Annotated in this window: 54 protein-coding genes, 2 tRNA genes and 1 pseudogene (2 of these 57 running past the window's edge); 23 read left to right on the top strand and 34 right to left on the bottom strand. The window is 64.5% G+C overall.

Features of this window, described 5'->3' with window-relative positions:
- The 3 genes in view from U0042_RS25170 to U0042_RS25160 are tightly spaced (at most 60 nt apart) and all read right to left on the bottom strand, a layout consistent with a single transcriptional unit that may run on beyond the window.
- Positions 1–317, bottom strand: the 5' end (the start) of a protein-coding gene (locus tag U0042_RS25170) for an amino acid ABC transporter permease (RefSeq protein WP_114814887.1). It extends 409 nt beyond the left edge of the window; the window shows 317 of its 726 coding nt (coding positions 1–317); the start codon lies at positions 315–317; its stop codon lies beyond the left edge, outside the window.
- Complete coding sequence (locus U0042_RS25165) at positions 314–1,054, bottom strand: amino acid ABC transporter permease (RefSeq protein WP_114814888.1); 741 nt, start codon at positions 1,052–1,054, stop codon at positions 314–316. Before U0042_RS25165 ends, U0042_RS25170 begins: the two co-directional genes overlap by 4 nt.
- A 60-nt stretch (positions 1,055–1,114) precedes the next feature.
- Positions 1,115–1,933 (bottom strand): ABC transporter substrate-binding protein, encoded by an 819-nt coding sequence (locus U0042_RS25160; protein WP_114814889.1) that lies wholly within the window; start codon positions 1,931–1,933, stop codon positions 1,115–1,117.
- A 264-nt stretch (positions 1,934–2,197) separates the two neighbouring features.
- Here U0042_RS25160 and U0042_RS25155 point away from each other — a divergent pair, with 264 nt between their 5' ends.
- Positions 2,198–3,040 (top strand): VOC family protein, encoded by an 843-nt coding sequence (locus tag U0042_RS25155; RefSeq protein ID WP_114814890.1) that lies wholly within the window; start codon positions 2,198–2,200, stop codon positions 3,038–3,040.
- A 30-nt stretch (positions 3,041–3,070) separates the two neighbouring features.
- Here the strand turns inward: U0042_RS25155 and U0042_RS25150 are convergent, their stop codons facing one another.
- From U0042_RS25150 to U0042_RS25135, 4 genes are read right to left on the bottom strand one after another with little or no spacing between them, the layout of a single operon-like run.
- The gene (locus tag U0042_RS25150) at positions 3,071–3,811 is read right to left on the bottom strand and encodes an ABC transporter ATP-binding protein (protein WP_114814891.1); all 741 of its coding nucleotides are present in this window, start codon (positions 3,809–3,811) and stop codon (positions 3,071–3,073) included.
- 53 nt (positions 3,812–3,864) lie between these two features.
- Positions 3,865–4,734: an ABC transporter ATP-binding protein gene (locus U0042_RS25145; protein ID WP_114814892.1), complete on the bottom strand. Its 870-nt coding sequence runs from the start codon at positions 4,732–4,734 to the stop codon at positions 3,865–3,867.
- Positions 4,735–4,744: 10 nt separating this feature from the next.
- Positions 4,745–6,568, bottom strand: a complete 1,824-nt coding sequence (locus U0042_RS25140; protein ID WP_114814893.1) for an ABC transporter permease — start codon at positions 6,566–6,568, stop codon at positions 4,745–4,747.
- 26 nt (positions 6,569–6,594) lie between these two features.
- A complete protein-coding gene (locus tag U0042_RS25135) occupies positions 6,595–7,788 on the bottom strand; it encodes an ABC transporter substrate-binding protein (RefSeq protein ID WP_114814906.1) in 1,194 nt (397 codons plus the stop codon).
- On the opposite strand from U0042_RS25135, the gene U0042_RS25130 reads away from it, so the two are divergent.
- The 5 genes from U0042_RS25130 to U0042_RS25110 all read left to right on the top strand — a co-directional run bounded on the left by U0042_RS25130 (position 7,718) and on the right by U0042_RS25110 (position 11,828).
- Positions 7,718–8,065, top strand: coding sequence for a hypothetical protein (locus tag U0042_RS25130; protein WP_198665425.1), 348 nt, complete (start codon positions 7,718–7,720; stop codon positions 8,063–8,065). The genes U0042_RS25135 and U0042_RS25130 overlap by 71 nt on opposite strands.
- 73 nt (positions 8,066–8,138) lie before the next feature.
- Positions 8,139–9,140, top strand: coding sequence for a LysR family transcriptional regulator (locus tag U0042_RS25125; RefSeq protein ID WP_114814894.1), 1,002 nt, complete (start codon positions 8,139–8,141; stop codon positions 9,138–9,140).
- On the top strand, positions 9,137–10,654 hold the full coding sequence (locus tag U0042_RS25120; protein WP_114814895.1) for an NAD(P)-binding domain-containing protein: 1,518 nt from the start codon (positions 9,137–9,139) through the stop codon (positions 10,652–10,654). The genes U0042_RS25125 and U0042_RS25120 overlap by 4 nt, the downstream gene beginning before the upstream one ends.
- A 35-nt stretch (positions 10,655–10,689) precedes the next feature.
- Positions 10,690–11,256, top strand: a complete 567-nt coding sequence (locus U0042_RS25115) for a CMD domain protein (protein ID WP_114814896.1) — start codon at positions 10,690–10,692, stop codon at positions 11,254–11,256.
- Complete coding sequence (locus tag U0042_RS25110) at positions 11,253–11,828, top strand: peroxidase-related enzyme (RefSeq protein WP_114814897.1); 576 nt, start codon at positions 11,253–11,255, stop codon at positions 11,826–11,828. The genes U0042_RS25115 and U0042_RS25110 overlap by 4 nt, the downstream gene beginning before the upstream one ends.
- A 111-nt stretch (positions 11,829–11,939) precedes the next feature.
- Here U0042_RS25110 and U0042_RS25105 read toward each other — a convergent pair whose 3' ends face one another.
- From U0042_RS25105 to U0042_RS25090, 4 genes are all read right to left on the bottom strand, one after another.
- A complete protein-coding gene (locus U0042_RS25105; protein WP_114814898.1) occupies positions 11,940–12,827 on the bottom strand; it encodes an ABC transporter permease in 888 nt (295 codons plus the stop codon).
- Entirely contained in the window at positions 12,824–13,696 is an 873-nt protein-coding gene (locus tag U0042_RS25100) for an ABC transporter ATP-binding protein (RefSeq protein WP_114814899.1), read from the bottom strand. The genes U0042_RS25105 and U0042_RS25100 overlap by 4 nt, the downstream gene beginning before the upstream one ends.
- Positions 13,697–13,919: 223 nt before the next feature.
- On the bottom strand, positions 13,920–14,975 hold the full coding sequence (locus U0042_RS25095; protein WP_327205001.1) for an ABC transporter substrate-binding protein: 1,056 nt from the start codon (positions 14,973–14,975) through the stop codon (positions 13,920–13,922).
- Between the two features lie 85 nt (positions 14,976–15,060).
- Complete coding sequence (locus U0042_RS25090; protein ID WP_114814900.1) at positions 15,061–15,990, bottom strand: TauD/TfdA dioxygenase family protein; 930 nt, start codon at positions 15,988–15,990, stop codon at positions 15,061–15,063.
- A gap of 311 nt (positions 15,991–16,301) precedes the next feature.
- Here U0042_RS25090 and U0042_RS25085 point away from each other — a divergent pair.
- From U0042_RS25085 to U0042_RS25075, 3 genes and pseudogenes are all read left to right on the top strand, one after another.
- Positions 16,302–16,418, top strand: a pseudogene (locus U0042_RS25085) (transposase); the annotation flags it as partial.
- Between the two features lie 89 nt (positions 16,419–16,507).
- Positions 16,508–17,670, top strand: a protein-coding gene (locus U0042_RS25080) for an IS3 family transposase (RefSeq protein ID WP_327204982.1) whose coding sequence is annotated in 2 segments (ribosomal slippage) — positions 16,508–16,763 and positions 16,763–17,670 — 1,164 coding nt in all. Because the reading frame shifts where the segments join, the coding sequence is not laid out codon by codon here.
- 42 nt (positions 17,671–17,712) lie between these two features.
- Entirely contained in the window at positions 17,713–18,240 is a 528-nt protein-coding gene (locus U0042_RS25075) for a hypothetical protein (protein ID WP_157977947.1), read from the top strand.
- 185 nt (positions 18,241–18,425) lie between these two features.
- Here U0042_RS25075 and U0042_RS25070 read toward each other — a convergent pair.
- The 15 genes from U0042_RS25070 to U0042_RS25000 form a co-directional block, all read right to left on the bottom strand.
- Positions 18,426–18,502 (bottom strand) — tRNA-Pro (locus tag U0042_RS25070).
- 74 nt (positions 18,503–18,576) lie between these two features.
- Positions 18,577–18,978, bottom strand: a complete 402-nt coding sequence (locus U0042_RS25065; protein WP_114815449.1) for a MerR family transcriptional regulator — start codon at positions 18,976–18,978, stop codon at positions 18,577–18,579.
- 80 nt (positions 18,979–19,058) lie between these two features.
- Positions 19,059–19,472 (bottom strand): integration host factor subunit alpha, encoded by a 414-nt coding sequence (locus tag U0042_RS25060; protein WP_114815448.1) that lies wholly within the window; start codon positions 19,470–19,472, stop codon positions 19,059–19,061.
- A gap of 56 nt (positions 19,473–19,528) precedes the next feature.
- Positions 19,529–21,961 carry a phenylalanine--tRNA ligase subunit beta gene (gene pheT / locus U0042_RS25055; protein WP_114815447.1) on the bottom strand — a complete coding sequence of 811 codons (2,433 nt, stop codon included), beginning with the start codon at positions 21,959–21,961 and terminating at the stop codon, positions 19,529–19,531.
- A gap of 123 nt (positions 21,962–22,084) precedes the next feature.
- Positions 22,085–23,098, bottom strand: coding sequence for a phenylalanine--tRNA ligase subunit alpha (gene pheS, locus U0042_RS25050; RefSeq protein WP_198665455.1), 1,014 nt, complete (start codon positions 23,096–23,098; stop codon positions 22,085–22,087).
- A 206-nt stretch (positions 23,099–23,304) separates the two neighbouring features.
- Positions 23,305–23,664, bottom strand: coding sequence for a 50S ribosomal protein L20 (gene rplT, locus U0042_RS25045; RefSeq protein ID WP_017777778.1), 360 nt, complete (start codon positions 23,662–23,664; stop codon positions 23,305–23,307).
- A gap of 29 nt (positions 23,665–23,693) precedes the next feature.
- Complete coding sequence (rpmI, locus tag U0042_RS25040) at positions 23,694–23,891, bottom strand: 50S ribosomal protein L35 (RefSeq protein WP_004191477.1); 198 nt, start codon at positions 23,889–23,891, stop codon at positions 23,694–23,696.
- A 311-nt stretch (positions 23,892–24,202) separates the two neighbouring features.
- A complete protein-coding gene (infC, locus tag U0042_RS25035) occupies positions 24,203–24,724 on the bottom strand; it encodes a translation initiation factor IF-3 (protein ID WP_114815445.1) in 522 nt (173 codons plus the stop codon).
- A 49-nt stretch (positions 24,725–24,773) separates the two neighbouring features.
- A complete protein-coding gene (gene thrS, locus U0042_RS25030) occupies positions 24,774–26,681 on the bottom strand; it encodes a threonine--tRNA ligase (RefSeq protein WP_114815444.1) in 1,908 nt (635 codons plus the stop codon).
- Positions 26,682–26,994: 313 nt separating this feature from the next.
- Positions 26,995–27,071 (bottom strand) — tRNA-Val (locus U0042_RS25025).
- A gap of 70 nt (positions 27,072–27,141) precedes the next feature.
- Positions 27,142–29,364 (bottom strand): RelA/SpoT family protein, encoded by a 2,223-nt coding sequence (locus U0042_RS25020; RefSeq protein ID WP_114815451.1) that lies wholly within the window; start codon positions 29,362–29,364, stop codon positions 27,142–27,144.
- A gap of 129 nt (positions 29,365–29,493) precedes the next feature.
- Complete coding sequence (locus U0042_RS25015) at positions 29,494–29,847, bottom strand: RidA family protein (RefSeq protein ID WP_114815443.1); 354 nt, start codon at positions 29,845–29,847, stop codon at positions 29,494–29,496.
- A gap of 111 nt (positions 29,848–29,958) precedes the next feature.
- Positions 29,959–30,834: an alpha/beta fold hydrolase gene (locus tag U0042_RS25010; protein ID WP_114815442.1), complete on the bottom strand. Its 876-nt coding sequence runs from the start codon at positions 30,832–30,834 to the stop codon at positions 29,959–29,961.
- Between the two features lie 311 nt (positions 30,835–31,145).
- Positions 31,146–31,787: a CoA transferase subunit B gene (locus tag U0042_RS25005; protein WP_114815441.1), complete on the bottom strand. Its 642-nt coding sequence runs from the start codon at positions 31,785–31,787 to the stop codon at positions 31,146–31,148.
- Between the two features lie 2 nt (positions 31,788–31,789).
- Entirely contained in the window at positions 31,790–32,494 is a 705-nt protein-coding gene (locus U0042_RS25000) for a CoA transferase subunit A (RefSeq protein WP_114815440.1), read from the bottom strand.
- 282 nt (positions 32,495–32,776) lie between these two features.
- On the opposite strand from U0042_RS25000, the gene U0042_RS24995 reads away from it, so the two are divergent.
- Positions 32,777–33,331 carry a LuxR C-terminal-related transcriptional regulator gene (locus U0042_RS24995; protein WP_114815439.1) on the top strand — a complete coding sequence of 185 codons (555 nt, stop codon included), beginning with the start codon at positions 32,777–32,779 and terminating at the stop codon, positions 33,329–33,331.
- A 75-nt stretch (positions 33,332–33,406) separates the two neighbouring features.
- On the opposite strand, the gene U0042_RS24990 is transcribed toward U0042_RS24995, so the two are convergent.
- Positions 33,407–33,844, bottom strand: a complete 438-nt coding sequence (locus tag U0042_RS24990; protein ID WP_114815438.1) for an acyl-CoA thioesterase — start codon at positions 33,842–33,844, stop codon at positions 33,407–33,409.
- A gap of 45 nt (positions 33,845–33,889) precedes the next feature.
- Positions 33,890–34,666: an SDR family oxidoreductase gene (locus tag U0042_RS24985; protein ID WP_017777767.1), complete on the bottom strand. Its 777-nt coding sequence runs from the start codon at positions 34,664–34,666 to the stop codon at positions 33,890–33,892.
- 186 nt (positions 34,667–34,852) lie between these two features.
- Here U0042_RS24985 and U0042_RS24980 point away from each other — a divergent pair, with 186 nt between their 5' ends.
- The gene (locus U0042_RS24980) at positions 34,853–36,526 is read left to right on the top strand and encodes an electron transfer flavoprotein-ubiquinone oxidoreductase (RefSeq protein ID WP_327205000.1); all 1,674 of its coding nucleotides are present in this window, start codon (positions 34,853–34,855) and stop codon (positions 36,524–36,526) included.
- Positions 36,527–36,639: 113 nt separating this feature from the next.
- Here U0042_RS24980 and aroC read toward each other — a convergent pair whose 3' ends face one another.
- The 3 genes from aroC to U0042_RS24965 all read right to left on the bottom strand — a co-directional run bounded on the left by aroC (position 36,640) and on the right by U0042_RS24965 (position 40,442).
- Entirely contained in the window at positions 36,640–37,740 is a 1,101-nt protein-coding gene (gene aroC, locus U0042_RS24975; protein ID WP_114815309.1) for a chorismate synthase, read from the bottom strand.
- A 52-nt stretch (positions 37,741–37,792) separates the two neighbouring features.
- Positions 37,793–39,730: an MFS transporter gene (locus U0042_RS24970; protein WP_114815310.1), complete on the bottom strand. Its 1,938-nt coding sequence runs from the start codon at positions 39,728–39,730 to the stop codon at positions 37,793–37,795.
- A 250-nt stretch (positions 39,731–39,980) separates the two neighbouring features.
- Complete coding sequence (locus U0042_RS24965) at positions 39,981–40,442, bottom strand: CBS domain-containing protein (RefSeq protein ID WP_114815311.1); 462 nt, start codon at positions 40,440–40,442, stop codon at positions 39,981–39,983.
- 393 nt (positions 40,443–40,835) lie between these two features.
- On the opposite strand from U0042_RS24965, the gene U0042_RS24960 reads away from it, so the two are divergent.
- The 3 genes from U0042_RS24960 to U0042_RS24950 all read left to right on the top strand — a co-directional run bounded on the left by U0042_RS24960 (position 40,836) and on the right by U0042_RS24950 (position 43,507).
- Positions 40,836–42,203, top strand: coding sequence for an O-acetylhomoserine aminocarboxypropyltransferase (locus U0042_RS24960; RefSeq protein ID WP_114815312.1), 1,368 nt, complete (start codon positions 40,836–40,838; stop codon positions 42,201–42,203).
- Complete coding sequence (locus tag U0042_RS24955; RefSeq protein ID WP_114815313.1) at positions 42,200–43,033, top strand: alpha/beta fold hydrolase; 834 nt, start codon at positions 42,200–42,202, stop codon at positions 43,031–43,033. Before U0042_RS24960 ends, U0042_RS24955 begins: the two co-directional genes overlap by 4 nt.
- Positions 43,034–43,180: 147 nt before the next feature.
- Positions 43,181–43,507 (top strand): Mpo1-like protein, encoded by a 327-nt coding sequence (locus tag U0042_RS24950; protein WP_114815314.1) that lies wholly within the window; start codon positions 43,181–43,183, stop codon positions 43,505–43,507.
- Between the two features lie 6 nt (positions 43,508–43,513).
- Here the strand turns inward: U0042_RS24950 and U0042_RS24945 are convergent, their stop codons facing one another.
- Positions 43,514–44,833, bottom strand: a complete 1,320-nt coding sequence (locus U0042_RS24945; RefSeq protein ID WP_198665449.1) for a YihY family inner membrane protein — start codon at positions 44,831–44,833, stop codon at positions 43,514–43,516.
- An 83-nt stretch (positions 44,834–44,916) separates the two neighbouring features.
- On the opposite strand from U0042_RS24945, the gene wrbA reads away from it, so the two are divergent.
- The 4 genes from wrbA (at position 44,917) to U0042_RS24925 (ending at position 48,501) form a co-directional block, all read left to right on the top strand.
- Positions 44,917–45,519 (top strand): NAD(P)H:quinone oxidoreductase, encoded by a 603-nt coding sequence (gene wrbA / locus U0042_RS24940; protein ID WP_114815315.1) that lies wholly within the window; start codon positions 44,917–44,919, stop codon positions 45,517–45,519.
- The gene (locus tag U0042_RS24935) at positions 45,516–45,935 is read left to right on the top strand and encodes a DUF2069 domain-containing protein (RefSeq protein WP_114815316.1); all 420 of its coding nucleotides are present in this window, start codon (positions 45,516–45,518) and stop codon (positions 45,933–45,935) included. The genes wrbA and U0042_RS24935 overlap by 4 nt, the downstream gene beginning before the upstream one ends.
- Before the next feature lie 146 nt (positions 45,936–46,081).
- Complete coding sequence (locus U0042_RS24930; RefSeq protein ID WP_114815326.1) at positions 46,082–47,527, top strand: FAD-binding oxidoreductase; 1,446 nt, start codon at positions 46,082–46,084, stop codon at positions 47,525–47,527.
- Between the two features lie 116 nt (positions 47,528–47,643).
- Positions 47,644–48,501 carry a metallophosphoesterase gene (locus tag U0042_RS24925; protein ID WP_114815317.1) on the top strand — a complete coding sequence of 286 codons (858 nt, stop codon included), beginning with the start codon at positions 47,644–47,646 and terminating at the stop codon, positions 48,499–48,501.
- Between the two features lie 19 nt (positions 48,502–48,520).
- On the opposite strand, the gene U0042_RS24920 is transcribed toward U0042_RS24925, so the two are convergent.
- Complete coding sequence (locus tag U0042_RS24920) at positions 48,521–48,739, bottom strand: hypothetical protein (RefSeq protein WP_114815318.1); 219 nt, start codon at positions 48,737–48,739, stop codon at positions 48,521–48,523.
- A 171-nt stretch (positions 48,740–48,910) separates the two neighbouring features.
- A complete protein-coding gene (locus tag U0042_RS24915) occupies positions 48,911–49,849 on the bottom strand; it encodes a LysR family transcriptional regulator (RefSeq protein WP_114815319.1) in 939 nt (312 codons plus the stop codon).
- A gap of 166 nt (positions 49,850–50,015) precedes the next feature.
- Here U0042_RS24915 and U0042_RS24910 point away from each other — a divergent pair, with 166 nt between their 5' ends.
- From U0042_RS24910 to U0042_RS24890, 5 genes are all read left to right on the top strand, one after another.
- Positions 50,016–51,689 (top strand): efflux transporter outer membrane subunit, encoded by a 1,674-nt coding sequence (locus U0042_RS24910; protein WP_114815327.1) that lies wholly within the window; start codon positions 50,016–50,018, stop codon positions 51,687–51,689.
- Positions 51,690–51,698: 9 nt separating this feature from the next.
- Positions 51,699–54,002 carry an FUSC family protein gene (locus U0042_RS24905; protein WP_232833644.1) on the top strand — a complete coding sequence of 768 codons (2,304 nt, stop codon included), beginning with the start codon at positions 51,699–51,701 and terminating at the stop codon, positions 54,000–54,002.
- Positions 53,992–54,192, top strand: a complete 201-nt coding sequence (locus U0042_RS24900) for a DUF1656 domain-containing protein (protein ID WP_114815320.1) — start codon at positions 53,992–53,994, stop codon at positions 54,190–54,192. The genes U0042_RS24905 and U0042_RS24900 overlap by 11 nt, the downstream gene beginning before the upstream one ends.
- Before the next feature lie 63 nt (positions 54,193–54,255).
- Positions 54,256–55,134, top strand: coding sequence for an HlyD family secretion protein (locus tag U0042_RS24895; protein WP_114815321.1), 879 nt, complete (start codon positions 54,256–54,258; stop codon positions 55,132–55,134).
- Between the two features lie 328 nt (positions 55,135–55,462).
- On the top strand, positions 55,463–56,504 hold the 5' portion of the coding sequence (locus U0042_RS24890) for a propionate--CoA ligase (protein WP_114815322.1). Its footprint extends 863 nt past the window's final position; only the first 1,042 of its 1,905 coding nucleotides appear in the window; it begins with the start codon at positions 55,463–55,465; its stop codon lies off the right edge, out of view.

Below are 56,504 nucleotides of genomic sequence, written 5' to 3'. Positions count from 1 at the left end.
ATCAGCGCCAGCGCACATACGACGGTGGCAAGCCCCGGTACGTCGACGTGCAGCAGCATTGGCATCAGGAAGAAGGTCCAGAAGATCAGCATCAGCACTGGAATGGCCCTGAAGAAGCCGACGAGGGCCGTGAGCGCAAGATGGGCGGCACCGCGCGTCATCGAGAGCGCGACTCCGCCGGCAAGACCCACGATGGCGGACAGCAGCGCCGATACCGCCGACATCGCGACCGTCAAAGCCGCACCGCCAAGCGGCCCTTGCGGGAACGTGCCGAGCAGCAGGTAGCGCAGCGTAGGCCACCATTCGAACGCGCTCATGCGTTCCCCCTGTGCCAGCCGCCCGCGCCGCGACGCTTCCAGACGAGCAGTGCCGCTTCGATGCCCGCGATGGTCAGGATGTACAGCACCGTCGCGGCACCGAACGCCTGGAACGTCTTGAAGGTTTCGGTATCCACCTGGCGCGACGCATACGAAAGCTCGGCGAAACCGATGGCCATGGTGAGCGACGAGTTCTTCACGATGTTCATGTACTGGCCGGCAAGCGGCGGTGTCGCAATGCGAATGGCCTGCGGCAGAATCACGTGACGGAACGTGGCAAACGGCGTGAGACCCAGCGCCGCCGCGGCCTGGTATTGCGCGGCCTTCACGCCCCGTATGCCGGCGCGGAATTCCTCGCCGATGAACGCGCTCGCATAGCAGGTCAGTCCGATCCAGCCCGCTACGAATTCAAAGGACGGCCATGCAAGCGTGAAGGGTCCCCACACGAACGAATGTCTGCTGTTGAGCCATGCCATCCAGGGCTGCGGCAGCAGCGTAGCGGCGCCGAAGTACCAGAACAGCAATTGCACGAGCAACGGCGAATTGCGGAACACGAGCACGTACAGCGCAGCCCCGCGCGCCATGGCGCGATTTCGAACCAGATGGGCATCGAAAACCAGTGCCAGCGCAAAGCCTGCCAGCGTCGCGACGACGATGACGCAGGCCGACAAGACCAGCGTCATCAGAAAGCCATGCGCGAGCCATTCGACGTACTTCGGTGCGAGCCAGCCGTTCATTCGATGCTTCTATCCCGCTCGTCTACACGCATTGATGAGCACGCTTGCGGCGCGATGGAATCAACTCTTTTGCGGGTCGCCGATCTTGAAGAGGCGCGGCAACGGCGCACGGCTCGTCGGGCCAAACCAGCGGTCGTAGATCTTGCCCGCCGTGCCGTTGGCTTCGAGTTCCTTGAGCGTGTCGTTGACGACATTCACGAGCCGCGTTTCGCCCTTCGGCACGCCGACGCCTTCGTAGTCGTTCGATATGGTGAACGGCGAGATTTCGTAATTGGACTTGTCCGGCACGTTGGCGAGCAATGCAACGAGCTTCGGGCCGTCCTGCGTGATCGCCTGCACGTTGCCCGCGCGCAGTGCTGCGAACGCGAACGGCGTGTCGTCATAAGCGACGATGGTTGCGGCCGGAAACTGGGCACGCACCTGCTGCTCGTTCGTCGTGCCCTTGTCGGCACCAATGCGTAAGCTGTTCAATTGCTGCGGCGACTTCAGCACACCCTTCTTCGCAATGAACTGCGTGCCGGAGGCGAAATACGGCGTGCTGAAATCGACTTCCTTCTTGCGCTCGTCGGTAATCGTGAAGTTCGCGAACACCAGATCGACCTTGCCGGATTTCAGGAACGCGATGCGGTTCGCCGGGTTGGTCGGCTGGATGTCGAGCTTCACGCCGAGCTTGTTCGCGACGGCGCGCGCGTAATCCACGTCGAGGCCCACGATCTGGTTGCTCTTCGGATCGACAAAACCAAACGGCGGGTTGCTGTCGAAGGTGGCGACGCGCAGCACGCCCGCCTTCTTGATGTCGTCGAGACGGTCCGCATGCGCGAGACCGGATACGGCCAGCATCAACCCCATGACTGCTGCGCCGAGATATTTGATCTTCATGGTATGAACCCTTTTGATATTTTTCGTCCTGCTGCGTGTGCCGTTTCGGCAGTCATCACGTGCAACGAGCAGCGACTCTAGCAACGCGGTGGGTTCCGGTGAACGAAAAAATCGTCACGAGCAAAGCGGAACGCGTCATATGCCGCGCTTTGCCGATGGCGGCCGGCTTACCGCGATTAGCGAATAAGAATCGACATATTGTTGTTGGCGACGATCGACACACATGCCGATACTGCGGAATCGCCCAATGACAGGAGTGGATGAATGACCTTGCTGCCGGATCATCTCGTGGTTCGCGTGCATGACCTCAAACAGACCGTCGCCGACTTTGCCGAACTGGGTTTCACCATCCTGCACGGCGGCACCCATGCAGACGGCACGACGCACAACGCGCTCATCGCCTTCGCCGACGGCAGCTATATCGAACTGATCGCCTTCCTGAAAGAAGCGCGGGAACATCGCTGGTGGGACGAACAAAGGCGTACCGGCGAAGGTTTTGTCGATTTCGCGCTGCTGCCCGACTCCGTTGCCCGCGCAATGGAAGCGACGTACCGGCGCGGACTCTTCTACGATGGGCTCGTTCCCGGCGGCCGTGTGCGGCCCGACGGCACACGGCTCGAATGGCAGATTGCACGGCCTACGACACGCGATCTACCGTTTCTTTGCGGCGATCTGACGCCGCGCTTTCTGCGCGTGCCCGAGGGCAGCGCGCGCGAGCATCGCAACGGCGCAGCGGGCCTGGCATCCATCAACGTCGCGGTCGTGGATCTGGACAAGAGCACGGCGCGCTACCGTGCGCTGCTCGGCGATGTGCCAGTGCATCGTGCCACCCTCACGGGCCAGGGCGTGCATGTCGCCACGCTGCCGATCGGCACGACCACGCTTGTTCTGCTCTCGCCGTCTGGCGACGCACACGGCGCCGCGAAGCCGGATGAAACGGGGAACCCGTCTGCGCTTGCTGCCGAATTGCGCACCCATCTGGCCACGCGGGGCGAGGGCCTCTTCGGTGCCGCGCTGCGTGTAGCCAATGCCTCGCAGGCGCGCGCCCTGCCGCGTCGGCTCACCCACGCGGCGCGCCTCGAACTCGTCACTGCTCCATCTGCCTGAAGCTTGTGTCCGCGTTGCGGCGTCGCGCGGTCAGGACGCCGTTTCTGCAGCCAGCGCGCCACCCAGATACGCGTCTCGAATCCGCTCGTCGCCGAGCAGGCTTTGCGCATCGCCCGACAACACCACGCGCCCCGTTTGCAGCACGTAGCCACGGTGCGCGATCTGAAGCGCAAGGCTCGCGTTCTGCTCCACCATGAAGAACGTCACGCCCTGCTCGTTCACGGTACGGATCAGTTCGAGCACCTTGTCGACGTAGAGCGGCGAGAGCCCCATCGTGGGTTCGTCCATACAGACGAGCGACGGGCGGCTCATGAAGGCACGCGCCATCGCGAGCATCTGCTGCTCGCCGCCCGAAAGCGTACCGGCGCGCTGCGCCAACCGCTCTTTCACACGCGGAAACAGTTCCAGCATGCGCTCGTAGTCGGCTGCAATGCCCTCGCGATCGCGGCGTGAGAACGCGCCCATCAGCAGGTTTTCGCGTACCGTCATGTCGCCGAACAGACGGCGCGCCTCCGGCACCGAGGCAATGCCGCGCCGGATGATCTGCACCGTCGACAGTCCCTTCAACGACTGTCCCTCGAACACCACGTCGCCCGAACGCGGTTTGTGCAAACCGAGGATCACCTTCATCGTGGTCGATTTGCCGCTCGCGTTGCCGCCCAGCAGGCACACGATTTCACCGCGCGGCACCGCGACGCTCACGCCGAAGTGAACCTGACTTTGTCCGTAGAACGTGTCGATGCGGTCGAGTTTCAGTTGAATGTCCGTCATGGCGTGTTTCGCGTAAGACGATGTTTGGCTTGCAGTCGCTCGCAAGCGGCGGCTCATGCCGCAACCGCTACGCTGCGACCAGTCTCGCGCCCGACGTGGCGGTGCCCCAGGTAAGCCTCGATGACGAGCGGGTTGTTGCGTACCTCTTCAGGCAGGCCCGACGCGATCTTCCTGCCGTCGTCCATCACGATCACACGGTCCGAGAGACGCATGACGAGGTCGAGCTTGTGTTCGATCAGGAGGATCGTGAGACCCTCGCGCTTCAGTTCGAGCATGAGTTCCTGCATTTCCGCCGTTTCGGATTCGTTCATGCCCGCGGTCGGTTCGTCGAGCAGCAGAATGCGTGGATGCAGCATCAACGCGCGGGCTATTTCGACGCGTCGCCGGTTGGCATACGAGAGGCTGTGCGCAGGCGCATCGATGCGCGGCAAGAGCCGTGTGCCGAAACGCGCGAGTACACGCTTCGCTTCTTCGCGCAGGCGTTCCTCTTCGTCGCGTAGCGCAGGGCCTGGAGCGAGCGCGCGGAACACCTCCGCGATTGCGCCGATCAACGGCAGGCCGCGCCGCGCAATGGCAAGACGCGAGTGCGCGCCGATCAGCACGTTGTCGCGTACCGACAGGTTGCCGAACACTCGTCCATGCTGGAACGTACGCGCCACGCCGCGCCGTGCGAGTTCGTCGGGCGCGTAGCCCGTCACGTCTTCGCCGTCGAATCGCACGATGCCGTCGTCGGGCCTGTCCGTTCCTGCAAGCAGATTGAACAGGGTCGATTTGCCCGCGCCGTTCGGCCCGATCACGCTCACGCACTCGCCGGCCGCAACGTTGAGACTGATTTCGTTGACCGCCGTGAGGCCACCAAAGCGTCGTGTCACGCGGCGCACGTCGAACAGGATGGAGCGTCCCTCTCCGCTCGCAATGGTCATCGTTCTCTCCTCAAACCGCGCCGAACAGGCCCTGTGGGCGAAAGCGCACCAGCAGCAGCAACATCACCCCGTAGACGAGCATCCGGTAGTCGGCCGCAAAGCGGAACAGCTCCGGCAGCCCGACCAGCGCCACGGAGCCCACGATGGCGCCCGGCACGTTGCCGAGGCCGCCCAGTATCACCATCGTGAGACCGAGAATGGAGACCTGAGAATCGAAGGTCTGGTAGTTGATGTAGCTGTACAGATGCGCGGCGATGGCCCCGCCGATACCGGCAGAGAGCCCCCCGCACGCGAAGGCCATCGCCTTGTAGCGGTTCGGTCGCACACCGTATGCGCGGGCCGCGACATCGTCTTCGCGGATTGCCCGCCACGTGCGCCCCAGATGAGAGCGCAGCAGCCGAAGCTGAAGCAAGGCGAGCGCGACCAGTACGGCAAGCGTAAACCAGTATGCCGCGCGCGCATCCGACAGCGGCCAGCCGAACAGCGACAACGGCGCGATGCCGGTCACGCCGATGGGTCCGCGCGTGAGGCTGTCCCAGTTCAGGATGACGAGTCCTACGATCTCGCCGATGCCAAGCGTCGCAATCGATACGTAGTGTCCACGCAGACGAAACGACGGGTAGATCAGCAGCGTGCCGATTGCGGCAGTCACGCCGCCCGCGAGCAGGATGGTGAGCGCAGGCGTCCAGCCCATGTTCGCGGACAGCAGCGCGGACGCATAGGCACCGATCAACAGCAGCGCGGCATGGCCCAGCGAAATCTGGCCGACCGTGCCCGCTACAAGCGTCAGGCTCAAGGCGAGCAAACCGAAAATCCAGCCGTTGGTCAACGTCTGCAACAGATAGGGGAACGGCGCGACAAGGGGTAAGGCGAACGCACCGGCGAGCAGCACACCGACCACGCGGGGCGAGAGGCGCACCGCTCGCCGGTTCGAGAGGAAGGTGCCCGTCAGCGGTTCAGGCGGCAAGCGGCGGCTCGAACTGAAGAGCCCATTAGGCCGCAGCACGAGAAAGAGCAGCAACAGCGCGAACGCGAACAGATCGCGATAGCTCGTGCCGAAGAGCGCAACGCCATAGCTTTCCACGAGGCCGAGCAGCAGACTGCCCGCAATCGCGCCCGGCACATTGCCGAGACCGCCGATCAGCAGCGCCACGACGCCTTTGAGCGTTGCCTGAAAGCCCATCGCGGGTTCGATGCTGTTGTAGTACATCCCGACCAGCACGCCACTGAGCCCGCCGAGTCCGCACGCAATGGCGAACACCGCGCGGTTCACCGCGTGCACGTCCACGCCCATCTGCTGCGCGGCATCACGGTCCTGTGCGGTCGCCCGCACGGCCCAGCCGAGCCGCGTGAAGCGCAGGAACGCATACAGCACGGCAGCCGCGCCAATGCCGATTGCCGCAATCAGCACGTCGAGCGAGTTGAGCGATGCGCCGCCAACGGTCACCGTCCACTGCGGCAGCGAACCGGGCACAGGCCGCGGGTCTGGGCCGAATACGATCTGCGCCAGTTGATCGAGCACGAAGCTGATGCCGATCGTCGCGAGCAAGGGCGCAATGCGCGCGGCGCCTTGCAGCGGCCGCAGGCCGATACGTTCGATCGCGATACCGAGCAGCGCGCAGCCGCTCACCGTCGCCAGCAACGCAACCGGCAGCGGCAGGCCCAAACGCGTAAGGCACAGCCAGCCGATGAAGCCGCCCACCATGTACACGGAACCGTGCGCAAAATTGATGAGGTGCGACACGCCGAAGATGAGCGCGAGCCCGACAGCGAGCAGCGCATAGATGTTGCCGACGATCAGCCCGTTGATCGTGTAGTCGAACCACGCTGCCATTGCAGTGCCCTATTCGATCCCTTGCGTTACTGGACGCGCGGTGCGCTCGTGCCGTCCCACAGTGCGAACTTGCCGTCCTTCACGACGAGGTCGAGATTCTTTGCGCCGGCAACGCGTCGCGTTTGCGGGTCGAAGCGGAACTTGCCGAAAATCACGCTCGGCACGTTGTCGATCTTCGCGAAACCGTCGTGCACAGCACCGCGCGTGGCGCCATACCGGCGGATCACTTCGGCCGCGAGCGTCATCGCGTCGTAGGCGCGGGCCGCGAACGTGTCGGGGTCTGCGTTGTAGCGAGCCCGATAGCGCTGCACGAAGCTCTGCACTTCAGGACGCGGATCGCCCGGGAAGAAGTTCGATTCTGTGTACACGCCGTTCACGGCTTCACCGCCCAGGTCGATGAACTTCGGCGAGTAGACGGAACCCACCGCCGCAATCGGCTCGCGCACGCCCGAAGCGCGCGCCTGGCGGACAATCTGCGCGCCGTCGGAGTAGTACGAGATGAGGACGAGCGAATCGGGCGACGCGCTCTTTACACGCGTAAGCGTCGCGCGAAAGTCCTTTTCGTTGGGCTGATAGCCTTCGGCCGCGACGATCTGCGCGCCGTTCGCCGATGCCGCTTTCGCGAAAATGTCCTTGCTCGTGCGGCCCCAGTCCGTATTCAGATAGAGCACGGCGATCTTGCGAAAGCCGAGTCCTTTGGTGACGTAGTTCGCAAGCAGAGGCTGCTCTTCAGCCTGACTGATGGCCGTGCTCCACATATAGTCGCCGCCCTTCGTGAAGTCGGGATGCGAATTCGTGAAGCCGAACTGCACGAGCCCCGCGCGCTGATAGATGGGCGATGCGGCCATCGAGGCACCGCTCGACAGATCGCCCAGTTCGAGCAGGATGCGTTTGTCGTCGACGAACTTCTGTGCAATCGCGACAGCCTGGCGCGGGTCGCTGCGGCTGTCCTCGAAATCGTAATTGAGCGGGTGACCGTTGATGCCGCCGTTCGCGTTGATCTGTTCGAGCGCGAGGTCGAATCCCCGCTTCCATTGCTCGCCGTACTGGGCGTCCTGGCCGCTCAACGGACCGGTCACGCCGACCCAGTACGGATCGCCCGCGGCATGGGCCGCGTTCGTCGGCAACAGCAGCGGTACGGCGGTGGCGATGCTCAAGGCCCAGGCGCCCAACGTACGGCGCCACGTGCGGCCGATCTTCCTGTTCAACGGTCTCGACATGTTGATCTCACGCATTCCAATGATGATGTGGTGCGATGTAACCATGTCGGCCGGAAACGAACCAAACAAGATAAGCGCCAATCGATATGCGCTTTTCGATGGAAAGCTTATCGGCGCGCACGCAATGACTTTTCCGAAATTGCGTTCAAGCCTTTGCGACTTTCCGTCGCGTGCGCTGCGTAAGGGTTTGGGTGCCACGGTGCCGTTCAATCACGCTGCAAGCGGACACGGCGCTGCACGGGCGCCTGCCTCCTTTCGCGCCATTCCGTTCTTTTAATAGCCGAATTTATTATAAGAATGGTGCATGCAACGGCCTCTACAATGCCCGCAACACATGACCAGGACAGCGCATGGAGTTGCATCAGCTCGAAGCCTTTTCGGCCGTCATGTCGGCGGGCAGTATCACTGGCGCCGCGCGTCTGCTCGGGCGCTCGCAGCCCGGCGTATCGCGCACGATCCAGGATCTCGAACAGGAAATCGGCTACGCGCTGTTCGACCGGAACGGGCCGCGCGTCACGCCGACCCATCGCGCCTTTCTGCTTTACGCCGAGGTGGAGCGTGCACTGGTGGGCCTCGAACGGATACGCGCCAGTGCGCTTGCCATCGGCCGTGACGAGGCACCGCCGCTACGCATTGCTGCGACACCCGCGCTTGCCGCAGCGCTCGTGCCGCGTGCCTTGGCAAGGCTCGCGCCAGGCGTCGCAGCGCATGAGGCGCAGGTGCGCAGCGCATCCGCCGAGCAGGTCGTACAGGCCCTGTTGTCTCGCGCCGTGGATGTGGGTATCGCAACGCTGCCGCTCGATCACGGCGCACTGCGCCTGCACTACGTGATCGAAGCGCCGTGCGTGGCGGTTGTCGGCTGCGGCGATCCTCTCGCCAATGCGTCAGTGGTTGAACTGCGCGATCTCGCTCACCGCCGTATCGCGACCGTCGCGAACCGCTATCGTTTGCGTCACCGTATCGACCAGGCGTTCGAAGCCGCGGGGCTCGCACCCGTCGTCGTGCTCGAGAGCAATGCGTCGCTCAATGCAGTCATGGCTGCACAGGCGGGCCTCGCCGTCGCCGTTGTCGATCCGGCTACGGCCTTCGGTACGCCTGTGGACGGTGTCGTGACGCGGCGGCTCGATGTCGATATTCCCTTTTTTTACGGCGTGGTGACGTCCGCGAACAAGGCGCACTCGCCTGCTGTCGATGCGTTGATCGCGGCCATCGACGCCGTCTCGCACGAGTTGTTGCCGGGCGCTACACGTCATCTCGCTACACAGCACGACGCGTTACTGTCCGTACCCGTCCAACCGCGCGCAAAGAACGGCAAGCGTTCGACGCGCCACCCGGCAGGAGCCGAAACATGAACGCCACAACCACGTCGCACACAACGGGCACCGGACTCGCCGCGCTCGAAGCGCGCCTGCGAGAAGACCTCGCATGGCTCGAATTGCCATCGCCCGCGTGGGTTCCGTCCCGCTTCGTGGAGGGCGAGCGCGTGCTCGACGTTGCGATCATCGGCGGCGGCATGGCCGGGCTCACGGTGGCGGCCGAATTGCGCATGCTGGGCATCGACCATATCCAGCTCTTCGATCAGGCCAGTGCGGGACATGAGGGCCCGTGGGTCACCTACGCGCGGATGCACACGCTGCGTTCGCCCAAACAACTGACCGGCCCGGCGTTGCGGTTTCCCGCGCTCACGTTCCGCGCGTGGTACGAAGCCCAGTTTGGCCGCGCGCAATGGGATGCATTGAACAAGATTCCGCGCGAGCAATGGATGGCGTATCTGCGCTGGTATCGCGACGTGCTGGCTTTGCCGGTGGTGAACGATACGCGTGTCGCCCTGATTGAGCCTCGTGCGGACGGGTTGTGGGCACTGCGCCTGCAAGCGGTCGCCGGGCGTGAGGCAAGCGCCGTGCAGGCGCGCACCGTGCTTGCACGGCACGTCGTTCTCGCCACCGGACGCGAAGGGCTCGGCGGCCCGTATGTGCCGCCCATCGCCGATACGCTGCCCGCGCACTTGCGCGCGCACTCGTCTGACGCAATCGACTTCGACGCATTGCGCGCGAAGCGCGTCGGCGTGGTGGGCGGTAGCGCATCGGCTTTCGACAACGCGGCGGTCGCGCTCGAAGCAGGTGCGGCGCGCGTCGACCTGTTCATTCGCCGCAGCGAGATGCCGCGCATCAACAAGCTGACGGGCATCGGCAGCCCGGGGCTCGTGCACGGCTTCCAGCATCTGGACGACGAGTGGAAATGGCGCTTCCTGCACTATTCCGCGCAGTCGCAAACACCTGCGCCGCGCGACAGCGTGCTGCGCGTGACGCGTCACGCGCAGGCGCATCTTCATCTCGGCAGTCCGTTGCTCGGCGCGACCGTTCAGGGCGATGAGATCGCGCTCGACACGCCGAAGGGACGTTACGTGCTCGACTACCTGATCTTCGCAACAGGCTTTCATTCCGAGATCGACACGCGCCCGGAGTTTGCGTCGATTGCACCACACGTTCGTCGCTGGCGCGACCGCTTTGACCCAGGCCCCCAACTCGCGAACGACGAACTGGGATCGTCGCCCGACCTCGACACGCAGCTCGCCTTTCAGGAACGCGTGCCGGGCAGTTGTCCCTCGCTTGGCCGGATCCATTGCTTCAACCATGCGGCGAGCCTCTCGCATGGCAAGGTCGCGGGCGATATTCCCGCCATCAGCGACGGCGCCCAACGGCTTGCGCGCGGCATTGCGTCCATGCTGTTCGACGCCGACCGCGAGCTGCATTACGCGGCGTTGCAGGCATTCGACAAGGCCGAGCTGTTCGGAGACGAATGGGTCGATGCCGATGCCGATGCCGCTACTGCTACGTCGCGTCCGGCTGTCACGAACGAATCGTGATGGACGCATCGAACCAGCACACCACAGGAGTACACATGTCCACAGCAGTGAATGAGCCGTTCGCCGACGGCGACCTCGTCAACAGGCTTGCCGGTCTTGCTCCCGACGGCGCCGTCGCCGCGCTGCGTGCAGCACGCGCCGACGCGACGCGTTTTACGCAAGGCAGTCACGATGCGCTGTTCGACGCGCATGCAACGGGCCTTTCGCTCGAAGAGCGCTTCGCGGCGGCCAGTTACTCGGCGCATCTTTCGGAGGCGCCTGACGTGGCGCGGGCATATCGGGAACGTCTGCTCGCATTGCATTCGGCAACAGCCAACGAAACGCTGGCGCTACTGGAACAGCTGATCGCCGCGGAAAACGTACACGCCGGACAGTCTGCGCCGACCACACGCGCGACGAAAAACCCCCGCGTGACAGCGATTCTTTCGCACACGCACACGCTCGTCACGCTCGCCCCGCTACCCGGCAAACCCGCACTCGTGCGTCTGCAGGAGGCGGGGCTCCAGACACGCGAAATCGTCGCGCTCTCGCAGCTCGTTGCATTCGTCACCTACCAGGTGCGTGTCGTCGCCGCCTTGCGCGCGCTGGAGGCCACCGCATGAGTACGTCGCATGCCTTCACCTCACAAACGCTGGGCTGGTCCGCGTGGCTCGATACCGTTGCACTCGCCGATGCATCGGCTGAACAGATGGCCGTGCTCGAAGCCAGCCATCCGCAGGCGAAGACGTCCGACTACTATCTGCTGCTCGTGCACGAGCCCGAGATCCTGCGGCAACGGTCGGGGGCCTTCAACAGCATCATGTACGCACCGGGTGGCCTGTCGCGCGCGGAACGGGAGCTGGCGAGCACGGTGGTCTCGCGCGTGAACGGCTGCGTGTACTGCGCGTCCGTTCACGCCCAGCGCTTCGGGCAACTCGCGAAACGCGACGACGTGATCCAGCAGGTCTTCGCCGACCCGCATACGGCCGGCACAACGCCGCGCGAGCGAGCGATTGTGCGTTACGCGATCGATCTGACGTTGCAGCCAGGTGCAATTGACGGTGAGTCGATCGATGCACTCGCCCAGGTCGGCATGACGCATGCCGAGATTCTGGACCTCAGTCACGCCATTGCGATCTTCGCGTGGGCGAACCGTTTGATGCTGACGCTGGGCGAGCCGGTCTTTCCTGATTGATGCGATGAAGGTTGTGAAGCTCCCCGCGCATGGCGGGGACTTCGCATGGCAGGGCCATCACCGAGAAAATCCTGCCGCGAGAGGCGATACATCGCGCCTCTCGCGTCGCCGTCAATGCTGTACGCCCCAGCGGCGCACGGTTACGCGTTCCAGCGTATCGAACACCAGATGCTCGACCAGCAGCCCGATCACGATCACCGCTGCGAGCCCCGCGAACACGCGGTCCGTATAGAGTTCGTTGCGGTTCTGGAAGATGTACCAGCCGAGTCCCCCCTGCCCCGCACTCGCGCCGAACACGAGTTCCGCGGCGATCAGCGTGCGCCACGCGAAGGCCCAACCCACACGCAGGCCCGCGACGATCGAGGGCAAGGCGGCCGGCACGAGAATCAGCAGCACGTGCCGCAGGCCCGTGAGCCCATAGTTGCGGCCGGCCATCCGCAGCGTCTGGGGCACGCCAAGAAAACCTGTGTACATGGCCAGCGCAAGCGGCCACAACACGGCGTGCACCAGTACGAACAGGAGGCTGCCCGTACCGAGTCCGAACCACAGTAATGCGAGCGGCAACAGCGCGATGGAAGGCAATGGATTGAACATCGCCGTCAGCATGGAAAGCAGATCGCGGCCGATGCGGGTCGACACCGCGAGCGACGTCAACGCGAACGCGAGCACGACACCCAGCGCATAGCCGCGCAGCAGTACCGACATCGAAACGGCGGTCTTCGCGAGCAGTTCGCCGGACACGATGCCTTGCACGAACGCTTCGAGCGTCGCGCCGAACGTCGGCAGCAACAGATCGTTCGAGACAATGCGCGCAGCGATTTCCCAGATCGCAATCAACGCGAGCGCGATCAGCACACGTCGGAACGCACCGGAAGCCAGTACACGCCGCGCGGGCGACACGGGAACAGCGGGGATCACGTCGCCCGGCGCTTCGAGCGGCCGCTCGTATTCGGCCCGCACGGGCGGCACCGGAAGGTCGGGCCTCGCATATGTGCTCATGCCTGCACCTGCTCTCGCGCTTGCTCTTGATTACCCGTGCCGGTTTCGAACAGCAGGCGATGAATGCGTGCAACGCTTTGCTGAAAGTCAGCGCTGCCCAGACTCTCCTGCGAATACTGGTGGCTGTTCAGTTCCGCGCGCACGCGCCCCGGATGGGGCGAGAGCAATAAAATGCGATTGCCGACGATGAGCGCCTCTTCAATCGAGTGGGTGACGAACAGCACCGTGAAGCGTGCTTCGTCCCAGAGCTGCAGCAGTTCTTCCTGCATCTTGCGGCGCGTGAGCGCATCAAGCGCTGCGAACGGCTCGTCCATCAGCAGGATGCGCGGCTGCATGGCGAGCGCCCGCGCAATCGCGACGCGCTGCTTCATGCCGCCCGACAACGTGTGCGGGTGCGCGTCGGCAAACGCCGCCAGGCCGACTTTCTCCAGATAGTGCAGCGCCCGGTCCTTCGCCTGCGCACGCGACAACTTTCGCGCGACGCGCAACGGAAAGGCCACGTTTTCCACAACCGTTTTCCACGGCGGCAACTGATCGAACTCCTGAAACACCACGACGCGGTCCGCGCCGGGCCCGCGCACGGGTTCATCGCCGAGCCTGATCGTGCCCGACACAGGTTCCACAAAGCCCGCGATCGCCTTCAGCAACGTCGACTTGCCGCAACCGGACGGCCCGAGCAGCACGAACCGATCCGCACGATAGACGTCGAAACTCACGTGATGCGTCGCGCGCACGATGCGCTCGCGCGTGCGGTATTCGAGGCTCACGCGGTCTACCGAGAGCAGGCGTTCGCTGCCTGCGGCAGCAGGGTTCTCGCCATACCCGCTCGACAGACCGCCTTCGGGCGCGGTGTGCACCGCCGTGCTCATTGCTGTTTTCGCGCCCGTCTGCGCGTGTCTTTGCAACACCCGAGGCGCTGCAAAGGAAGGAGTCGTGGTGGCTGTCACGATGGGCAATCCAACGGAGAAAACGTCAACATAAAAGCAAGGCCCACGCGCACCAACCAATGAATTCGCATATTGAAAGCAGGCTCATGCATAAACGTCGAAACAGCGTGCCACGAACTGCGATGTGCCCATTGCAGCGGGGTGCCTAGCTGCCGCCAGCCGTCGCGGAATCCTCAAAGAAGTAGTCCTGCCACGATTTCGGCTCATGGCGAATGGCGCCCACGCGATACATGAACTTCGCGAGCCCGAACGTGTTTTGCGGTGCGATCTTGAACTGCACCTGCGGATCGCGCAGGATCTTGAGCAGCAAGCCGCGATCGATCTTCGAATCGTTGACGCGGATATAGATGTCCGCGGCGAGTTCCGGATTCTTCTGGATCAGCTGCGCCGCCTGTGCGAGTGCCGCGACGAACGCGTGATAAGTCTTCGGGTTCTCGTTGCGGAATTTCTCGGTGGCGTACAGCACCGTCGCCGAACTCGGTCCGCCGAGCACGTCGTACGAGTTCAGCACGATGTGCGCCTTCGGATTTTGCGCAAGCTCCTGCTGCTGGAACGGCGGATTACCGAAGTGGGCGGTAATCACGTTGCTGTTCGCGATGATCGCGGCCGTTGCGTCCGGATGCGGGATCGCTTGCGTCAAGCTGTCGAGCTTGTCGAACGCCTTGTCGCCCCACTGCTTCGCCGCCGCGTACTGCAGCACGCGCGACTGCACCGACACACCGACGGCGGGCACCGCGATGCGGTCGCGGCTCGTGAAGTCCGCAATCGTCTTCACCTCCGGATTGTTACTCACGAGGTAGTACGGCAGATTGCCGAGCGACGCCACGCCCTTCACGTTCTGCCGGCCAAAGGTGCGGTCCCACACCGTGAGGAGCGGCCCCACGCCCGCTCCGGCAATGTCGACAGCGCCGGACAGCAGCGCGTCGTTAATGGCCGCGCCGCCGGACAGGCGGACCCAGTCCACCTTGATGTCGAGCCCTTCGCGACGCCCTTCCTGTTCGATCAAATGCTGGTCGCGTGCCACGTTGAGCAGCAGATAGACCACGCCGAACTGCTCCGCAACGCGGAGTTGCCCCTCGGCGCGCGCGCCACCCGGCACGGCAAGCGCCGTCACGCCGACTACGACGCCCAGCGCCAGCACCGCAGCGTGACGGACCTGTCGCGACATCGCGGACAACGCCGCGCGAAACAGATGCAACATCGATGACCCCGTATGCCTGTTTGAATAGTTGGAAAGCCGGCTTGCGAGCGACGCCAAGCCGACGAAGAGGGAGCACGGGCGTCGCTCAGAACGGCACGTCGCCTTCAATCGTCGTGCGGTAGAGCTTGCGGCGCAGATGGTCCGGCGTGCCCGCGGCCAGATGCATGAGCGAGCGGTTGTCCCAGAACACGAGGTCGTGTGCCTGCCAGCGGTGCCGGTACAGATGCTCGGGCCGCACGCTATGCGCGAACAGTTCGTCGAGCAGCGCGCGACTTTCGTCTTCAGGCAGATCGACGATGCGCGTCGTGAAATGCTCGCTCACGAAGAGCGCCTTGCGACCCGTTTCCGGATGCGTGCGCACCACCGGATGCACGACGGGCTTCACCTGTGCGATCTGCTCAGGCGTAAGGTTCGGCCGCCACGGGCTGCGCGCCTGGAGTTCCGCATAACGCGCGAGATAGGTGTGCTCGGCACGCTTGCCTTCAACGGCCTTGCGCAGATGCGCAGGCAGCGTGTCCCACGCGAGGTGCATGTTCGCGAACAAGGTGTCGCCGCCTTCAGAGGGCAGCTCCTGCGCATGCAGCAGCGAGCCGAGACTCGGCTTTTCCTTGTACGAGAGGTCCGAGTGCCAGAAGCGGCCCGCATCGCCAAGTCCGATGGGTTTGCCGTTCTCGATCACGTTCGACACGATCAGCACTTCGGGATGGCCGGGCAGCGCGAACTGATGCAGCACATGAATCTGCAAGGGGCCAAAGCGGCGACTGAACGCAACGTGTTCGTCGGGCGTGATGCGCTGGTCGCGAAACACGAGCACGTGATGCTCGAGGTGAGCGCGATGGATGCGCGCGAAGTCGTCGTCCCCGAGCGGCTTCGACAGATCGAGGCCGACGACTTCGGCGCCCAGCGGCGCATCGAATGCGCGTATCTGGAAGGACTGCGGGGCACCTGCTTGAAGCGGCGCGAAGCGTGTGACGGCGGTGTCGGAAGCGGTCGTTGTCACGGCGGTCGTTGTCACGGGAATGCCTGAGGCCTGGAAAAGGCTCCAATCTTCGGTTCGTCTCGCCCGACGGTCAACGAAGCAAAATCGATACGTTTATCCGCTGTGGTCATAAAGGCGCTGCTGCGGCGTCGGTTGGCTGAACCGCGTAGGAAGCGCGACGTCCACGCGAGCAGTCGCCAGCCTTACCGGGCCACGAGGCTGTTGCGGCATCGCTCATGCGGAACCACGGAAACTTCGTGCCGAGTTCCGTGAGCGGTTCCCACTAAACAGTGCCATGATGTAAGCGAGTTTTCGGCGGACTTTTTCAGTATGAAAGGAGCCGTACGATGAAACGCAAGCGCTTCAGTGTCGAGCAGATTGTGGCAGTGTTGAAACACTCCGAAGCGGGTATGCCGGTAGCGGAACTGATTCGCCACGTGGGCATTTCGGAGCAAACCTTCTATTGCTTTCTATTGCTGGAAGAAGGTGTGTAGTGGCCTAATGAACCCGGACACTGATTTAGGCGAGAATGCTCGCCATGGAGAGGTGTCTGATGCCGAAGCAACGTCGTTCGTTTTCCCCCGAGTTCAAACAGCAAGCAGCCAGCCTGGTGCTTGACCAGGGCTATAACTTTTCAGAGGCGAGCCGTTCGGTCGGCGTCGGCGAGACGGTGCTGCGCCGCTGGGTGCAGCAACTTCAGATGGAACGCCAGGGCGTCACGCCGAAGGGCAAGGCAATCACGCCGGATCAACAGCGTATTCAGGAACTCGAGGCGCGTATCGAACGCCTCGAGCGTGAGAAGGCCATTTTAAAAAAGGCTACCGCGCTCTTGATGTCGGAAGGCATCGAACGTACGAAGTAATTGATCAGATTGGCGCAAGCGAATCGGTCGAGCTGATCTGCGCGGTATTCGACGTGTCGCGGTCCTGCCTGTATGCCCACCGAGGGCGAGCCCGACGTGTTGATGCCGAGCGAATGGCACTGCGTAGCCGGGTACACGAGCTGTTCATCGAGAGTCGAAGCTCAGCCGGCAGTCGCAGCATCATGGGCATGATGCGCGAGGAAGGTACGGCGATTGGCCGCTTCAAGGTCAGCCGCTTGATGGAAGAGCTGGGGTTGATTTGCAAGCAACCCGGCAGTCATGCGTACAAACAGGCGACGGTTGAGCGGATCGATATTCCGAACCATCTCAACCGTCAGTTTGAGGTTGGTGCGCCGAATCAGGTCTGGTGCGGCGACATCACGTATGTCTGGGCACAAGGCCGTTGGCATTATCTGGCGGTCGTGCTCGACCTGTTCACGCGGCGAGTTGTCGGTTGGGCTTTCTCGACACGCCCGGACGCCGATTTGGTCGTGCGGGCGTTGGAGATGGCCTACGAGCAACGAGGCCGACCGCAAGGGTTGTTGTTTCACTCGGACCAGGGCGGCCAATACGCAAGCCGGAAGTTCCGTCAGCGTCTGTGGCGCTACCGGGTAAAGCAGAGCATGAGCCGTCGTGGAAATTGCTGGGACAATTCCCCGATGGAGCGGCTGTTCCGCAGCTTCAAGACGGAATGGCTGCCGTCAGTGGGTTACATGTCGGCGCAGGAAGCACACCGGGATATCAGTCACTACCTGATGCATCGGTACAACTGGATACGGCCGCATCAGTTCAACGACGGACTGGCGCCCGCTGTCGCGGAAGAAAAACTTAACGCAGTGTCCGGAATCAGTTGACCACTACAAATTGATGTTCCCAGAGAGTTCAGCGGCGCGTCATTGATTCCAGCTAACAGTGAACGATTGGGCACGCCAGCGGAAGGAATCACTGTGGGAAGTGATGCGTTCGTGCTCGGTTTCCCTGTGCGAATGTACGGTGGCGAATACCTTCCCCTGTGGAAAAGGGCGAGCGTCGCATCCGAGCCCCAAGCTGATGTCGATGGTCTACCAAAGACGCTTATCGATACTGCGACCCGTCGCGGGATGTCAGGGTCACCTGTGTTTGGTCAAGTGTCGGGCCTGATTTTCCCAGAAGGTGTGAAACAAACCGATCCAGACTGGTTCGGGAAAACATATTTCGGCTTGGGCAATAGGCTCATTGGCGTTTACTCAGGCGCATATGGGCGCGAGCCATTTGAGGCTCAACTCGGCGTCGTATGGAAAGAGTCTGCCATCCAACAGACCATCCGTGGCGGCAAGCTAGGAACAAGTTCGTTCAAGCTAGAATCTCGCGTTCCCGATGCGACTGCCCCGCAGTCGTATTTCGATTGGGACGACTGGCCGTTTCCAGATCCCTTGTTCGACTGAGCCATCGCGGTGACCAAAGCGGCGTTGAGCGCCACCATTCCGCCGTGTCAAAAACGGCGCAAAATGGTGCCAAAACGAGCGCGTCGTTACAGGCAACGGGAAGGCAACCGTTGTCTAAAATGACGACATACCCGAGAGCGCAAAAAGAGAAGCCCGCGTAACCTGTTGATTACGCGGGCTTGTTCTGGTCGGGGCGAGAGGATTTGAACCTCCGACCACCTGCACCCCATGCAGGTACGCTACCAGGCTGCGCTACGCCCCGAAAGCACAAAAGTATAACAGAGTGTTTGTACGTTTAGAACCTTAACGTACGAACTTACTGCAACATCGGTCCGGCTAATGGCTCAGCACATCGAGCACGTTGAGCAGATCGCGACGCAATTGCTCGACATCGACATTCGACGCCGGCTTTCCCGACGCGACCAGCGCCTGCACGTCGATCTCGCGCACGGACTCTTCTACCACATCACCGCGCGAGTCGAGCCGGTTGCGTGCACCATTGATGGTGAACCCCTGCTCGTAAAGCAGCTCGCGAATCCGGCGAATCAGCAGCACTTCATGATGCTGATAGTAGCGTCGGTTGCCGCGCCGCTTCACAGGCTTCAGTTGCGTGAATTCTTGCTCCCAATACCGCAGCACATGCGGCTTCACGCCGCACAACTCGCTGACCTCCCCAATCGTGAAGTAACGCTTCGCGGGAATCGGAGGCAAGACGACTTTTTCAGATGTCGCTGTCATCGCCGGTTAGCCGTCGTGGTGTTGGTGGAGGTGCTGCGAAGGTGCCTGCCGCGGCGTCGCATAACGCCGGGCTACAACCCTTAGTTGCGCGCGTAGCTCGTGTCGGCGCCGTTCTCGACGAGCGCCTTCAGCTTCTGGCTTGCGTGGAACGTGACGACTCGACGTGCGGCAATCGGAATGGCCTCGCCGGTTTTCGGATTGCGACCGGGACGCTGCGGCTTGTCGCGCAACTGAAAGTTGCCGAAGCCCGAGAGCTTCACGCTCTCGCCACTTTCCAGCGCATCGCGGATCACCTCGAAGAACGCTTCCACCATGTCCTTCGCTTCGCGCTTATTGAGCCCGACATTGTCGAACAGCAATTCGGCGAGTTCAGCCTTCGTAAGCGTAGGCGTCTCCGTGGAAGCGGGGGCCGGTGATGTCGGGATGTCGCGAATCATGGCGCTGCGTTGCGCCGCAAGAAGGGCTTCGAAATCGCTCGAGTTCATTTCGTTCATGTAGCTATGAATGGCGCGCGAACCAGTAAGCTGCTATGCGCGAATTGCCGTTTCGGTTATCCGCGCAACCGGGCGCCATAGACTCGAGCCAGGCGATCCACCAGAGACTTGATGGCCTGATCGACCGTTTCGTCCTGAAGGGTCCCGCCAGTATCTTGCAAGGTCACCCGGAAGGCAAGGCTTTTCTCGTGCGCAGCCATATCACTGGAAGTGTTTGATTTTGCACGAAATTCGTCGAACAATGCAACCCTCTGGACGATCTTCGCAGGCCCTTCCTGAAGGGCCTTTTGCATCTCGTCAAGCAGCGCCTGAACCTCGATTTTCTGGTCGACCACGAGCGCGATATCACGACGCACGGGCGGGAATTTCGACACTTCCGTGGGGCTCGGCAGCGCACGCTGCATGAGCGCCTGCGCTTCGACCTCGAACAGGATCGGCGCGTGCGGCAGATCGTACTTCTGCATCCAGCGCGGATGCAGTTCGCCGATCCAGCCCACCGCCCGCCCGTCCACTTCGATGCGCGCGCAGCGCCCCGGATGCAACGCCGGGTGCCCGGCCTTGACGAAGCGCGCCACGGTGGGCGAGAGCAACGCTTCGAGGTCGCCCTTCACGTCGAAGAAATCGACGGCACGCGTGGGCAACGCCCATTGCTCGTCCGCAGCGGGGCCATACGCGAGCGCGCCGACCATCTTCGGTTGCGCAAAGCCTTCCACCGTCATTTCGCTCGACGCAATGGAGGCATCGTGCAGAAACACGCGGCCCACCTCGAACACGCGAATGCGTTCGGCGCGCCGGTTGAGGTTGTACCGCAGCACGCCGATCAGGCTGCCGAACAACGTGGTGCGCATCACGGAAAGCTGGCTCGCGATGGGATTCAGAAGACGCACGGGCTTGTCGTTGCCGGCGAAGTCCTGCTCCCATTCGGCGTCCACGAAGCTGAAGTTCACCGTCTCCGCGTAGTCGCGCGCGGCAAGCGCGTGGCGAATGTCGTGCACGGAGCGTTGCGTCTCGTGAGTCGGACGCATGACGTTCGCCGCAACCGGCGGACGCGCCGGAATCTTTTCGAAACCGTAGATGCGCGCGACTTCCTCGATCAGGTCTTCCTCGATCTCGATGTCGAAGCGATACGCGGGCGGCGTCACCGAAAACGTCTCGCCGTCGCTTTCGAAGGCAAGACCGAGGCGCGTGAAAATCTGCGCGATCTCGTCAGCGCCGATCTGCACGCCGATGATCCGGTTCGCGCGCGACACGCGCATCTTCACCGGCTCGCGCTTCGGCACATTGACCACCTGGTCGTCGACCGGACCGGCCTCGCCACCGCAGATATCGAGAATGAGCTGCGTGAGGTACTCGATGTGCTCGACCGTCGTGGACCAGTCCACGCCGCGTTCGAAGCGATGCCCCGCGTCGGTGGAGAAATTGAAGCGGCGCGAGCGCCCGCGAATGCTGTCCGGCCACCAGAAGGCGGCTTCGAGGTAGATGTTCGTCGTATCGAGCGTGACGGCGGTGCTGTCGCCGCCCATGATGCCCGCGAGGCTTTCGATCTGGTGATCGTCGGCAATCACGCCGACCGTCTCGTCCACTTCGATGGTGTTGCCGTTCAGGAGCTTGAGCGTCTCGCCCTTGCGGCCCCAGCGCACGTCCATCGAACCGTGGATCTTGTCGAGGTCGAACACGTGCGAAGGCCGGCCGAGTTCGAGCATCACGTAGTTCGAGATGTCGACGAGCGCCGAGATGCTGCGCTGGCCCGAACGCTCGAGCCGGTCCACCATCCATTGCGGGGTCTTCGCGCGCGCGTTCACGCCGCGGATCACACGGCCCGAGAAGCGGCCGCACAGATCGGGCGCGGAGACGCTGACCGGCAGCGTATCGGCGAGCTTCACCTGGGCGGCCCTGAACTGCGGCGCCTTCAGCGGCGCACCGGTGATGGCCGCCGTCTCGCGCGCGATACCGAAGACGGACAGACAATCGGCCTTGTTCGGCGTGAGCTTGATTTCGAAAACGGTGTCGTCGAGATTGAGCGCTTCGCGGATGTCCTGACCGATCGGCGTGTCTTCCGGCAGGATCAACAGGCCGCTGTGATCTTCCGAGAGCTTCAGCTCACGCGCCGAGCACAGCATGCCCTGGCTCTCCACGCCGCGCAGCTTCGAGAGCTTGATGGCGAACGGCGCACCGCCCTCTTCCGCCGGCGGCAACTGCGCGCCCACCAGCGCGACGGGCACCTTGATGCCGGGCGCCACATTGGGCGCGCCGCAGACGATGTTCAGCGTCGCGCCCGTGCCGGCGTCGACCTGACACACGTTGAGCTTGTCCGCGTCCGGATGCTTGACCACGTCCAGCACGCGCCCCACCACAATCTGCGACGTGGGCGGCGCAGCCGGGCGCAGCCCCTCGACCTCGAGACCGGCCATCGTCAGCGCATGGGACAGCTCTTCGGTGGTGAGCTGCGGATCGACAAAGGTTCTGAGCCAGGATTCCGGGAATTGCATGAGTCTGTACGTTCCAACAGGTTAGGAGCACGGCGCCGCGCGACTCGCCTCGTTGCAGCGCGGCCGGCTGGTGGGCGGCGCGGCCAGAGGTGCACGGGCGCAGCCGCTCGGTCGTATCGCGGGTCAGGCAAATTGCTTCAGGAAGCGCAGGTCGTTTTCGAAGAACAGACGCAGGTCCTGCACGCCGTAACGCAGCATGGTCAGACGCTCGAGACCGCTGCCGAACGCAAAGCCGATATAGCGCTCCGGGTCGAGTCCCATGTTGCGGATCACGGTGGGATGTACCTGCCCCGAACCCGAGATCTCCAGCCATTTGCCGGCGTTCTTGCCTTGCTCGAACATCATGTCGATTTCAGCGGAGGGTTCGGTGAACGGAAAGTAGGACGGGCGGAAGCGCACCAGGATGTCGTCGCGCTCGAAGAACTTCTTGAGGAAATCGGTGTAGACGCCCTTAAGGTCCGCGAAGCTAATGTTCTCGTCGATCCACAGCCCTTCCACCTGGTTGAACATCGGCGAGTGCGTCGCGTCGCTGTCCACGCGATACGTGCGGCCCGGAACGATCACCTTGATGGGCGGCGTGTGATTGCGCGCGTAGCGAACCTGCATGGGGCTGGTATGCGTGCGCAGCAGCAGCGGGCGACCGTCCTTGTCCTTGCCGTCCACGTAGAACGTGTCCTGCATGGAGCGCGCCGGATGATTCTCGGGGCTGTTGAGTGCCGTGAAGTTGTACCAGTCGGTCTCGATCTCGGGACCGTCGGCCACGTCGAAGCCGATCGAGCCGAAGATCCGCTCGACACGCTCCCACGTTTGCATCACCGGATGAAGGCTGCCTGCGCCCATGCCACGGCCGGGCAGCGTGACGTCGATAGCTTCGGCGGCAAGCCGCTGGTTCAGCAGCGCTTCGGCGAGGGCCTGACGGCGTGCCGTCAGCGCCGCTTCCACCTGCTGCTTCGCGACGTTGATGCGTGCGCCTTCGGTCTTGCGCGTTTCGGGATCGAGCTTGCCCAACCCCTTCAGGCGCTCCGTGAGAACACCCGATTTGCCGAGAAAGCGCGCCTTCTCGTTTTCGAGCGTGTTGACATCGGGCGCCTCGGCAAAGGCGCTTTGCGCGTCAGCGACAATCTGGTCCAGATCCATTGGTCCCATCGTTTCAACGTCAGTGTTTCAGTGTCTGTAGTACGGGCGTAGCGGACCGGAATGCGACCGGTTCGGCACCCACGCGCGACTGGCTCGACCAACAAAAACGGGGCTCGGTGAGGAGCCCCGTTTTTGTTGCAGCGTCACCGGCAAGCCGGATTGTTCGCTGCAACCAACCACGCAATACCTGAACGCCTCGTCAGCGATCAGGCCGCAACGGCGGCTTTCACCTGCTGGACGACAGCAGCAAAAGCAGCCTTGTCGAACACAGCCATGTCGGCCAGCACCTTGCGGTCGAGTTCGATCGACGCCTTCTTCAAGCCGTTGATGAACACGCTGTACGTCATGTCGTGCTGACGCACCGCCGCGTTGATACGCGTGATCCACAGTGCGCGGAACACACGCTTCTTGTTGCGGCGGTCGCGGTAGGCATACTGCCCTGCGCGCATGACCGCCTGCTTGGCGATGCGATAGACGTTATTGCGACGGCCGCGGTAACCCTTGGCCAGCTTGATGATCTTCTTGTGACGGGCCCGTGCGGTAACCCCACGTTTGACTCGAGGCATGTTTCGCTCCTATGAGTATCGGTTGAGGGTTACGCGAACGGCAGCATTGCGCGCACGGAGTTCAGATCGGAATCGTGAACGGCCGTAGCGCCACGCAGGTGCCGCTTGTTCTTGGTGGTCTTCTTCGTCAGGATGTGGCGCTTGAAGGCTTGACCGCGCTTGACGGTACCACCCGGACGCACCACGAAGCGCTTCGCAGCGCTCTTCTTGGTCTTCATCTTGGGCATGACAAACAACTCCATTATTTGATGGACATGGGTGTGCGGTTGGCTCGCGACCGCCCGAGGTAAAAGCCCGGGACTATCGTTTGCCCTTCACCCGCCCTTCGAAACCCACTCCACTTGGTATGCAGCTGGCCGATGACACTGGCCGCCGCTTTCAGGAAAAGCGCCCGTCGCCGTACCGATCACCAGGATCGACACAGAGTGCGGGCGCCGTTCCGGAACCTGCCTGCACGAACCGCCCGAAGGCGATACGCGCACTAACCTGCTTCGCACGGCAGCGACACGCCTTGCGACACATCGCGCTTGCCTTGCGCTTACTTCTTCTTTTTGGGAGCGAGCACCATGATCATCTGGCGCCCTTCCATTTTCGGCATCTGCTCGACCTGCCCCACCTCTTCGAGATCGGTACGCAGGCGCTCCAGCATGCGCATACCGATTTCCTGGTGAGCCATTTCGCGGCCACGGAAACGCAACGTGATCTTCGTCTTGTCGCCGTCTTCGAGGAAGCGGACGAGGTTGCGCAGCTTGACGTGGTAATCGCCGTCATCGGTTCCCGGGCGGAACTTCACTTCCTTGACCTGGATGACCTTTTGCTTGAGCTTCGCCTCGTGCTGCTTCTTCGCTTCCTGGTACTTGAACTTGCCATAGTCCATCAGGCGGCACACCGGAGGCACTGCCTGCGGGGCAATTTCTACTAGGTCGAGATCCTGTTGTTCCGACAGACGGAAAGCTTCTGCAAGCTTCACGATGCCGAGCGGCTCGTTATCGACTCCGACGAGACGCACCTCGGGCGCGGTAATTTCGCCGTTGATGCGATGCGACTTTTCAGTAGCGATGTTACGTTTCCTCTAAAAATTAAAAAAACGAGCCGCGCTGCCAGGTGGCTTACCTGAACGACTGCAGGTCTTCACGCAGGCGTTCAACGAAGGCATCGACCGGCATCACACCCAGATCGACGCCGCCACGGGCACGCACGGCTACCGTTTGCGCTTCACGCTCCTTGTCGCCGACCACCAGCAGGTACGGGACCTTTTCGAGCGTGTGTTCGCGTATTTTATAGCTAATTTTCTCGTTGCGCAAATCGGCCTCTACTCTAACCCCTTGTTTTTGCAACGTTTGGGCCAGTTTTTGCGCGTATTCGGCCTGACTTTCGGCAATATTCATCACCACCGCCTGCATCGGAGCCAGCCAGACGGGCATCGCGCCGGCATGGTGCTCGATCAGGATGCCAAGGAAGCGCTCCATTGATCCGAGGATTGCCCGGTGCAGCATGATCGGGCGCCGGCGGCTGTTGTCCTCGGCCACATACTCCGCGCCAAGACGCTCGGGCAGCACCATATCGAGCTGCAACGTGCCGCACTGCCACGAGCGGCCGAGTGCGTCCTTGATGTGATATTCGACCTTGGGCCCATAAAACGCGCCCTCGCCAGGCAGTTCTTCCCAGCTCACGCCGCAGGCCGTGAGCGCGCGGCGCAGGCCGTCCTCGGCGCGATCCCACGTTTCGTCCGTGCCGGCACGCGAATCCGGGCGCAGCGACAGCTTGATGTCGATGTGATCGAAACCGAAATCCTTGTACACGCTCATGGCCAGCGTGTTGAAGGCAATCGACTCGCTGATGAACTGGTCTTCCGTGCAGAAGATGTGTGCGTCGTCCTGCACGAAGCCGCGCACACGCATCAGCCCATGCAGCGCACCCGACGCCTCGTTGCGATGGCACGAGCCGAATTCCGCATAACGCAGCGGCAGATCGCGGTATGACCGCAGGCCGTGATTGAACACCTGCACGTGACCGGGGCAGTTCATCGGCTTGATGGCGTAGTCGCGCTTTTCCGATTCCGTCGTGAACATGTTTTCACGATAGTTCTGCCAGTGGCCGGACGCCTCCCAGAGCGAGCGGTCCATGATCATCGGCGTCTTGATTTCGAGGTAGCCCGCCTCGGCGACACGGCGGCGCATGTACTGCTCCACCTGCTGCCAGAGCGTCCAGCCGCGCGGATGCCAGAACACCATGCCCGGGGACTCGTCCTGCATGTGGAACAGGTCGAGCTGCTTGCCGAGCTTGCGGTGATCGCGCTTTTCCGCCTCTTCGAGCATGTGCAGATACGCGTCCTGTTCTTCCTTCTTCGCCCAGGCCGTGCCGTAGATGCGCTGCAGCTGCTCGTTCTTCGCATCGCCGCGCCAATAGGCGCCGGCCACCTTCATGAGCTTGAAGACCTTCAGCTTGCCCGTGGACGGCACGTGCGGGCCGCGGCAAAGGTCCGTGAAGCCGCCGTGCGAATAGAGCTTGATCTCGTCGCTCGCGGGAATCGATTCGATGATCTCCGCCTTGTACTTCTCGCCGATGCTCTTGAAGTAGTCGACCGCCTCGTCGCGCGAGACGACGCGGCGCGTGACCGGCTCGTCCTTCTTCGCGAGCTCCTGCATGCGCTTCTCGATCTTCTCGAGATCCTCGGGCGTAAAAGGACGGCTGTACGCGAAGTCGTAATAGAAGCCGTTGTCGATCACCGGCCCGATCGTGACCTGCGCCTCCGGGTAAAGCTCCTTCACCGCGTAGGCCAGCAGGTGTGCCGTGGAGTGGCGGATGATGTCGAGACCGTCCGTGTCCTTCTCCGTGACGATCGCAAGCGACGCGTCGTGATCGATGAGCGCCGACGTATCGACGAGTTCGCCGTCGACCTTGCCGCCAAGCGCCGCCTTCGCGAGACCGGGCCCAATCGACGCAGCCACCTCGGCGACCGTCACGGGATGATCGTACTGTCGAACCGAACCGTCGGGCAGACGTATCGAAACCATTGCGTTCTCCATGTGCCGGCCGGCGGCACGTCAACAGGTAAAAGACAAAAACCCTACGCGGACCGGCAACGAAATCAGGGCAAAAAAAATGCGGCCCCGCTTTCGAGGGGCCGCATTCACATTTCGAACCAGACTACACGGCGAAATACAGAGGCGAAAGTGGTCCTCGACTAGCGTCGCTCCGAAGTAGTATCGGTAAACGTTCGCGGTGTCATAACCGTATTCGCCTTATGCGCAAGAGCGCGTGCACTGCCGTTTGTACTACTGCTGATACCGCCTGAAACCCGATGCATGACCAGGCTTCCGATTTCGTTGGTAGGCTCGATTGGACTCGAACCAACGACCCCCACCATGTCAAGGTGGTGCTCTAACCAGCTGAGCTACGAGCCTGAAGAAGCTGAAATTATATGGAGTACCGGAACACTTGGCAAGCACTTTTATGTGCCGACATGAAAACGTCTCATGCCTTGCGCGCGGCCCGCACCACGCCCTGCACTTCTCCCAACAGCGTGCAGGCACGCTGAATCTGCGCCGCGCTCGATACCTCCACGGTGAACTGCATGAAAGCCGCATTGCGCCGCGATTGCGTCTTTACGCCGATCACGTTGATCTTCTCGCGCGCGAATACTTCGGAGATGTCACGCAGCAAGCCCTGGCGGTCGGTCGCCTCGATCGCGAGATCGACGGGATAAACGGACTGCCCGCGCCCATTCAGCACATCCGCGGACCACGTGGTCTGCAGCACGCGCTCAGGCGAGCGCTCGGCCATGCGACGAAACGTAGGGCAGTCCGTACGATGGATCGACATGCCTTTGCCGCGCGTGACGAAGCCGCTGATGTCGTCGGGCGGCGCCGGACGGCAGCATCGCGCGAGCTGCGTGAGCAGCGCATCCACGCCCACCACGAGCACGCCGGTGGACGCGCCATGCGCCACGCTCGCGCCGCTCGCGCGCTTCGTGATCTGTTCGGGCGTTTCCGCTTCCGGCTCCGGCGGCGGCGCGTCGTGCAAGGCCTGCTCGATCTGGCGCAGACTGAACTCTTCCTTGCCGACCATGGAGAACAGATCGTCGGTCGACTTGAAGCCGAGCTTGGCCGCGAGCTGATCCAGATTGACCGAGGTCTTGCCCTCGCGCTGCAGCGTCTTTTCCACCATCGCGCGGCCGGCTGCGATGTTTTCTTCGTGCTCGATCGCGTTGAACCACGCGCGCACCTTCTGACGCGCACGCGGGCTTTGCAGATAGCCGAGCTGCGGATTGAGCCAGTCGCGTGACGGTCCGCCCTCTTTCACCGCGATGACCTCGACCGTCTGGCCATTCTGCAGCGGCGTGTTGAGCGGCACCATCGCGCCGTCGACGCGCACGCCGCGGCAGCGGTGTCCCAGCTCGCTGTGGAGGTGGTACGCGAAGTCGACCGGCGTGGCGCCCTGCGGCAGTGCGATCACGCGCGCCTGCGGCGTCATCACGTAAATGTGGTCGTCTTCGAAGGTGGCCTGGCGCAACTGGTCCCACGGCTGGCGGCCGTCCGACACGTCGTCTTTCCAGGCGAGCAACTGGCGCAGCCACGCGATCTTCTCGTCATAGCGGTCGCTCGCGCTGAACTGGCCGCCGTAGCCTCGCACGCCCGCTTCCTTGTAGCGCCAGTGCGCAGCCACGCCGTATTCCGCGAACTGATGCATCTCGTGCGTGCGGATCTGCACTTCGAACGCGCGTCCGTCGTCGCCGATCACGACGGTATGCAGCGACTTGTAGCCGTTCGGCTTCGGCCGGGAGATGTAGTCGTCGAACTCTCTCGGCACCGGTTGCCACAGGTTGTGCACGATGCCGAGCACGGTGTAGCAATCCTTGATGTCGGGCACGATGACGCGAAACGCGCGTACGTCGTAGAGCTCGGCGAAATCGAGTTCCTTGCCGCGCATCTTGCGCCAGATGCTGTAGATGTGCTTCGGCCGCCCCGACACTTCCGCGTCGATGTGCGCGGCGGCAAGCTCCGCGCGCAGGCGGTCGATGGCCTGCGTGACGTAGCTCTCGCGCTCCACGCGCTTCTCGTCGAGCAGCTTCGCGATGCGCTTGTAGGTCTCGGGCTCCTCGAAGCGGAACGCGAGGTCTTCGAGTTCCCACTTCAGTTGCCAGATGCCGAGCCGGTTCGCGAGCGGCGCGTAGATTTCGAGCGTCTCGCGCGCCACGTCGGGGGATGGCGTCAGTTTGTTCGCCGCGTAGTAGCGCAGCGACTGCAACCGCGACGCGAGCCGGATCAGCACGACACGGATGTCCTGTGCAAACGCGAGCAGCATCTTGCGCAGCGCTTCGACCTGCGCGCGACGCGCGGCCTGCGCATCGCGGCCCGCCTCGGGCATCGTGTTCTGTGCAGCGCGCATGCTGACGGTGCCAAGCCTCAGCAATTTGCGCACGTCGGCAACGAGCTGCGAGACCTCTTCGCCGAAGCGCTCGGCCAGAATGCGCTCGGGATCCGACAGATACGGCGTGAGCGCGAAGAGCGCCGCCGCCAGCACCGCGGGCGGGTCGACGTTGAGCTTGCCCATGATCGACGCCGTCCCCGCCGCATGCTCGATCAGCCGTTCGCCGGACGGCAGCCGCGCCTCGCCGGCCGTCTCGCGCACGAACGCGAGCGCGTCGTCGATCGACGGGGCCGGATTCGTGGTGGTGGGGAGATTGTCGCTAGTCATGATGCTTTGGCCCGGCAACCGTGCCGGGCCCGAACGATGAAATCGCCGTGCGGCAGCAAAAGCCGCCGCGCGGACAATTGCCGGGCAGCCAACCGCAGCGGCTTGCGCCGCGGGCCGCCCCGCCGAATATCAGCTACGCTGCGCCGCCACCACGACCACCTCCACGAGGCACTCCGGGTTCGCGAGCTTCGCTTCCACGGTCGCGCGCGGCGGCGTGGCGCCAGGCGCGACCCACGTGTCCCACACGGCGTTCATGCCGGGAAAATTGGCCATGTCGGAGATGAAGATCTGTACCGAAAGCAGATGCGACTTGTCGCTGTTCACTTCGGCGAGCAGGCGGTCGATATGGGCCAGCACCTCGCGGGTCTGACCGGTGATGTCCTGCTTCGTGTCTTCGGCGATCTGGCCGGCCAGGTACACGGTACCGTTGTGCACGGCGATTTCGGAAAGACGCGGGCCGATGTGGTGACGAATGACTGCCATAAGGTTTCCTGTTGGTGTGGTAAAGACGGCACGCCGCCGCATGACACGGCGCCATGCGCGGCCGCCTGCTTCGCGCAGGCATGCAGTCGCATATTATGACCCGGGCGCGGCTCAGGCGATCAGGAAACGTCGCGCAATGGCTATCTGGTCAGGTGCAAGAAAAGCGGGCGCATGGCCCGCGCCTGGAATTTCCACGCTCGTGACGGCCTTCCCTTCGCTCACCATCCGCGCCACCGTTTCACGCGAAAGCAGGTCCGACTGCTCGCCGCGCACGACAAGCATGGGCCCCGGGAAGGCCGCAAGCGAGCGCCAGAGTATCGATTCGCCCAGCGCGTTCTGCTCGGGCGTCGTCGCGCCGAACGGCTGCGCGATACGCGGGTCGTAACGGAATACCCAGGCGCCGTCCACCTCGTGCAGGAGCGGCGTGTTGATCTCGCGCCACTCCTCTTGCGTGAGTGGGCCGAACGACTGCGCGAGCAGCGCGGCGTAATCGATGCCTTGCTGCAGCGTCTCGAAGTGCCCGGGTTTGCCGAGATATTCGCCGATGCGCGCCAGCGCCTGCGGTTCGATATGAGGACCGACGTCGTTGACGATCATCTTGCCGATGGGCGAATCGGGCAGGCCGGCCAATGCGAGTCCGATCAGTCCACCCATCGACGTGCCGAACCAGTCGACCTTTTCCGCGCCTGTGCGTGCAATCAGCGTGACCATGTCGGCCACGTACTGCGCAATGCCGTAGCCCATCGGATCGGCAAGCCACGACGACAGGCCGCGGCCCACGACGTCGGGACACACCACGCGATAGGTGTCGCTCATTGCGGCCGCGAGCCGATCGAAGTCGCGACCTGAACGCGTGAGCCCATGCACGCAGACGAGCACGCGCGGATTCGTGGGGTCGCCCCATTCGGTATAGGCCATGCGGTGCAGGCCACCCGGGCTGATGCATTGAACGTAGCGCTGACGGAAGGCGGTAGACGTGGCGGTCATCGTGAGGTCCTGTCCTGGCAGAAGACGGTCGGGGCCCGGGCGTGTTGCAACGCCGGCGGCATGAGCCCGATTGTAGACGTCAGCGAAAGGCGCAAACGCGATTTTCGGGAGAAACGCGACGCGTGTTACGCACACGGCGGCGCCAAAACACCGCGGGCGAAACGCCCTTTACGAACGTTCCGCCCGCTTCCCATCGATGTGCAGGACGAGGGCCATGTTTCAGCGACCGAGCCTCACACAGTCCTGCCTGCAAGCCGCCGAGCCACTGCGCCCCACCCATCAGGCCGCTTTCGCCGCAACGGTGATGCCGCTCAGCTCACCGCGCTCACGTCGAGTGGTGCGCCGGTCTTCGCGGCGATCTCGTCCACCGTCACGCCAGGCGCGAGTTCGGCAAGCCGCAAACCGTCTGCGGTCACGTCTATCACGCCGAGGTCGGTGATGATGCGGTCCACCACGCCCACGCCGGTGAGCGGCAGCGAGCATTCATCGACGATCTTGTGCTGATCGCCTTTCGCCACGTGCTCCATCAGCACGACCACGCGCTTCACGCCGGCCACGAGGTCCATCGCGCCGCCCATGCCCTTGATCATCTTGCCCGGAATCATCCAGTTCGCGAGGTCGCCGTTCTTGCTCACCTGCATGGCGCCGAGGATCGCCAGATTGATGTGACCGCCGCGGATCATGGCAAACGAGTCCGCCGACGAGAAGATCGACGACCCGGGCAGCGTCGTCACCGTCTGCTTGCCTGCGTTGATGAGGTCAGCGTCCACTTCCTCTTCCGTGGGCGACGGTCCGATGCCGAGCAGCCCGTTCTCCGACTGCAGCCACACCTCGACGCCCGCGGGCACGTGGTTCGCGACCAGCGTCGGCAGACCGATACCGAGGTTCACATAGAAACCGTCCTGCAATTCCTTCGCCGCGCGCGCGGCCATTTCATCGCGATTCCATGCCATGGTCAGACTCCTTTTGCGCGCACGACGCGTTGTTCGATGCGTTTTTCCGGATGCGCATTGAGCACGATGCGCTGCACGAAGATGCCGGGCGTGTGGATCGCATCCGGATCGAGTTCGCCCGTCTCGACGATCTCCTCGACCTCGGCCACCGTGATGCGGCCGGCCATCGCGCACATCGGGTTGAAGTTGCGTGCCGTGCGGCGATAGACGAGGTTGCCGGCCTTGTCCGCCTTCCACGCCTTCACGAGCGCGACGTCGGCGGTGAGCGAATGCTCGAGCACGTAGTGGTTCTCGCCGAACTGGCGGGTTTCCTTGCCCTCGGCGATCAGCGTGCCGTAGCCGGTGTTGGTGAAGAAGGCCGGAATGCCGGCGCCGCCCGCGCGCAGTTTTTCGGCGAGCGTGCCTTGCGGCGTAAATTCGAGCTCCAGTTCGCCCGCGAGGTACTGCCGCTCGAACTCCTTGTTCTCGCCCACGTACGACGAGATCATCTTCCTGATCTGCCGCGTTTCCAGCAGCAGGCCGAGGCCGAAGCCATCCACCCCCGCGTTGTTGCTGATGCAGGTGATGCCCTTGACGCCCGAATCGCGCAGCGCGCCGATCAGCGCCTCCGGAATGCCGCACAGGCCGAAGCCGCCCACGGCGAACGTCTGCCCGTCCTTGACGATGCCCTCGAGCGCGGCAGCCGCGCTCCCATAGACCTTGTTCATCAGTTTGTCCCTTCCTCAATGGAAACCCGAAAACCGGATCGGCGCGGTGCGCGGCAAAGCTTGCCGGCAGCCAGTCGGCAAACGCCATTCTAGCCACACGTCGGCATGCCGTTGCAGCAGGCCGAATGGACATCCGGCCGTGCGCCTCACGCTGGCGCGACGCCCTTGCACAGCAACGTTCGCCACGCTCTTCTCGTTTGCCGCAAAGGGTACGATGCTGCGGCGTTGCGGCACAATACGCAAAAATACATAAGTAACCTCACCACCGTGGCGGCCCCGCCCATGCCCGACCAACGTTCGCTCGACTACCAGACCGCCTTCCATCTTGCGCCGATCGGCCTCGTGCTCGCGCGCGATCGCATCATCGAAGACTGCAACGACGAACTCGCGGCGATCTTCCGCTGCCGGCGCGAATCGCTCATCGGACAGTCGTTTCAGGTGCTGTATCCGTCGGCCGACGAGTTCGAGCGCATCGGCGCGCGCATCCCGCCCATCATGACGGCGCAAGGCAGCTACGCGGACGACCGCATCATGAAGCGCGCCGACGGCGAGCTCTTCTGGTGCCACGTGACGGGACGCTCGCTGAACCGCGCCGAGCCGCACGCAGCGGGCGTATGGACCTTCGAGGACCTCAGCGCCACACGCCGCGTGGCGGTAGAACTCACGCCACGCGAGCGCGAGATTGCTGCTCAGCTCGTCACGGGCAAGACGAGCAAGCAGATCGGGCGAATTCTGGATATCAGCTCGCGCACGGTCGACGTGTACCGTGCGCGGCTCATGCGCAAGTATGAAACGGGGAACGCCACCGAGCTGCTGCAGCGACTGCTGGGGCAATGAGACTCGGCGAGCGCGATCGTACGCCCGCTGGTCGATATGCTGGCTTGATGCCGGGTCGAGATCGCGTCGATGCGCTCAACGCGCCTTGACGAGTTCCGCCCGCTCGATCGTGGCTCGCAACAGGTCAGGCATCGGCACCGACTTGCCCGCCGCGTAATCGATCCACACGCAGCGTGCGTTGCCGCGTGCATAGACGGTGTCGGGATCGTCTGCGCGGCGCAGCTCGAAGCCTGTGTCGAAGCTGCTGCGGCCGGGCTGGCCAACCGTCATCCGGCACACGATGTCGCCCGGATAGTGAAGCTGCCGCAAGAATTCCATCGATGCATTGACGATCACCGGTCCCTGCCCCTCGCCGTTGCCGCCGGCAATGCCGAGATGCTCGAACCACGAAATCCGCGCCTGCTCCATGTACCGAAAGTAGACCGTGTTGTTGACGTGGCCGAACGCGTCCATGTCGCCCCAGCGAATGGGCATCGACATTTCGAAGACGGGGTGATACGCCTGCTCGCTCATCGCACTTCTCTTCCTGTTATTTCCGGGGATGCTTCACGCCGGCCTCTACGCCAGCCCGAAACCGTCGTCTGCCGTAATGACCGAGCCGTTGATGAAATTCGATTCATCGGCCGCGAGCAGCAACAAGAGGCCGTCGAGGTCCTCGGGCTTGCCCACGCGATGGCGCGGCAGCATCGAGATCAACTTCTGCCCCTGTTCGGTCGACCAGTGATGGTGGTTGATCTCCGTATCGATATAGCCTGGGCAGATGGCATTGACGTTGATGCCATGACGCCCCCATTCCTGGGCCATCGCCTTGGTCATATGGACCACCGCCGCCTTGCTCATGGAGTAGAGCCCGATCTGCGGCAGCACGCGCAGGCCCGCCACGGACGCAATGTTGATGATGCGGTACGCCGGCTTATGCGCGCCGTTGCCGCGCATCATCATCCGTTTGGCCACTTCCTGCGCGACGAAGAAGGCGCCGCGCGTATTCGTATCGAACACGTATTCGAAGTCGGCGGGCGTGACGTCGGCGAGGCGCTGCGTCGTGGAAACGCCCGAGTTGTTGACGAGAATGTCGATGGTGCCCGCCTCGGTCTCGGCGTGGGCGACGGCGGATTTGATGCTCTGGTAGTCCGTCACGTCGAGCGACACGACGTGCGCGGCACCGCCCGACGCCTCGATTTCGGCGCGCAGTTCCTTGAGGCGCTCTACGCGGCGGCTGGCCAGCACGACTTTTGCGCCTGCCTGCGAGAGTACCTGGGCAAAGCGCTTGCCCAGTCCGCTCGATGCGCCGGTGATCAGCGCGACCTTGCCTTCCAGATTGATCGAACGGCCCATTGTCGTTCCTTGTAGGTGTTGAGCGTTGAGTGGACGGCACGTTGCGGCATGGCCGAACGCGCGTCAATACGGTAGCACAAAGAATAGAACGACCGTGCTAATCTGCGCTCTTCGGGTTGCGGGGTGCCAGGCGTTACCGGACAATACGTTCCCGAAAAAAGCATTCTAACGGCAAGAGGAGCTTCGATGACCCCCGCAAGTCTCATTGAGCAGTACGGTCCACGCGAATCGATGGAGTACGACGTCGTGATCGTCGGCGGCGGCCCGGCCGGTCTTTCGGCCGCCATCCGTCTGAAGCAGCGGGCTGCGGAAAAAGGCGTCGAACTCGGCGTGTGCGTGCTCGAAAAAGGCTCCGAAATCGGCGCGCACATTCTCTCGGGCGCGGTCATGGACCCGCGCGCCATCAACGAACTGGTCCCCGACTGGAAGGAAAAAGGTGCGCCGCTCGACGTGCCCGTCACCGAAGACCGCTTCCTGTTTCTCACCGAAACAGGCGCGCGCGCCGTGCCGCACTGGGCGCTGCCGGACAACTTCAAAAACGAAGGCAACTACGTGGTGAGCCTCGCGAACGTCACGCGCTGGCTCGGCCAGCAGGCCGAAGCCGCGGGCGTCGAAATCTTCCCGGGCTTTCCCGCCGCCGAGGTGCTCTACAACGATGACGGCTCGGTGAAAGGCGTGGCCACGGGCAACATGGGCATCGGCAAGGACGGCCAGCCCACCGAGAACTTCCAGCCCGGCATGGAGTTACACGCGAAGTACACGCTCTTCTGCGAAGGCGCGCGCGGGCACCTGGGCCGCCAGCTCAACGAGAAGTTCAGGCTGAACCGCGACAGCGACCCGCAGGTGTACGGCATCGGCATCAAGGAACTCTGGGAGATCGATCCTGCCAGGCATCAGCCGGGCCTCGTCATTCACTCCGCCGGCTGGCCGCTCGACCCGCAGACCTACGGCGGCTCGTTCCTCTATCACATCGACAACAACCAGGTGATGGTGGGCTTCGTGGTCGGGCTCGGCTATTCGAACCCGTACCTCTCCCCGTTCGAGGAATTCCAGCGCTACAAGACGCACCCCGAAATCCGCAGGTTCCTGGAAGGCGGCAAGCGCGTCTCGTACGGCGCGCGCGCCATCACGGCAGGCGGCCTCATGTCGCTGCCGAAGCTCGTGTTTCCGGGCGGCGCGCTGGTGGGCGACGACGCGGGCTTTCTCAACGCCTCGCGCATCAAGGGCTCGCACGCGGCGATCAAGACCGGCATGCTGGCTGCGGACGCCGCGTTCGACGCCGTGCAGGCCGGCCGCACCGCCGACGAACTGACCGCCTACCCCGAATCGTTCAAGACCTCGTGGCTGTACACGGAACTGCACCGCGCGCGCAACTTCAAGCAGTGGATGAGCAAGGGCCTGTACCTGGGCACGCTGATGGTGGGCATCGAGCAGAAGCTCTTCGGCGGCAACGTGCCCTGGACGCTGCATCACCAGCACTGGGACCACGAGATGCTCAAGCCCGCGTCGCAGTGCAAGCCGATCGAGTATCCGAAGCACGACGGCAAGCTCACTTTCGATCGGCTTTCTTCAGTGTTCATCTCGAACACGAACCACGAGGAAAACCAGCCGGCGCACCTCACGCTGAAAGACCCGGGCGTGCCCGTGAACGTGAACCTGCGCACCTATGCGGGCCCCGAGGGACGCTACTGCCCCGCTGCGGTCTACGAATTCGTGAAGAACGACGACGGCAACGACCGGCTCGTCATCAACGCGCAGAACTGCGTGCACTGCAAGACCTGCGATATCAAGGACCCCACGCAGAACATCGTGTGGGTCACGCCGGAAGGCGGCGGTGGGCCGAACTATCCGAATATGTGAGGACTCGGGCCGTTGGCACGCGGGCGCAACGGTCTTTCTGCTACTGCTGTCGATGCAAAAAACGCCGCTTTCGAGCGGCGTTTTTTCTTACAGCGGCATACGGTCTTAAAACGTCAGGGCGTTCCGGCTGCGATCTTCGGCGTCGTGGTCACCACGTCGCCGCACTGGGCGCGATGCCGCAAGGCATGATCGATCAGCACGAGCGCGAGCATCGCTTCGGCGATCGGCGTGGCACGAATGCCGACGCAGGGATCGTGGCGACCGAAGGTCTCCACCGTCGCGGGCTGCCCTGCCTTATCGATGGAGCGGCGCGGCGTGCGGATGCTCGAAGTCGGCTTGATCGCGATCGAGACGGTGATGTCCTGCCCCGTCGAAATGCCGCCCAGCACGCCGCCCGCGTGATTGCCGACGAAGCCGTTCGGCGTGAGTTCGTCGCCGTGCACCGAGCCGCGTTGCGCGACACTCGCGAAGCCCGCGCCGATCTCGACGCCCTTCACCGCGTTGATGCCCATCATCGCGTGCGCGATGTCGGCGTCGAGCCGGTCGAAGAGCGGTTCGCCCCAACCAACCGGCACACCCGACGCCACCACGTTGATGCGCGCGCCGATCGAGTCGCCGTCCTTGCGCAGCGCGTCCATGTAGGCCTCGAGTTGCGGCACGATGTCGGCATTCGGCACGAAGAACGGATTCTCGCGCACGTGCGACCAGTCGATGAACGGCACATCGATCTCACCCAGCGCGCTCATGTAGCCCCGCACCTCCACGCCGAACTTCTCGCGCAGCCACTTCTTCGCCACGGCGCCGGCTGCAACCGTCGGCGCCGTGAGCCGCGCCGACGACCGGCCACCGCCGCGATAGTCGCGAATGCCGTATTTCTGCCAGTAGGTATAGTCCGCGTGGCCAGGGCGGAAGGTCTCGGCGATGTTGCCGTAGTCCTTGCTGCGCTGGTCGGTGTTGCGAATGAGGAGCGCGATGGGCGCGCCGGTCGTCATGCCCTCAAAGACGCCCGAGAGAATCTCGACCTTGTCTTCTTCCTGACGCTGCGTCACGTGGCGCGACGTGCCGGGCTTGCGGCGATCCAGTTCGAGCTGGATGTCTTCGGTAGCGAGCGCCATGCCGGGCGGGCAGCCGTCGATCACGCAGCCGATGGCCGGGCCGTGCGATTCGCCGAAGGTCGTGACGGTAAAGAGCGTACCGAGCGTGTTGCCGGACATGAGCGTCGTCCAAAGTAAAACGGGGAAGCCGCTATTATGCCAGCCCGCGCGCTCAGCGCCGGGCGCCCCGCAAGGCCGTGACGATCTCTTCGAGCCCTTCCGGCGTGACGCCGGCGGGGTCGAGCGGCTCGCCCACCGCCAGCGTGAGCCGGCTGATCGCACCACGCCGCAGCGGCCGCGGCAGATGTGCACTTTCGTCGCGCGAGAAGACGCTGCCCCACAGGCCGCGCAGCGCCATCGGAATCACGGGCACCGGCGTGCGGCCGATGATCTCCATCACGCCGTGACGAAACGCGTTGATCTCGCCTGTCCGTGTGAGCTTGCCTTCCGGAAAGATGCAGACCAGTTCGCCCTCGGCGAGCGCGTTGGCGCTTTGCCCGTAGGCGGCGGCGAGTAACTTTGCGTCCTCGTGCGCGGGCGCAATCGGAATCGCTTTCGCGTGGCGGAACAGCCAACCGGCCAGCGGCGCGCGAAAGATCCGGTGGTCCATCACGAAGCGGATGGGGCGCGGGCTCTCGGCCATGATGACGATTGCATCGACATAGCTCACGTGATTGCAGACCAGCACGGCCGGCCCTTCGGCTGGAATGCGCTCCGTGTGCACCAGCCGGATCCGATAGACCGTATGCACGAGCAGCCACGCGACGAAGCGCAGCAAAAACTCCGGCACGAGCAGATAGATGTAGGCGGCCACCGCCACGTTGAGCAGCGCCGTGACGAGATAGAGCCCCGGGATGCCGATGCCGGCGGAGGTCAAGGCCATCGCCATCAGCGCCGAGACGATCATGAACAGCGCGTTCAGGATGTTGTTCGCCGCAATGATGCGCGCGCGGTGGCTGGGCACACTGCGGCTCTGGATCAGCGCGTAGAGCGGCACGCTGTAGAAGCCGCCGAACATCGCGAGCAGATACAGGTCGGCGAGGATGCGCCAGTGCGCCGGCATGCGAAGGAATTCGCCGACCGCGAGCAGATGGCCGGCCACCGGCAGCGCGTGGCTCGCGAAGTAGAGGTCGACGGCGAACACGCTGATGCCGATGGAGCCGAGCGGCACCAGCCCGATCTCGATGCGGCGCTTCGAAAGCCGCTCGCATAGCAGCGAGCCCGTGCCGATGCCGACCGAGAACGTGGCGAGCAGTACGGTGACGACGTCGGGACTCGCAGAGAGCACGTCTTTCGCGAAGTTGAAGAAGGACGCGAGGAACGTCGCGCCCACGAACCACAACCACGAAATGCCGAGCAGGCTCAGGAACACCATGCGGTTGCCGCGGGCCAGCTTGAGGTTGCGCCGGGTCTCGCTGACGGGATTCCAGTTGATCCGCAGTTCAGGCTGCGACGGCGTGGACGGCGGCACGAATGCCGAGGCAAACCGTCCGATGAGCGCAACCGACACGCACAGACACGCCAGCACGGCCGCACCGTTGCCCGGCAGTCCCGCGGCGGCGCCCCCCGCAATCGTGCCGACGAGGATCGCGACGAACGTGCCCATCTCCACCATGCCGTTACCGCCCACGAGTTCAGCATTCGTGAGGTGCTGCGGCAGATAGGCGTATTTGACCGGACCGAACACCGTGGAATGCACGCCCATCAGGAACGTGCACGCGTAGAGCAGCACCGCGCTGTGCAGCCAGAACCCCGCGCCGCCGACGAGCATTACCGCAATCTCGAAGGTCTTCACGAAACGCGTGAGCATCGCCTTGTCATACTTGTCGGCGATCTGGCCCGAGGTCGCCGACAGTAGCACGAAAGGCAGGATGAAGATGGCCGAAATCAGGAACGGCGCGGTTTTCGGATCGACGCCGGAAAAGCGCGCCGTCTGATACGTGACCAGCGACGTGAAGCCGATCTTGAAGACGTTGTCGTTCATGGCGCCGAGAAACTGCGTCCAGAAGAACGGCGCAAAACGGCGCTCGCGCAGCAGCCGGAACTGCGATTCGTGGGCCTCGCCGTCGCGACGGGCGCGGCGTGCGGCAGGTAAGGGGTGGTCGCTCATGGGTGAGGCAGGTGGGAGCCCGGGGCGGGCGATGTCCGTTCAATGAACGTCGGTGTCGAGGCTAACGTGACGGCGCGGCCGACAAAGAAACGCGCGCCTGCTGCGCGCGTTCTTTCTCTCGATGCGGTGACCGCGGTGCCGTCGGGTTTTGGAGCCGCGCCGGCGATCGCGAACTCATGCCGCATGGCTTACCGGCCTGCAGTGCGGGCACAAGCGCCGCACAAACGGCCGCGCCATCACCGGCCGACGCTTACTGCCGCGTGGGCTGCTCGCCCTCTTCCTCGGGCCAGTCGCGAATATATGCCTTCAGCATGCGGTTTTCGAAGCTCTGCTCTTCCACTACGGCCTTTGCCACGTCGTAGAACGAGATCACGCCCATCAGCGTGCGGCTGTCCATGACCGGCAGGTAACGGACGTGATGCTCGAGCATCATGCGTCGCACTTCGTTGACGTCGGTTTCCGGCGTGCATGTGACGGGGTGGTCGTCCATTACCTTGCGGATGGTCGCCGAACCCAGGCTACCGCCGTTTTCGCGCAGCGTCAGAATGATTTCACGAAAGGTCAGCATGCCGACCAGATCGCCATATTCCATCACGACGAGCGACCCGATGTCGTGCTCGGCCATGGTGTTGACTGCGGCGTGCAGCGGCGTGTCGGGCGTCACGGTAAAGAGGGTGTTGCCCTTGACCTTCAGAATGTCGCTGACTCGCATGGTTGTCTCCTGGCGATACGGGTAAATGCAATTTCACAAATGCGGCTGGTTATGCGGACTTATCCGGACATACGGCACGCGAGCATACGGCGCAAAAACCGGACGACTGCCAGCCCATGACACGGTAATGCGGGCAAATGCCGAATGAGCATAAACAATGCAGACTGATTTTTGATGCTAGCGGAAAGGTCGGCAAAAGGAAAGCGGCCATTCCACGCACAACGGCATTCATCAGCGAGGGAAATACCGGCAACGACCGTGGTGCGCAACGGCACCAGCATGCCCGTCGACGTGCTTGCGGGAAAACGGCACTTGATGCCGTGCGGCCCGATGTTACGATCGCTCACTCCTTACCTCACACGGTTCCGGCCGTACCGGCCCGGCCCCATCGACATGTCCGCCAACCGTTTCGACACGCTCGCGCTGCATGCCGGCGCGGCCCCGGATCCCGCCACGGGCGCCCGCGCGACGCCGATCTACCAGACGACCTCGTTTTCGTTCCGCGACACCGACCACGCCGCAGCGTTGTTCAACATGGAACGCGCGGGCCACGTCTACTCGCGCATCTCGAACCCGACCGTTGCCGTCTTCGAAGAACGCATCGCTGCGCTCGAAAACGGCGTCGGCGCAATCGGTACAGCGAGCGGCCAGGCGGCGCTGCACCTCGCCATCGCTACGCTGATGGGTGCGGGTTCGCACATCGTGGCCTCCAGCGCCCTCTACGGCGGCTCGCATAACCTTCTCCACTACACGCTGCGGCGATTCGGCATCGAAACCACGTTCGTTCCGCCGCACGATCCCGATGCCTGGCGCGCGGCGCTGCGCCCGCAGACGCGGCTGCTGTTCGGCGAAACGCTCGGCAACCCCGGGCTCGACGTGCTCGACATCGCCGCCGTCGCGCAGATCGCCCACGAACACCGTGTGCCGCTTCTCGTCGATTCCACGTTCACCACGCCCTACCTGTTGCGCCCTTTCGAGCACGGTGCCGACCTCGTCTACCACTCCGCCACCAAGTTCCTGGGCGGGCACGGTACGACGATCGGCGGCGTACTGGTGGACGGCGGTACTTTCGACTTCGAGGCCTCGGGCCGTTTCCCGGAGCTGACCGAGCCCTATGAAGGCTTCCACGGCATGGTGTTCGCCGAGGAAAGCACCGTTGCGCCGTTTCTGCTGCGCGCGCGTCGCGAGGGTTTACGCGACTTCGGCGCCTGCCTGCATCCGCAGGCCGCATGGCAACTGCTCCAGGGCGTGGAAACGCTGCCTCTGCGCATGGACCGGCACGTCGCGAACACGCGCAAGGTGGTGCAGTTCCTCGTCGCGCACGAGGCGGTGGAATCGGTGGCGTATCCCGAGCTCGAAACGCACCGCGACTACGCGCTGGCCCAACGTCTGCTGCCGCGCGGAGCGGGCGCCGTATTCAGCTTCAACCTGCGCGGCGATCGTGCCGCCGGGCGACGTTTCATCGAAGCCCTTAGCCTGTTCTCGCATCTCGCCAACGTGGGCGACGCCCGTTCGCTCGTCATCCATCCCGCCTCCACGACACATTTCCGCATGGATGCCGCCGCCCTCGCCGCAGCAGGCATCGCGGAAGGCACCATCCGGCTCTCCATCGGTCTGGAAGATCCGGACGACCTGATCGACGATCTCAAGCGCGCGCTGAAAGCCGCGCAGAAAAACGCCGCGCCCAAAGCAAGCGCCCGTCCCGCCCCGGCTTCCGGGTCCGCCGCCAACCCGGCCCAGACGGGCAAGGAGGCGTCATGATCCTCAACGTGCGAGGTTTGCCCGCCTATGTCTATACGGGCGGCAAGCCGTTCGATCCGGCGCTGCCGACTGCCGTATTCATCCACGGGGCCGAGCACGACCACAGCGTGTGGGCACTGCAATCGCGCTACTTCGCTCACCACGGCTTCAGCGTGCTCGCGGTCGACCTGCCCGGCCACAGTCGCAGCGCCGGCCCCGCCTTGCGCGACATTCCCGCGATGGCGGACTGGCTTGGCGCACTGCTCGACGCGGCCGGCGTGCAGCGCGCCTTCGTAGCGGGCCACAGCATGGGTTCGCTGATTGCCCTTGACTTCGCCGCTCGCTATCCGGCGCGCACCACGCATCTCGCCATGCTCGCCACCGCCTTGCCGATGGCCGTCTCGCCTGCTCTGCTCGATGCCGCCCGCGAGCGCGAGCCCGAGGCGATCGCCATGGTCAACGCGTGGTCGCACGCAACGATCGCGGCCAAACCGTCGAACCCAGGTCCTGGCTTCTGGCTGCACGGCATGAACCAGCGGCTCATGGAACGCGTCGCGGCACGCGGGGAGCCTGAGCTCTTCCACACCGATTTCGCCGCCTGCAACGCGTACACCGACGGCCTCGCGCGCGCCGCAGCCGTGCGTTGCCCGGTGCGGATCGTCGTTGGCCGGCACGACGTCATGACGCCGCCGCGTGCTGCGCGCGCACTGGCCGAGGCCTTCGCGCAAGCCGGTGTCACCGTGGACACCGACACCCTCGACGCGGGGCACGCCATCATGGCCGAGCAGCCTGACGCGACGCTCGACGCCCTGTTCGCCTTCGCATCGCGCCCCGGCACCCCGACTGTCTGAGTCCACACGTCCGTCACAGGCACCACGATAGCGGTTGCGCGCGCATCGCGGCATCGGCCGGATGGCCGGGTTGCGCGGCGGGGTACGACAGCAGCACAATCGTTCGAACGCAATCACGAACGCCACAGCGACGGCAAGGAGGCGATCATGGAACGCACCACGCACCACGAAAACGAACACTTCGCGAACTTCGCCCAGTTCTATCCGTTCTATCTCGGCGAGCATCGCAACCCGGTATCGCGGCGGCTGCACTTCGTGGGTTCGCTGGGCGTGATCGGCTGCGTGGCCATGGCGATCGCCACCGGCCACTGGCCCTGGTTGCCGGCGGCGGTCGTGTGCGGGTACGGGTTCGCGTGGGTCGGGCATTTCTTCTTCGAGAAGAATCGTCCCGCCACTTTCAGGCATCCCATCTATAGCCTGATGGGCGACTGGGTGATGTTCGCGGACATCTGCCGCGGCAAGCTGCCGTTGTAGGGAAGGTCACACCGCCGTCCGGTGCGGCATGGCCGACGGGCGACGCTCATCGCTTTCGGCGAAAACCGCACGCGCCTCGCGCGCGGCCATGAGGGAGGCGAGTGAAAGGGAAAGCTTTTCGTTATCGAGCGCGGCAAGCAGCATGGCCGCGTCCACGCGACTGGAACGCAGCTTGAGCTGATACTCGAGCTCGTCGCGGTTGATCACGAAGAGGCCGAACAGCCGCGCCACGGAAATCTGGCCCGGATTGGCGAGCAACAGGAACCGCGGTTCGGCCCCTCCCTGTTCGAGTCGTGCCACCCATTCGAGCTCTTCGAAACGCTGCAACAGCCGCGAGGTGGTTTCCATGTCCCGGCGCAGCATGCGTGCGAGCTCGGGCAACGTATGACCGGGGCGGCCGGCGTCGCGCGCTTCGGCAAGACGGCCGAGCAGTTGCAGCCCGTCCAGCAGATCGCTGCCGGGAAACTGCGGTCGGTGGAATTGTCCGATGCGTATTTCGGGCAAGGCGGATGCGATCATCGCGCCCGCCAGCGTGATGAACCAGCTCAGATACATCCACAGGAGAAACATCGGCGCCGCGGCGAAGGCGCCATACACCGCCGTGTAGGTGGGAATGCGCCGCACGTAATATCCGAAGCCCCGCTTGGCCAGTTCGAACGCGACGGCCGCGCACACGCCGCCCACCACGGCGTCGCGCCACTCCACGCGGCAGTTCGGCAGATAGACGTACAGCATGGTGAAGGCGAGCACCATCAGCGGCAGCATGGCGCCGGTCAGGAGCCATTCGATCACGCCGGAGCCGCTCTGGCCCGCCGCGAACGCAAGCGACTTGGTGAACAGATACGACGAGATGGAGAGGCTCACGCCCACGAGGATCGGCCCCAGCGTGAGCACGGCCCAGTAGACCAGCACGCGCTGCGCGAACGGCCGCGGCTTGCGCACGCGCCAGATCACGTTGAATGCCGATTCGATGGTCATCATGGTCATGACCGACGTGACGAACAGTACGATCATGCCCATCGTCGTGAGACCCTTGGCCTTCGACGCGAACTGGTTCAGATAGCGGAAGATCTGGTCGTTGATCTGCGAGGGCATCAGATGATCGGCGAGGAACCCCTGCAGCGACATCTGGAACTGGGCGAAAATCGGAAACGCCGTGAAGAGTGCGAACGCGACGGTGGCGAGCGGCACGAGCGAAAGCAGCGTCGTGAAGGTCAGGCTGCCCGCCACCTGGGGAATGCGGTCTTCAGCGCTGCGCCGGGCAGCAAAGCGCGCGAGCCGCCGCACGAGATCCAGATCCACACGCACTTTCGACAACCAATCCATCGCCCGCCTCAATCGAAGTGTGCGCCGCGCGCGGCATGCGCAGCGGACCCAAACCCTATAATACCTGTTCACCGACGAGGCCTATGAAAGACATCCTTGTGCTCTATTACAGCCGGCACGGCGCAACCCGCGAACTCGCACTCGCAATCGCGCAAGGCGTCGACAGTGTGCCTGGTGTTCAGGCGCGCGTGCGTACCGTGCCGCCTGTATCTACCGTCTGCGAAGCCACGCAACCCGAGATTCCCGACGCTGGTCCGCCCTATGCCGAACTGCGCGACCTCGAGGAATGCGCCGGGCTCGCGCTCGGCTCGCCCACGCGTTTCGGCAACATGGCCGCATCGCTCAAATATTTTCTCGACGGCACCACGCCGCAATGGCTTTCCGGCGCGCTCGCCGGCAAGCCCGCATGCGTGTTCACCTCGACCGGCAGTCTGCACGGCGGCCAGGAGTCCACCCTGCTTTCGATGATGCTGCCGCTCCTGCATCACGGCATGCTGCTCGTCGGCATCCCCTATACCGAAAGTGCGCTCACTACAACGCAGAGCGGCGGCACGCCCTACGGCGCCTCGCACTTCGCCCGCGCCGGCGCGGCGGCGAACGGCATTTCCGCCGACGAGCGCACGCTTGCCATCGCCTTGGGCGCACGGCTTGCTCGCACGGCGTCCATGCTGAACGAGCGGCCATGAACGGCTCTCGCGACGCCGGCAGTGCCCAGGCCGCGAGCGCTCGCGTCGAGCCATCGCGCGCCGCGGCGCTTGCCTCGCTTGCCACGCTCGTTGGACTCATCGCGCTCTGCATTGCGTGGGAGCTGTGGCTCGCGCCGCTGCGCCCCGGCGGTTCGGCGCTCGTGCTCAAGGCGGCTCCGCTGCTGTTCGCGCTGCGCGGCGTGATCCGCCGCGACCTGTACACGCTGCAATGGGCGTCGATGCTCGTGCTGCCGTATGTCGCCGAAGGCGTCGTGCGCGGTATGACGGACGGCGGCGTGTCGAGCCGGCTGGGCTGGATCGAGGTGGTGCTCGCGGGCGCTTTTTTCGCTTCGGCATTGGCCTATGTCGCGCCGTTCAAGCGCGCCGCGCGACGCGTGCCGCCTATACAGCAGTAGGAAGTGGACCGCCTCGCAGCCGAGCTCCCTGACACGACGCCGCCGGACGCATCGCCTGGTTAGCCATCTGGCGGATGCACCTCGCGCTGCACGTCGCGCGATACTTCGCTCAACACACCGCAGATCAACACCGCACACACTTCATCATGTCCGAAGCCGCTGAAACCGCCACGTCGTCGTTCATTGCCGCCTGCGTCGAGATCGTCGGCGCGCAGCATGTGCTGACCGAAGCGCACGACACCGCTCCATACCTCACCGACTGGCGCCGCCGCTACACGGGTGCTGCCTGCGCCGTGCTGACGCCCGCCAACGCGGAAGAAGTGGCGGCGCTCGTGCGCACCGCGGTCGAGCACCGTGTCGCGCTCGTACCGCAGGGCGGCAACACAGGGCTCGCGGGCGGTGCCACGCCCGACGCGAGCGGCACGCAGGCTGTACTGAGCGTGAAGCGCCTGAATCGCATACGCGACGTCGATCCGCACAACAACACGATTACCGTCGAGGCGGGCGTCGTGCTCGCGGAAATCCAGGCACGCGCACGCGAAGCGGGTCGCCTCTTTCCGCTTTCGCTCGCGGCCGAAGGCAGCTGCACGATCGGCGGTAATCTCGCGACGAACGCCGGCGGCACCGGCGTGCTGCGCTACGGCAATACGCGTGAACTGTGCCTCGGGCTCGAAGTCGTGACGCCGCAAGGCGAGATATGGAGCGGCTTGCGCGGGCTGCGCAAGGACAATACGGGCTACGACCTGCGCGACGTCTTCATCGGTGCCGAAGGCACGCTCGGCATCATCACCGCGGCCGTCATGAAGCTGCATCCGCTGCCTGCGGCGCGCGTAACGGCACTTGCCGCGCTTGCCTCGCCGCACGCGGCGCTCCACTTCCTCGCGCTCGCCCAACGCTTCGCAGGCCCGCTCCTCACGGGTTTCGAACTGATGTCCGACTTTTGCCTGCAACTCGTGAACCGCCATTTCCCGCCGATGCGCTATCCGTTCGAAAGCCGGCACGCCCAGGTCGTGCTGCTCGAACTATCCGACAGCGAAAGCGAGGAACACGCGCGCGGGCTCTTCGAGCGTCTGATGGAGACGGCACTGCAAGACGGTCTCGTGGAAGACGCGGTGGTCGCGGAAAGCCTCGCGCAGTCGCAGGCGTTCTGGAATCTGCGCGAGCACATTCCGCTCGCGCAGGCGGAAGAAGGGCTCAACATCAAGCACGACATCGCGGTGCCCATTTCGCGCATCGGCACCTTCATCGAGGAAACGGACGCCGCCATCGCCGGCGCCGCGCCCGGCGCGCGCATGGTGACGTTCGGCCACCTCGGCGACGGTAATCTGCACTACAACGTGCAGGCACCCGAAGGCGTGGATGCGAAGGCGTTCCTCGCGCAATACCAGAGCCCGATCAACCGTCTCGTCTACGACAGCGTGCATCGCCATCACGGCAGCATCAGCGCCGAGCACGGCCTCGGTCAGTTGAAGGTGGACGACGCCGCGCACTACAAAAGCGAAGTCGAAGTACGGCTCATGCGCGCGCTCAAGCACGCGCTCGATCCGCTCAACCTGATGAATCCGGGCAAGGTGGTACGCTTCAATCCCTAGCCGCGCCCGTCTACCGTAGAGAATCGTAGACGCAATGGCATCGCCGTCCGGTGCCAATCACGGCAATGAACTCAACAAGCGCAACCGTTGAAGCAACCGATCGAGGAGCCGCCGTCGTGAAGATTCGTGTGCTGTCCGACCTGCATCTGGAATGCGACGAGCCGGACACCATTGCCCACGCCGAGGCCGACCTCGTGATTCTCGCGGGCGACATCCACAATCACGCGCTCGGCCTGCGCTGGGCCGCGCAGACCTTCGATGCCGCGGTGCCCGTGGTCTACGTGCCCGGCAATCACGAGTACTACGACGGCGAGTTCGGCGCACTGGAAGCGGCGATGCAGGACGCCGCGCGCTCGGTGGAAAACGTCCACTTCCTGAACAACGCCGTGCTGGTGGCCCCCGACGAGCGCTGGCGTGTGCTCGGCACCACGTTGTGGACGGACTTCGCGCTCTTCGGCACCGACGAAGCGGTACGCCGCGAAGCCATCGAAGCGGCGAACAAGGTCATGCTGGACTTCCGGGGATTGATTCAGGTCTCGTGGCCCGCGAACGCGAATACAAACGCAGACGCGAAAGCGGACGCCAAAGCCGACGCGACCACCCTCGCATCGGGCCCGCGCGACTTCACGCCCGCCGACACGCTAGCCATGCACGCCAGGGCCCGCGCATGGCTGGAAGCTGAAATCGCGAAGCCGTTTTCAGGCAAGACGATCGTGGTGACGCATCACGCGCCGCACCGGCAAAGCCTCGCAGCCCGGTATGCAGCCGACCCGGTATCGGCGGGCTTCGTGAACGACCTGCCGTCGCTGGTGCGCGCGCCGGTCTCGCTCTGGGCACACGGTCATACGCACACGGCCTTCGACTACACGGTGAACGGCACCCGCGTGGTGTGCAATCCGCGCGGCTATGTGGACCGGCGCACGGGCCGGCTCGAGAATCGCCACTTCGCCTGGGACAAGGTGATCGAAATTTGAGGCCGACGCCTCAATCCACTCAATCGCCGCGCCACACGTCGCGGCGTGAAGAAACCATGCGCCGCGTACCGGCCGCCGTCACCCGCGCGGTCGCGGGCCGCAGCTGAGTGCGCAGCGCCTGTAACAGGTCGCGCGATGCCGCGAGGCCGATCAGTCCCATCATCACCGCGACGCCAATCATCAGATGCGTGTCCATGTAGTCCTCTTCGTCATGTTCTGCTGCGAGCTTGCCGGTCACGACACGTTAGCAAACGGTGCCGCGCGAAAAAGTAAGCAAGTGTTGTGCACCGCAGCCGCCATGTAACAGCCCGTCACACGTGCGTTACCAGCGGACACCCGGCGCGCCGCACACGGCATGCCCACATCACCGGACTCGAAGCGGAACGCAAAGCGCGAACATTGCACGACGCTACTTGCGCACAAAGCGCTTCAGCGCCGCCTGGTCCTCGGCCATCGTGGCAGGCAGCGTCTCGCGCAGATGTTCCACCCACGTGCGAATCTTTGCGTCCAGATACTGGCGCGACGGGTAGACTGCGTAGACGTTCATCTCCTGCGCGGTGTACTCAGGCAGGATCCACGCCAGTTCACCGCTTCTCAGCCCGTTGACCGCCGAGTAGATGGGCAGCACGGCGATCCCCATGCCTTCACGCACGGCCGAAGCCATGGCCTCGGCCACGTTGACCTGAAAAGGCGAAGCTCCGACTTCCACGGACTCGCTTCCGTGGGGCCCATTGAAATCCCAATGGGTGGAGGGAAACACCGGTGTCACCATCTGCAGAAGGACGTGCCGCGCGAGGTCGGCCGGCTCCTGCGGCACGCCGTGGCGTTCGAGGTAAGCCGGCGAGGCACACACAATGCTGAAGGCACTCCCGATACGCTGCGAGACGAACCCGGAGTCGGCCAGTTCCGTGGCGAGCACCAGCGCCACGTCGTAGCCTTCCTCGAGCAGGTCGGGCATGCGCTGCGCCAGCGTGAGTTCCACGTGAACGTCCGGATAGCGCTGCTGATACTGGCTCACGGCCGGCACGACGTAGTGCTGGCCGAAGCTTGTCATGGCGTGCACCTTGAGCCGTCCGGACGGGCGGGCATGCGCGTCGCCCGCTTCGGCCTCGGCTTCGTCGACGTAGGCGAGGATCTGCTCGCAGCGCTGCAGATAGCGCTCGCCCGCCTCGGTGAGCGCGATGCGCCGGGTGGTGCGGTTCAGCAGCCGCGTGCGCAGATGCGCTTCGAGGTCGGAAACCGCGCGCGAAGCGTAGGCCGTCGTCGTATTGAGGTGCTGCGCGGCACCCGTAAAGCTGCCCGCTTCGACAACCCTGACGAATACGCGCATGTTCTGTAGTGTGTCCATCGCTCCCCTCCTCCTGACGACAGGATTGTTGCACAAGCCGCAAGGATGATTATCTCAAGGTCCGTAATAATGCCTTGCACTCTTGCGGGTTATTCGAGAATCGGCTCAAAAATATAATGCGGTATTGCTTTTCATCACGCTTTCTATGTCGATCCAGGAGGGAATTGTGCGGTTTCCGGTACGCAAAGGGACAGCCACCCTCACGGTTCTTACGATCTCGTTGATAATCGCCGGCTGCGCCAGTACCGGAGGCATTGCACCGCAGGCGCAAGGCCTCGCCGCCACGTCGCTGGACGCGGGCGCGGCCATCCGCGCGGCGAACGCCGACGCCGCCTGGCCCGCTGCGGACTGGTGGCGCGCGTACCAGGACCCGCAACTCGACGCCTGGGTAGAAGCCGCGCTCGCCGGCAACCCGACGCTTGCCGTCGCCGAGGCGCGCGTGCGCGACGCCCAGGCCATGGCAGGCGTGGCCGCCGCCGCGCTCGCCCCGCAGATCAAGGGCGACCTCTCGATGCAGCGCCAGCATTGGCCCGACAACGTCTATTACGGGCCGGGCCCGCTCGCCGACGCCAATACCTGGAACAACACGGGCACGCTCGGCCTGTCGTACCACCTCGACCTGTGGGGCCGCGACCGCAACGCGGCCGAGCGCGCACTCGACGCCACTCACGCCCGCGCCGCCGACGCCCGCGCCGCCCGGCTCGAACTCGAAACGAACGTGGTGCGTGCCTACGTCGATCTCTCGATGAACTACGCGCTGCTCGACATCGCGCGCGCCACGCTCGCGCAGCAGCAGAAGGTGCTGGCCTACGCGCAGCGGCGTCTGAAAGGCGGCATCGGCACGCAGCTCGAAGTGACCCAGGCGGAAACGCCGCTGCCCGAGTACGAACGGCAGATCGACGCCTTGAGCGAAGCCATCGCGCTCGGCCAGAACCAGCTTGCCGCGCTCGCAGGCAAGGGCCCCGGCGCGGGTGAAACCATCACGCGGCCGAAGCTTGCGCTCACCGCCCCCGCCGGCCTGCCTTCCGCGCTGCCGGCCGACCTGATCGGCCATCGGCCCGACGTGGTCGCCGCGCGCTGGACCGTGGCCGCGCAGGCGCGCGGCATCGACGTCGCGAAGGCCGACTTCTATCCGAACATCAATCTGCTGGCGTCGCTCGGCGGCTTCGCCGCGGCCGGCCCGATGCTGCAATTCCTGCACGCGGCCAACGGCGGATGGACGGCAGGCCCCGCGCTGTCGCTGCCGATCTTCGACGGCGGGCGCCTGCGCTCGCAACTGGGCGCCGCGTCGGCCGGCTACGACGCCGCCGTCGACCAGTACAACCAGACGCTCGTCACCGCACTCCGGCAGATCGCCGACGAGGTGGTGCGCATCCGCTCGCTCGCCACGCAAAAAACCTCCGCCGAGCGCTCGGTCGCGGTGGCGCAGCGCAACTACGATCTTTCCGTGGAAGGCTACCGGCGCGGCCTCACCGATTACCTCAACGTGCTCACGGCCCAGACGCAGCTGTTGCGCGCCCAGGAAGGCGTAGCCCGCATCCAGGCAGCGCAGCTCACCGCTCATGCATCGCTCGTCGCGGCGTTGGGCGGCGGTCTCGGCGACCCCGCCGACGGTCCGCGGCCGGCCGATGCGCTGCCCGCGCACGGCCGCGACGCGAGCCTGCTGCCGCACATGCCCGCCGCCCTCGACGTGAATCGAGCCCCGGCCGTCACGGTACCGACCGCAGGCAGCGGCCGTATCGCGGGCACCACCGGAACCACCACGGAAACGCCGCGCGCCGCCGCACCGGCCACGTCGGCCGCACCACCCCCGGCGACCTCGCCGCGGCCCGCGCCCTGAGGACCGCCCATGTCCGCCCCTTCCTCCTCCGCGCCGCGCGTACCGGGTGCCTCGCTCGTTCCGGCCTTCGCCGAGTGGGCCCGTACGGACGGCCGCACGTGGATCTATCTGTTCAAGGCGATTGCGGCCGGCCTGCTCGCGCTCGGCATTTCGATGCGGCTCGACCTGCCGCAGCCGCGCACCGCGATGACCACCGTGTTCATCGTGATGCAGCCGCAAAGCGGCATGGTCTTCGCCAAGAGCTTCTACCGGATAGGCGGCACGCTCGTGGGCCTCGTGGTCATGCTCGCGCTGATCGGCCTCTTCGCCCAGCAACCGGAGCTGTTCATCGCCGCTACGGCATTGTGGGTGGGCATCTGCACGGCCGGCGCCGCGCGCAACCGCAACTTCCGCTCGTACGGTTTCGTGCTGGCCGGCTACACGGCCGCGCTGATCGGCATTCCGGCCTCGCAACATCCTGACGACGCGTTCATGTCCGCGCTCACGCGCGTGGCCGAGATCATGGTGGGCATCATCTGTTCGGGTGCCGTGAGCGGCCTCGTCTTTCCGCAGTTCGCCGGCGAACAGATGCGCAGCACGGTGCGCGCGCGCTTCTCGGCGTTCGTCGAATACGTGTCGGCCTCGCTCGCAGGACAGTCGGACCGCGCGCAGATCGAGGCCACCAACGCGCGCTTCGTCGCGGACATCGTCGGCTTCGAGGCCACGCGCAGCGTCGCCGTGTTCGAAAGCCCGGCCGCGCGCATGCGCAGCGGCCGGCTCGCCCGCCTGAACAGCGAATTCATGACGGCCTCCACGCGCTTTCACGCGCTGCATCAGCTGATGAACCGGCTGCACGACACCGGGGCGCACGCCACCATCGAGGCTCTGGAGCCGTATTTCCACGAGATCGCGCCGCTGCTCGCGAAGTCGGGCGAACCGGTGCTCACCGCCGCCGATGCCGAGCACGCCGCCGCGCAGCTCGAAGCCTATCGGGCCGCGCTGCCGCGCCGCATCCGCGCCACGCGCGCCCTGCTCGAAAGCCGCGCCGACGTGCCGCTGCTCGATTTCGACACGGCTTCGGAACTGCTCTACCGTTTCCTCGACGACCTGCACGCCTACACGGCGACCTACGCCTCGCTCGCCGTCGACACTCACGCCCGCGAGCGCTGGATAGAACGCTACGAGCCGAAGACCAACATGGTCGCGGCTGGCGTGGCGGGCCTGCGCGCGGCACTCGTGATGGCCGCGCTCGGCGCGTTCTGGATCGCGACCGCGTGGCCGAGCGGCACCACGCTCGTGCTCAATGCGGCGGCCGTCTGCGCGCTCGCGTCGTCGTCGCCGTATCCCGCGCGCATGGCGTTCCACATGGCGCTCGGCACGATGCTCTCGTCGCTCGTCGGCATGATCGTGACCTTCGGCGTCTATCCGCACATCGACGGCTTTCCGCTGCTGTGCGCCGTGCTCACGCCGTGCCTCGCGTTCGGCGTGTTCCTCACCACGCGGCCGAAATACGCGGGCATCGGCGCGGGCTACTGCATCTTCTTCTGCTTCCTCGCAGGCCCCGACAACCTGATCCGCTACGAGCCGGTGAGCTTCATGAACGATGCGCTCGCGCTCGTGCTCTCGATGCTCGTCTCCGCCATCGCGTTCGCGGTGCTGCTGCCGCCTTCCACGCCGTGGCTGCGCAACCGGCTCTTCGCCGACCTGCGCGACGAAGTGGCGCTCGCTTGCCGCGGGCGGCTCGCGCGGCTGCGCTCGCGCTTCGAAAGCCGCGCGCGCGACCTGATGTTCCAGATCAACTCGCTCGCCCAGGACGAGCCCGACGTGAAACGCGACACGCTGCGCTGGCTCTTCGCGGTGCTCGAAGTGGGCAACGCGATCATCGACCTGCGCAACGAAATCGGCACGCTGCCGCGCGACCCGCGCTACGCGCCGAGCATGCCGTGGCGCGTGGCGATCCGCCGGCTGCACGATCCGCTGGTGGCGCTGTTCCGGGCGCCCGACAGCCGCCGGCTCGACGCGGCGCTCGCCGCCACCGCGGACGCCATCGCCGCCACGCAGCAGGCGCTCGTCACGTTCGCGCCGCCGCGCGAGGAACGCCACAAACTGCAGCGCATTCTGAGCTACCTGCATTTCGTGCGCAGCGCGCTGCTCGATCCGCAGTCGCCGCTCGAAGCCGCGGTCGCGCCGGGTCGCCGTCGTGCGCCGGGCGATGGCGCGAGCGGTGCCGGCTCCGCCGCGGCAGGTCCGTTCGGCAACACGTCGGCACCCGCCGATCAGGCCGCCCCCGACACACCCGGCCGCCCCCGCGAAGGAGACCGCCATGCCCCGTGAAATCGCTTTCCTCGATGCCTACATGCCGGCCATCGTGCCGATCTTCATTCTGGGCGCCATGCTGACCTGGGTGCTCGACCGGCTGCTCGCGCGCACGGGCCTTTATCGCGCGGTGTGGCATCCGTCGCTCTTCCGGGCAAGCCTGCTCGTGTGCGTGTGCACGACGCTGGGGCTTTTCGTTTACGGTTGAACGCACGTTCCGCCGCACACACCCATTCGCTGATTCGCTGAATACGCTGACAAGAGTCGAAACATGACCCTCAGAAACATCATCGGCTTCGTCGTGACGGCCGTCATTTTCATCGTCGCGATACTGATCGGCCGCACCTTGTGGATCTACTACATGGACGAGCCGTGGACCCGGGACGGCCGCGTGCGCGCCGAGGTCGTGAACATCGCGCCCGACGTGTCGGGGGCCGTGGTCGAGTTGCCCGTGCGCGACAACCAGGTCGTGAAGAAGGGCGACCTGCTGATGCAGATCGACCCCTCGCACTACCAGATCGCGGTCGAACAGGCACAGGCGGCCGTCGCGGCACGCAAGGCCGACCTGCAGATGCGGCTCGACGACGCGAAGCGGCGCGCCGACATGGACAGCCAGGTGGTGTCGGCGGAAAACCGCGAGAACGCTTCGCATGCGGCAAGCGCGGCGCAAGCGCAGTACCAGGAAGCGCTCGCGCAGCTCGACGCGGCCAGGCTCAACCTCGCACGCACGCGCGTGATCTCGCCCGTGGACGGCTACGTCACGAACCTCAACGTGTTCCGCGGCGACTATGCGACGGCGGGCAACGCGCGGCTCGCGGTGGTGGACAGCCACTCGTTCTGGGTCTACGGCTACTTCGAGGAAACCAAGCTGCCGCGCGTGAAGGTGGGCAACAAGGCGCAGATTCGCCTCATGAGCGGCCCGGTGCTCAAGGGCCACGTGGAAAGCATCTCGCGCGGCATCTACGACCGCGACAATCCGCAAAGCCGCGAACTGCTCGCCGACGTGAATCCGACCTTCAACTGGGTGCGCCTCGCGCAGCGCGTGCCGGTGCGCATCCATATCGACGAAGTGCCGGACGGCGTGGTACTGGCCGCGGGCATCACCTGCACCGTGGTGGTGGAGCCGGCGAAAGTGCGGCCGGGGCTCTGAAGCCGGCACCTGAAGTTCGCGTCCGAGCCGCACCACCCAGCCGGACCACTGAGCCTCGTCACTGAACAAGCCTGCCGAACAGGCCACCGGCGCGGCGCCTCTCCGACGCCCGCCTTCCCGCTCCGCGACACGCGCGCGCATCATGGTCTACCCCCGTTGCCGCCGGCGGGGGCGCTGCACTATGCTGCCCCGGACGAATCCATCACACGGAAATCCACCACACGGGCCCGGCGACGGACGGCAGCCGGCGGGGACGCGCACGACGCGCGCAGCGCCCCGCACGTCGGGTCGGCCGCGGGCCACGGGCTCTCGCCGGAGGGACGCCGCCATGCCGCGCTACGCCGAATTTCACCGTCAGTCGATTGCCGATCCCGAAGCTTTCTGGCGCAACGAGGCGCGCCGCATTCATTGGGAAACGCCCTTCGATACCGTGCTCGACCGCTCCCGCCCGCCCTTCGCGCGCTGGTTCTGCGGCGGCCGCACGAACCTCTGCCACAACGCCGTAGACCGGCACCTGGCCGACCGCGCCAACCAGAACGCGCTCATCTACGTCTCGACCGAAACCGGCATCGAGCGCCGCTACACCTACGCCGAACTGCACGCCGAGGTGAACCGCATGGCCGCCGTGATGCGCTCGCTCGGCGTCGCGCGCGGCGAGCGCGTGCTGATCTATCTGCCGATGATTCCCGAGGCGCTCTTCGCGATGCTCGCCTGCGCGCGCATCGGGGCGATTCACTCGGTCGTGTTCGGCGGCTTCGCGGCCCCCAATCTCGCGGCGCGCATCGACGATGCGAAGCCCGTGCTGATCGTCACCGCCGACGCGGGCGCACGCGCCGGCAAGGTGATCGACTACACGCCGCTCGTGGACGAAGCGCTCGCGCGCGCCACGCATCATCCGGCGAAGGTGCTGCTGATCGACCGGCAACTCGCGCCCGAGCGGCTCGCCGCGAGCTATCTCGTGGATTACGAGCCGCTGCGCGAGCAGTACTTCAACGCCCACGTGCCGTGCGAATGGCTCGAATCGAACGAGCCTTCCTACGTGCTCTACACCTCGGGCACCACCGGGCGGCCCAAGGGCGTGCAGCGCGACGTGGGCGGCTACGCGGTGGCGCTCGCGGCGTCGATGGAATACATCTTCGAAGGTCGCGCCGGCGACGTGATGTTCACCGCGTCGGACATCGGCTGGGTGGTGGGTCACAGCTACATCATCTACGCGCCGCTGATCGCGGGCATGACCACGGTCATGTACGAAGGCACGCCCATTCGCCCGGACGGCGGCATCTGGTGGCGGCTCGTCGAGCAATACCGCATCAACCTCATGTTCACCGCGCCCACGGCGATTCGCGTGCTGAAGAAGCAGGACCCGGCGC

It is taken from the genome of Paraburkholderia kururiensis (assembly GCF_034424375.1).
In the GTDB taxonomy this organism is placed as follows: domain Bacteria; phylum Pseudomonadota; class Gammaproteobacteria; order Burkholderiales; family Burkholderiaceae; genus Paraburkholderia; species Paraburkholderia kururiensis_A.
The sequence above is the reverse complement of the archived record's forward strand: the minus strand, read 5'-3'. Positions and strand labels throughout refer to the sequence as shown.

Excerpts from the sequence above, each read along its gene's own strand:
- U0042_RS24945 (WP_198665449.1), bottom strand. The coding sequence starts at position 44,833 with ATGGATTGGTTGTCGAAAGTGCGTGTGGATCTGGATCTCGTGCGGCGG.
- U0042_RS24995 (WP_114815439.1), top strand. The coding sequence starts at position 32,777 with ATGCCCGACCAACGTTCGCTCGACTACCAGACCGCCTTCCATCTTGCG.
- U0042_RS25165 (WP_114814888.1), bottom strand. The coding sequence starts at position 1,054 with ATGAACGGCTGGCTCGCACCGAAGTACGTCGAATGGCTCGCGCATGGC.
- U0042_RS24955 (WP_114815313.1), top strand. The coding sequence starts at position 42,200 with ATGATCCTCAACGTGCGAGGTTTGCCCGCCTATGTCTATACGGGCGGC.
- U0042_RS25105 (WP_114814898.1), bottom strand. The coding sequence starts at position 12,827 with ATGAGCACATATGCGAGGCCCGACCTTCCGGTGCCGCCCGTGCGGGCC.
- U0042_RS24930 (WP_114815326.1), top strand. The coding sequence starts at position 46,082 with ATGTCCGAAGCCGCTGAAACCGCCACGTCGTCGTTCATTGCCGCCTGC.
- wrbA (WP_114815315.1), top strand. The coding sequence starts at position 44,917 with ATGAAAGACATCCTTGTGCTCTATTACAGCCGGCACGGCGCAACCCGC.
- U0042_RS24915 (WP_114815319.1), bottom strand. The coding sequence starts at position 49,849 with ATGGACACACTACAGAACATGCGCGTATTCGTCAGGGTTGTCGAAGCG.
- aroC (WP_114815309.1), bottom strand. The coding sequence starts at position 37,740 with ATGTCCGGCAACACGCTCGGTACGCTCTTTACCGTCACGACCTTCGGC.
- U0042_RS24990 (WP_114815438.1), bottom strand. The coding sequence starts at position 33,844 with ATGAGCGAGCAGGCGTATCACCCCGTCTTCGAAATGTCGATGCCCATT.
- U0042_RS25150 (WP_114814891.1), bottom strand. The coding sequence starts at position 3,811 with ATGACGGACATTCAACTGAAACTCGACCGCATCGACACGTTCTACGGA.
- U0042_RS25155 (WP_114814890.1), top strand. The coding sequence starts at position 2,198 with ATGACCTTGCTGCCGGATCATCTCGTGGTTCGCGTGCATGACCTCAAA.
- rplT (WP_017777778.1), bottom strand. The coding sequence starts at position 23,664 with ATGCCTCGAGTCAAACGTGGGGTTACCGCACGGGCCCGTCACAAGAAG.
- U0042_RS24895 (WP_114815321.1), top strand. The coding sequence starts at position 54,256 with ATGACCCTCAGAAACATCATCGGCTTCGTCGTGACGGCCGTCATTTTC.
- U0042_RS24900 (WP_114815320.1), top strand. The coding sequence starts at position 53,992 with ATGCCCCGTGAAATCGCTTTCCTCGATGCCTACATGCCGGCCATCGTG.
- U0042_RS24985 (WP_017777767.1), bottom strand. The coding sequence starts at position 34,666 with ATGGGCCGTTCGATCAATCTGGAAGGCAAGGTCGCGCTGATCACCGGC.
- U0042_RS25010 (WP_114815442.1), bottom strand. The coding sequence starts at position 30,834 with ATGACCGCCACGTCTACCGCCTTCCGTCAGCGCTACGTTCAATGCATC.
- U0042_RS25160 (WP_114814889.1), bottom strand. The coding sequence starts at position 1,933 with ATGAAGATCAAATATCTCGGCGCAGCAGTCATGGGGTTGATGCTGGCC.
- U0042_RS25005 (WP_114815441.1), bottom strand. The coding sequence starts at position 31,787 with ATGGCATGGAATCGCGATGAAATGGCCGCGCGCGCGGCGAAGGAATTG.
- U0042_RS25110 (WP_114814897.1), top strand. The coding sequence starts at position 11,253 with ATGAGTACGTCGCATGCCTTCACCTCACAAACGCTGGGCTGGTCCGCG.
- thrS (WP_114815444.1), bottom strand. The coding sequence starts at position 26,681 with ATGGTTTCGATACGTCTGCCCGACGGTTCGGTTCGACAGTACGATCAT.
- U0042_RS25060 (WP_114815448.1), bottom strand. The coding sequence starts at position 19,472 with ATGAACGAAATGAACTCGAGCGATTTCGAAGCCCTTCTTGCGGCGCAA.
- U0042_RS25065 (WP_114815449.1), bottom strand. The coding sequence starts at position 18,978 with ATGACAGCGACATCTGAAAAAGTCGTCTTGCCTCCGATTCCCGCGAAG.
- U0042_RS25130 (WP_198665425.1), top strand. The coding sequence starts at position 7,718 with ATGCTCAAGGCCCAGGCGCCCAACGTACGGCGCCACGTGCGGCCGATC.
- U0042_RS24950 (WP_114815314.1), top strand. The coding sequence starts at position 43,181 with ATGGAACGCACCACGCACCACGAAAACGAACACTTCGCGAACTTCGCC.
- U0042_RS25115 (WP_114814896.1), top strand. The coding sequence starts at position 10,690 with ATGTCCACAGCAGTGAATGAGCCGTTCGCCGACGGCGACCTCGTCAAC.
- U0042_RS24935 (WP_114815316.1), top strand. The coding sequence starts at position 45,516 with ATGAACGGCTCTCGCGACGCCGGCAGTGCCCAGGCCGCGAGCGCTCGC.
- U0042_RS25120 (WP_114814895.1), top strand. The coding sequence starts at position 9,137 with ATGAACGCCACAACCACGTCGCACACAACGGGCACCGGACTCGCCGCG.
- U0042_RS25145 (WP_114814892.1), bottom strand. The coding sequence starts at position 4,734 with ATGACCATTGCGAGCGGAGAGGGACGCTCCATCCTGTTCGACGTGCGC.
- U0042_RS25125 (WP_114814894.1), top strand. The coding sequence starts at position 8,139 with ATGGAGTTGCATCAGCTCGAAGCCTTTTCGGCCGTCATGTCGGCGGGC.
- U0042_RS24960 (WP_114815312.1), top strand. The coding sequence starts at position 40,836 with ATGTCCGCCAACCGTTTCGACACGCTCGCGCTGCATGCCGGCGCGGCC.
- pheS (WP_198665455.1), bottom strand. The coding sequence starts at position 23,098 with ATGGATCTGGACCAGATTGTCGCTGACGCGCAAAGCGCCTTTGCCGAG.
- rpmI (WP_004191477.1), bottom strand. The coding sequence starts at position 23,891 with ATGCCCAAGATGAAGACCAAGAAGAGCGCTGCGAAGCGCTTCGTGGTG.
- U0042_RS24965 (WP_114815311.1), bottom strand. The coding sequence starts at position 40,442 with ATGCGAGTCAGCGACATTCTGAAGGTCAAGGGCAACACCCTCTTTACC.
- U0042_RS25140 (WP_114814893.1), bottom strand. The coding sequence starts at position 6,568 with ATGGCAGCGTGGTTCGACTACACGATCAACGGGCTGATCGTCGGCAAC.
- U0042_RS25100 (WP_114814899.1), bottom strand. The coding sequence starts at position 13,696 with ATGAGCACGGCGGTGCACACCGCGCCCGAAGGCGGTCTGTCGAGCGGG.
- U0042_RS25015 (WP_114815443.1), bottom strand. The coding sequence starts at position 29,847 with ATGGCAGTCATTCGTCACCACATCGGCCCGCGTCTTTCCGAAATCGCC.
- U0042_RS24905 (WP_232833644.1), top strand. The coding sequence starts at position 51,699 with ATGTCCGCCCCTTCCTCCTCCGCGCCGCGCGTACCGGGTGCCTCGCTC.
- U0042_RS25020 (WP_114815451.1), bottom strand. The coding sequence starts at position 29,364 with ATGACTAGCGACAATCTCCCCACCACCACGAATCCGGCCCCGTCGATC.
- U0042_RS25000 (WP_114815440.1), bottom strand. The coding sequence starts at position 32,494 with ATGAACAAGGTCTATGGGAGCGCGGCTGCCGCGCTCGAGGGCATCGTC.
- U0042_RS25135 (WP_114814906.1), bottom strand. The coding sequence starts at position 7,788 with ATGTCGAGACCGTTGAACAGGAAGATCGGCCGCACGTGGCGCCGTACG.
- pheT (WP_114815447.1), bottom strand. The coding sequence starts at position 21,961 with ATGCAATTCCCGGAATCCTGGCTCAGAACCTTTGTCGATCCGCAGCTC.
- U0042_RS25095 (WP_327205001.1), bottom strand. The coding sequence starts at position 14,975 with ATGTTGCATCTGTTTCGCGCGGCGTTGTCCGCGATGTCGCGACAGGTC.
- U0042_RS24970 (WP_114815310.1), bottom strand. The coding sequence starts at position 39,730 with ATGAGCGACCACCCCTTACCTGCCGCACGCCGCGCCCGTCGCGACGGC.
- U0042_RS24980 (WP_327205000.1), top strand. The coding sequence starts at position 34,853 with ATGACCCCCGCAAGTCTCATTGAGCAGTACGGTCCACGCGAATCGATG.